Below are 57,671 nucleotides of genomic sequence, written 5' to 3' on the forward strand. Positions count from 1 at the left end.
TCCTTGCCCGCCGCACCATCGCGCACGCCAACGCCGATCGTCGGCTCGGCTGCACCCGGCGCCGTCCCACCCACGGATCGCGGGCTCTCCGTCACGCCAGGCGGCATCGGTGGAGCACCGAGCGCCCCGCCTGCATGCGCAGCCTGCCCCGCACGACGCGCGCCCGACGATGGATCGTGCACGGCGTACTCGCGTCGCTCTTTGCGACTCCCCGTGCGGCCGCTCGCAAGAAACGTCAGCTCCATCGGCTCACGGCTCGCTCGCCAATCTTCCCACGACGCGCGCTGCTTACCCGAATCGATCCGCTGCACTTGGCTGCGATCGAAACGCGACGGAATCGCCGTCACGAGCGTGCGATCGTCGTGCCTGTCCGCAAGGTTCTCCGCTGGTTGCGCTGCGTCCGCTCCACCGCGCCCGGCCCCCTCCGTGTCCGGTCGCGGCAAAGCCTCACCTCCGCCGCGCGGAATCACGATGGGAGGTAGCTCGACGAGCTTGCCGTCAATCGTTTCATCTCCAACCATCGGCAGATCGATCTGCACGATGTCGTCCGGTAGCGGCACCGCGAACGCTCGATGCGCCCACGCGGCGACGTTCCGAGACGAACGCTCGTAGAGCTCGTTGCCAAACTTGACCACGATGACGTGCGTCGCGATCGACAAGACGACGAACGCAACCAGCCTGTAGTCGAGCACGCGGCCGAGCACGACTCCGAGTATGACCGTTTTTTCCGCGCTGGGGCGCCAGTAATCTACGCGAGCCCGAATCGCCGCCGAGCGTTCTCGCCAGTGCGCGCCACGAATGTATCGAAGTCATCGCCACGAAGCTCGGCGACGCGACGCGCCGTGTGCACCACATACGCAGGCTCGCAACGCTTACCCCGCATCGGGATGGGCGCGAGGTACGGACTGTCCGTCTCGACGAGGATGCGATCCATCGGCGCCCACGCTGCAACCTCGTGAATGGCTCGCGCATTCTTGAACGTGACGATGCCGGAGAACGAGATGTCGAAGCCAAGCGCAATCGCACGCTCGGCAAAGGGTCGATCTTCCGAGAAGCAATGAATCACGCCGCCCACGCGCGATGCGCCCTCTTCTTCGAGGATCGACAACGTGTCTTCGGGAGCTTCACGCGTGTGTACGACGATGGGCTTACGCACTCGAACCGCAAGCGCGATGAGGCGCCGAAACACTTCCTGCTGCGTGCTTTTGGGCGATCGCATGTAGTGATAATCGAGCCCGATTTCGCCGATCGCACACAGACGAGGCGCCGCCGCCAAACGCTCGATCTCGGCCTCCATCGCGTCGTCGAGGACCAAGGCGTCGTGCGGATGAACGCCCGCCGTGGACCACACATCGGGCAGCCGTGATGCAAGCTCGGCGGCGTAACGCGCCGGCCCGAGGTCCTCACCCACACCGATGACCACGAACGCACCCACACCGACTGCGCGTGCGCGGTCCAGCACGGCATCGGCACCTTCCGGAAAGTAGCCGGGATCAACGTGACAATGCGTATCGATCAACATGCTTTGACTACCAACGAATGCTCCTCACGTGACGAGCTCGCCGAAGCGCGCGCGCAGGAGAGCACTGCCGGCCTCGAGCGCGCAATGCTCACAGTAGCCCATCGCCACGAGACGCCCAAACGCGGCCAGCGCGTTCTTCCGCTGCTCTTCACGCAGGTTGTTTTGCACCGGAGGTTCCGCCGTAGAACCTCGAGACACCCGATCACGCAGAATCACGACGAGGTCTCGGCACAAAAGGGCAACTGATTTGCGCCTGTCCGCAAAGAACGCTTCGCGCAATTTTCGTAGTTGGTGCGGAAAAACCACCGAGTTCACGACGCGCTCTCCCGGATGATCGATCGCCCATGCGGCAATCATGGAGATGAGTCCCTTGCGGTGTTCGTCGTACTTGTTTCGTACGCCGATCAGCCCCTCGATCTCGCGCATCATGCGATCATCCGCAGGCTCGGAGTCACCCGTGTGCGGATTGCGAAGCTTCTCGCCCTTCACCCAAGCCCCCACGTGTTGGATGTACCGGTCGAATAGCTCGCCGTAGCGTGTCTCATCGACGATTCCGCTCGCCGCGCGCATCTCTTCCTCGAGCGTGTCGAGCAGCCTCGATCGCACGGCATCGCGGAAGAGCTTGTGATCGTGGTATCCGCCCGCGAGCGCTCGTTCCTTCAGCCACTCGTATTCACTCGTGCGCTTGCAAAGCTCGTCGATCTCCGACAGCACGGCGAATGGCGACAAGCACGCCGAATCGTGCGCCTGTGCAGCATCGAGCAGCAGTGTGCGCATCTCGCGCGGAGAAACCCCCGAACGCCCCTCGAAGTCGAGCGTCGAATCGCTCTCGTGGTAGAGCGCGCGAACGTTTGCACGAAGCAGTTTTTGCGAGTCGCCATCGAGCCTGTCGGGTGGCGTGCCCGTCGCATACATCTCGAGCTTCTCGGCTGCCGTGAGCGATGAAACGATGGGCGCAAGTGCTTCCGGATAACGCTTCGCATCGGGCTGACGCATGCGCGTGAGCACCGCGAACTGAGCTGCCACGCGGGTCGCATGCGGAGCCACGTGCCGATTCACGAACGGAACGATCTGCGCGTCGTAGATCCGCTTCTCGTCAATCCAACGACGCAAATACGGCGCGCGTAAAAGCTCGAAACGCCCTCGGAAACTCGGGAACTCAGGATGCTCGCGGAACGCGTTGAGGTGCACGTCGTTCGCGCTGCCAATCATCACGACGTTGGTCTGGATGGTTTGTTGAGGCAAACTCACCTCGCCCGTTTCCAGCGTGAGCTGCAAGTAGCGGAACGCGTCGATGGGGCGCTTGAGCAGATCGCTGAATTCCAGCACGCCCCCGGCCGCTTCGACGATCTCCCCATGCGCTTCGAACAGCGTTCGAGCTTGAAGCGCCGTGGGGAGCGCAGCGAGTGATCGATCCGCCGTAATCTGCCGCTCGCTTGCGTCGACGCTGAGCTCGGGGCCAATCGTTACCGCTCCCGTGCGGTACCGTCGCGAAATGAACCAACGCTCGACCTGCACGTGTCGCAAAACATCCGCGAACGAGCCTTCGTAGGAAACGAGCAGCGCTTCGACGACCTGTTGGTTCTTGTGCGAAAGTTTGCCGCTCATGAGCCAGTCGGGCGGCGGTTCGCTGATACCGGCGTCGTCATAGAGCTTCTGCACGAGCGCGCGACGTTCGGGCACCGGCAACAGAAAAAGCGGATGGTCGCGCAGCTCGATGACGAGGCGCGCATCGATCTGCGTGTCGTCGAGATGCGCGAACGTCGCAGTCGGCGAAAGGATCCCCTCGCCGCCAAACCCGATGGCTCCACGCGTCGTTTTGCGCGTTGGGAAAACCCAGTGAAAGCGGTAGAGCGCGCCTTCGTCGAGCGTCGAGTAGTGTTCGAGCGCGCGAAGGATGCAGCCCGCAACGGTGCTCTTGGCTGAACCGTTCGGCCCGTGCATCAACACGAGTCGATTGGCTCGCCCCTCTTGCACGAAGTTCGACAGCACGCGGTAGATCTCGGCTTGAAGCTCTTCGTGTCCGACGAGCGCCGCGTCACGACCGTGGAAGGTTTGTCGCTTCCCACCGTTTTCCGGACGAACCGGTTCGGGCTCCCACGGCAAATCGAAAAGGCGCCAACGCAGGCTTTCACCCCACGGCATCTTGACCGTGTACGTGCCGAAATGATCGAACATGTCGCGCACGTAGCGAGCAGCATCACGGCCATGCCGAGCTGGGTCGGCCGCGAAGAGCTCGAGGTATTCCTGAAACGACAAGAGGCGCCGACCCGTCTGGAAACGGCGCTGTATCGCCGTGGCAATTCCGGACAGCTCAGCAAGAGCGAGCGATGACCGACGGTCTGCCGCGTCGTTGTCTTTCACCCCGGGAGTTTAGCTTCCAGGTCACTTCACGTCGACGTCGACTGCGAGTTCCACCCTTTCCATCAGACAGCTCGACGGACTGCACACGCTGAGCGAAAGCGTCCCGCCGATGCTGTACTTACCCGGCTTGGACGCAACGAAAGGCACGCTGAAAACACCTCTCGTTTGGTCAAATTTGCCGTCGGCTCGCACGAGCAACGGCTTGGGATACGTCACGCCTTCAGGCGCAGGATCGGCCGTCCGGAACTTGTATGGATACGCATCGTTGATGTGGAACGGATCCTTCGGCGTGAGAATGACTTCGACGGTGCCCTGTTTGCCCGCGGCGTATGTTCCCACCGATTTTATTTCGGCGTCGTACGAATCCGTGCTCGCCCTGGAGCTCAGAGGAGCAGCCTGGTTTGTCTCGGCAACCACTCCCCGCCCTGCCGCTTCACTGTCGCCCGGCGCGAACGCAGCGCCAAACGCGAAGGCAGAGAGAATCGCGAAACACGCGAAAGTCACGGTGGAGCGTCGCTTCGAAGACGGTTTGATCATGATCCGCCCAGATAACACGTCGGCACGCGCGCTACCACGACTCGTCGTGGTCGAACACGTCGCTCGAGCGCGAGTTCACTAGCGTCGGATTGCTACAGCAATGAGCATCCCGACGACGAACATGATGACGAGCACGACCGGCAGAACCCACGGGCGACGAGTTGGAAGTTGCTCTGAAATCGGCAGTTCTTCCACGCGTTCTCGAGGCGGATCCGGCGCTATCGCCACGGGTTGCGCTGGCGGAGGATCGAACGCTGCATCGAAGGCAGCATCGAGCGCACTGTAATCTTCCGCCTTCTCTGGCTCGGGTTCGGGAGCCACACGCGCGATGAGAGCAATTCGCAAAAGCTCGCGTAACTCGGCTTCGGGTGTCGCCGCCCAGTCGGCATACGTGCCATCGAGACCGTAGACGCGACCGATCCGATCCACGAACTCACCCACGGATGCGGTGCGGTTCGCCGGTGACTTCGCGAGAGCGTCATCCATGACCGCATCGAGCGCTCGCGGAACGCCGTATGCCTTGCCCACATCGCTTGGCAGGCGATGCGGCCTGTTGACGATGCTGTGCAGGATCGCGCCATCACCAACGCCATCGAACGGCACGTTGCCCGTGATCGCTTCATACGCGATCGCAGCCATGGACCACACATCGGCGCGACTATCGAGCTCGGCTGCACCTTGAGCTTGTTCGGGCGACATGTAGTAGGGCGAGCCGATCGTCGTACCAACGACGGTGATTCGTTTGGCCCCCAATGAATTGTCGCGAATGCTGCCGAAGTCGAGGATCTTGACGACATCGCCTTCACGGCTCGCACAGAGGAAGATGTTGTCCGGTTTCAGATCTCGATGAACGAGATTCAGGTCGTGCGCGACGCGAAGGCCTTTGGCCATCTGCGCGAGCATCCGAATCACACGCTCGGGAGGCAACACGCGCTGACGTTTGAGCAACGTTCTGAGCGCCTCACCCTCGAGGTACTCCATGACGAGCACGCGATTGCCCGCGGGATCGAGCTCGAACGCGTAGATCTCGACGATGTGCTCGTGCGCCACGCGCGCGCTGATTTCGAACTCGCGATGAAACCGCGCGAGAGCGACCTGATCTTCGGAAATGCGCGCGTGCAAGACCTTGAGGGCGACGGTGCGATCGCGCGCTCGATCGAGGGCTTGATACACACGGCCCATCGCGCCATCGGCGAGCACTCGCCAGATCTCGTAGCGGCCATAGCAGATGGCGTTACCGACGCGCGGATCTTCCGGATCAGGCTCGGGGCGGAGTTTGTCGGTGCTCTCGAGTGTCGCGCCTTCGACGGGACACACGCCGATGTCATCGGCGTAGAGTCGATGGCACTTTGCGCAGCCCTTCACTCGAAGGCCCCGACGTCAGGCTCGCGGCGAAGGTGCCTGCGCTTCATCGGCATCCACCACGCGTGCTGGCGCAGGCGTGTAGTAGATGATCCGTTTGCAGTGCGGGCATTGCTCGAACTGCTGCTGCGGAACCATGTTGCGAAACATCATCGGCGGCAGCGTCAGATGGCATCCCATGCATGTGCCGTCGTGCGTCGCGGCGATCGCATAGGGACGCTGCACGCGGATTCGCTCGTAGCGGCGATAAAGCGCAACGGGCAGCTTCTTCACGGCGAGCTCGCGCTCCTTGATGCGCGCGTCACGTACCGCTTCGAGCTCTCCAAGCTGCTTGACGGTTCCCTCGGTGGAACCCTCCATTTTTTGCACGACGCTTTGAAGCTTTGCTTCCGTCGCTTCGATGGACTTCTTCGCAGCTTCCGTGGCGCTCGTGAGTTTCTCGATGTCGTCTTCGCGGTCTCGATGAAGCTTGCGAAGCTCCTCGATTTCGCGCTGCGCGGCGTTCGACTCACGTTCGTTTCTGGACCGCTGAAGCTTCTCACGTGAGCGTTCGATCTGCTGCGTCATTTGGCGAACCTCGAGCGACAAGTCGCTACGGGTCTTCTCCATTTGCGCGAGCATGTCGCGGTCGGCTTTGAGGCGCGCGTCGAGCTCCTTCGCTTCAGCACGCATCCCCTCCAAACTCCCCCGCTGCTTTCCGATCTGTTCCTCTGCGCGCCGAATATCGGCATCGATTGCGGCGAGCTCTTCGAGCGAGGCGATCTGGTCGCGAATACTCACGTGTACGTTCTGCTCCTTGCGCCGGAGAAAATGAGTAGGCCCACCTGGACTCGAACCAGGAACAGCCCGGTTATGAGCCGGGGGCTCTGACCGATTGAGCTATAGGCCCGTATTGGGGTGGCCGGCGCACCCCTTGCTGCTCGAACGAGGACTGCGTTGGAACGCCTGAGGCGCCCTCCGCCGAAAACCCCTCGACGTCCGTTCGATGACGACGAGAGGCGACGGGCTGGCATGCGAATCCCGAGGGATCGAGATCGTTGAGTGCCGAAACAGAAACCAGCCACCGGGAGACAAACTAGTCCATCCGGGCAGCAGTTGGAAGAGAAGTGCGAAATTCTCTTACGAAAGCCAGGCGTGGGCTTGCGCCCGGTCTTCAGTTCGACTTGTTCTACTTGTCGCGTTTCTCCGCCTTCTTCGGAACGTCCATGCGACTCAGGCGCGATCGACGCGCATCCGGTGCGGCCACGACGCGCGGCCCGCGCATCGGATCGGCACAACATCGAAACCCTCGCTGCGGAGACGTAAACGACTCGGGAATCGTCGAGTCGATCGGACGACAACGCGCTCGGTTCGCCCCCCAATCGTCTCCCTTGAGCGATGAACGGAACGGCGGTTCGGCCTTCTTTCCCTGCGGATTGTCGACCCACTCGTCGACGTTGCCCGTCATGTCGTACACGCCAAACGGACTCACACACCGAGGCATCGAACCGGACTTCACACGACGATCGATCCGCTCAACCTCGGCGCCCACACGATCCGGACGCGAAAGCGCATCCGCATCCGGTGTCTCCTCGTTCTGGTCGATGTTGCACGCCGTCCGATCACGCTCCGCACCATAAGGGTACGGCCACATGCCCGGCCCTTCGCACGCAAACTCCCACTCTTCGACCGCGCAAAGCCGTTTGCCCTCGACACGACAAGCTCGCATCGCCTCGTTCCAGTCCGCCATGACCACCGGCTTGACGCCCTGCAAGTTGGGGTACTCGTACGTGTCGATGCAGAAACGCCGATGCTCGAGACGTCCTTCGCAAAGCACTTCAGGTCCGAACTGTTCGCACACGTCCTGAACTCCTTCGCGATACCTCGCGCACTTGTGCCCAACGAACGGACAATAAATGCCGTCGACGAGCACCATGCCTTTCGGACACATCGTCGCGCTTTCGGGGTTCAACTGAACGTACGTGGGAGGTGCGACGTCCGCAGACGCCGATGTTTTCGGCGCTGGCGCTGCGGATGCCGAAGGAATCGCCGAGGGCCCGAGCACGAAGACCGGGGCTGAAGGCGACGCGCCAGGAAGCGTGGGCTCGCCCTTTTTACGCGTCGTCACGAGCGCGGCACCAACGCCGAGAGCAAGCGCGAGCACGAGCGGAAAGGCGATCGTCGAGCGCGCGTTCATTCGTCCTCGTAGGGCGAACCATCGTCGCGCTTGCGATCGGATCGCTCGATCCAAGGACGCGGCGGATCGACGACGACACCGTCACGCGTGTCCGCGCAGCAACGAAAGCCCACTTGGTAGAACGTGAACGTCGGTCCATGCGACTTCGTCGTAAGGCGGCACGTGTTGCGCACAGGACCCCAATAACCACCGTTCAGCGTCGAGACACGATCGGTCGTCGGATCATCGGCCGCGTTGTCGGTCCATTCGTCGACGTTACCGGCAAGATCGTACACACCGAACGAGCTCACGCAGTTGGGATGCGATCCAATCGGATCGGCTTGCCAGAGCCGAGCAATCTCGTCGTCACGCGTGCGAGGGTCCGCGATGGCATTCGCGTCGGCTTCGACGACGGAACGATCGATGTTGCATGGGCTCGGCTGTCGAACGAAGCCCCAAGGATACGGCAAACGCTTGGGCCCCTCGCAGGCGAGAATCCACTCCGACCTTCGACAAAGGCGCTTGCCGACACCTTCGCAAAGCGCTTTGGCTTCGAACCAACTGACGTACACTTTGGGACGTTCACCCACGCGATTGGGCCATTCGTGCAGGTCGATGCAGTACCTGCGCCGGTCCTGTTCGCCAAGACAAACTTCACCGCGCGAATATTCTGGACAGCCGTGTCCCACTCCGCCCGATCGCTTCAAGCATCGGTACGCCATCGCAGGGCAAAACAGTCCATCGACGAGCGTCATGTCGGCAGGGCACGCGCTCACCGCGGAAGCGTCCTCGTGCGCGATCGAAGCGTCCTCGAGAGCAGGCGGTGCCGACGAAGACGCGATCGGTAGGGTTTGCCCGGACGCACCTGCGCCCATACCGGCTGCATCTTCCATTGGACGCTTCTCGCAAGCCATCACTGCGACCGTCCCAACCAGGAGGCCGACGGTACTGGCGCGAAGTGCGCGGCTTGTGCTCGACCGTTTGCTCACGAATCAGCCTGCACTGCACGTGTTGGCCGGTGCTGCAAGCGCGCAGTAGACACGACCTGGACGATGCGGGAAAAAATTTGGGCGCATCGAGTACGCTCGCATCACAGCTCGCAGTCGTGTGATACTGGGAAGTTTCCGGACGCGTCGGAAGCTCATTCACCGCACGCGTGCTAGCTCTCGTAAGTCCATGAATCGACTGCTCATTCGCGGCGCAAGACAGCACAACCTCAAGAACGTCAGCCTGTCGCTACCGCGGGATCGACTCGTCGTCGTGACGGGACCAAGCGGTTCTGGCAAGTCGTCGCTCGCTTTCGACACGATCTACGCCGAGGGACAGCGGCGCTACGTGGAGTCTCTCTCTGCGTACGCACGTCAATTTCTCGAGCAACTTGCAAAGCCGGACGTCGATTCGATCGATGGTTTGTCCCCCGCGATTGCGATCGAGCAACGTGCCCTCACGAAAAGTCCTCGTTCCACGGTCGGCACCGTCACGGAAATTTCGGACTACCTGCGCCTCTTGTTTGCACGCGTAGGCACCCCGCATTGCCCTCAGTGCGGCGCCCGCATCGAAGCGCAAACGGTGCAACAGATCGTCGATCGCATCCTCGGCCTTGGCGAAGGCGCGCGCGTCACGATCCTTGCGCCCATCTGCCGAGCGCGTCGCGGCGAGCTCAAGCTCGAGTTGGATCGTTTGCGTCGCGAAGGATTCGTTCGCATCCGCGTCGACGGCGAAGTGGTGGACCTTGGTGACGAGATCGTCCTCGATCGAGCCAAGGCCCACGATCTCGACGTCGTCGTCGATCGCATCGTGGTCAAAGACGGCATCAAGAGCCGCTTGACGGACTCGGTCGAGCTTGCGCTGAAGCTCGGTGAGGGCCGGCTTTTGGTGGATCAATCGACCGACAAGGTACGAACCGAGCCGATTTGGATGAGCGAGCGATTTGCGTGTATCGCGTGCGGCATTTCGCTTCCGCCCATCGAGCCGCGGATGTTTTCGTTCAACGGGCCGCATGGCGCGTGTCCCACGTGCGACGGCATCGGATTTCGCACGCGTATCGATCCCGAACGCGTGGTGCCCGACGACAAGCGAACACTCCGCGAAGGCGCGATCATCGCGTGGGGTCGTCGAGGGTCGATCTCGCTCGCAACGGAAACGAGCAAGGCCGTCAATGCTCTCGGGGTGAATCCCGACGTCGCCTTTCGCGACCTCGAAGAGCCCGTCAAACAAGCTTTGCTCTTCGGTGCGGAGGGCACGCCCGCGCGCGGAAAACGCAAGGCGAAGGAGAATTACGAAGGCATCGTCACCAGGCTCGAACGCTTGCTCAATGCAGGCGAGGACGCGCTTGCGGAAGCCGCGGACGACGATGACGACGACGATGACGCGACCGTCGAAGACATCGGCCGCTACGCGGTCACTCGCGTGTGTGACGTTTGTAAAGGCAAACGCCTCCGCGCCGAAGCGCTCGCGGTCAAACTTGCAGACAAGAACATCGCGGACGTCGGCACGATGCCGCTGCGCACGCTGCGTTTGTTCCTGGAAGGTTTGGCGCGCATCGACGGCGTCTTTCAGTTGCAACCGCGAGAACGAGCCATCGCCGAACCGCTCTTGCGCGCGGTCGTTGCAAGGCTCGGGTTTCTCATCGACGTAGGGCTCGACTACCTGACGCTCGATAGGTCCGCACAAACGCTTTCCGGCGGCGAGGGTCAACGCATCAAGTTGGCAACACAGATCGGCGCTGCGCTCGTCGGCGTGCTGTACGTACTCGACGAACCCAGCGTCGGCCTTCATGCACGCGACAACGCGCGCCTCCTCGAAGCCCTCAGGCGTCTGGTCGACCTTGGCAACAGTGTCATCGTCGTCGAACACGATCGCGACGCGATCTTGGCGGCGGACTACGTCGTCGACATGGGCCCGGGAGCCGGCGTGCACGGAGGCGAAGTCATCGCCGAAGGCACGCCTGCCGAGATTCAAGCCAACCCGAAGTCGGTCACGGGTCCGTGGCTCTCCGGCGACAAACACCTACCGATTCCGCACAAACGTCGCACGGGCGATGGTCGCGTCATTCGGATCGTCGGCGCCAAAGCGCACAACCTTCGCAACATCACGGTCGACATTCCCGTCGGCACGTTGTGCGCGATCACCGGCGTGAGCGGCTCGGGCAAGTCGAGCCTCATCGTCGATACGTTGTTGCCTGCAGCGCGATCGTCGCTGTACCGATCGAGCACGCCGATTGGCGAATGCGACGGCATCGAAGGTTTGTCGCACATCGACAAGGTCGTCTCGATCGATCAAGCGCCCATCGGACGCACGCCGCGTTCGAATCCCGCCACGTACACGGGCGTTTTTGGTCTTTTGCGGGACGTATACGCTTCGCTCCCGGAAGCTCGCGCCCGCGGATACAAGGCTGGGCGGTTTTCATTCAACGTCAAAGGCGGCCGCTGTGAAGCTTGCCAAGGCGACGGAGTTCTCCGCGTAGAGATGCACTTTCTGCCGGACGTGTTCGTCACGTGCGAAACATGCGGGGGCAAACGCTACAACCGCGAAACACTCGAAGTGCTTTATCGCGGAATGTCGATTTCCGATGCGCTGTCATTGACCGTCGATCAGGCGCTCGGGCAATTCGACGCGATCCCGCGCATTCGTGATCGCCTGATGGCTCTGAGCCGGGTTGGTCTCGGCTACATCACGCTGGGACAACCAGCGACGACGATCTCGGGCGGTGAGGCGCAGCGCGTCAAACTCGCACGCGAGCTTGCGCGCAAGGCAACGGGACGAACGTTGTACGTTTTGGACGAACCCACGACGGGTCTGCATTTCTCGGACATCGACGTGCTCATTGGTGCGCTCACGAGTCTTCGCGATACGGGCAATACGGTGGTGGTTGTCGAGCACAACCTGGATGTCGTCGCGTGTTGCGATTGGGTGGTGGATCTGGGTCCGGAAGGTGGCGAGCGCGGCGGATCGCTCGTTGCGTGTGGTTCACCCGAGCACGTAGCGGGCGTCGAAGGGTCGCACACGGGACATTATTTGCGCAGCGTGCTGGAGAGCGGAAAGCGCGGGCAAACCAGTCGTGGGCGGAGGTGAGGCCCGGGGGCATGGGGTCAAGACTTGACCCGGCTACGACTCGATCCCGGGGGGTATGGGGGGCAGAGCAGTCGGCTCGTCTATTGGGCGAAGCCCAATAGACTCAAAGAGCCGCCTGCGAGCCCCCCATCGTGACTAGCCTCGCGAAGCGGGCGTCCCACGCCCGCGTAGCGAGCGCACAAGTCAAGACCCGGCAACAGCTCAGCCGAAGTCCTTCTCGGCGCGCTCCTGGTCTTCTTTGCAGCGAATGCAGAGCGTCGTTTCGGGGCGAGCTTCGAGGCGCTTGGAGGAAATTTCCTCCTCGCACGACTCGCACATGCCAAACGTTCCGTCCTCGATCTTGATCAGCGCTTTGTCGATCTTATCGAGAAACGCCTTCTCGCGACCCCGCAGACGAAATGTGAACGATTGCAGGTACTCGCTCGACGCGAGGTCCATTTCGTCCGGCAGATCGCTTGCGTCGAGGGACATGTCCTCGTTCAGCGTTTGCTTTGCTTTCTTCAGGATCTCGTCGCGCTTCTCTTCCAGGAGACCCTTGAACCTCTTGAGCTGCGCCTTGTTCATGTTGCATTTCCCTCGACGTATCAGCCTCAACGAGCCCTTCCAGGACGACCCCCCGCCGCATGCAACTCGAGCACCTGGATGACAAACGACGCGCGAACGGAAGGCTCGGGCTTCCCGAGCACAGCCTGGTTCGGCCGGCAAAGGGCGCGAAAGGTTAGGCGACGCATATCAAATCGTCAACAACGGCCGTGCTGGACCGCGAGCACGAACGCGACATTGCCCAGCTCGCATGCCAGCTCTCTGCATTACTGCGAATTTCTGCTGTTTGACGACTGGCCCGGCGCATGGAAGAACGGGTTTCATATTGCTAGAATTCGACCCCAGCCGAAAAACCACCCCGCCGCGTGAAGCGGCAACGGTCGTCATCGTCCGCGACGGTGCTCGAGGAATCGAAGTTTTCTGCGTCCGCAGGCACGCAAAGTCGGCGTTCATGGGAGGAGCGTTGGTTTTTCCGGGCGGAAAAGTCGACGCGAAAGACGAGGACCCACGTTGGCTCGATCAAGCGACGACCGTCGACTCGCGCAGTGCACTCTTCGCGACGGATCCAACGCATGCCCGCGCGCTCGCCGTGGCCGCATGCCGAGAAACCCTCGAAGAAGGGCTCATTCTGCCAACCCGCCCAGCGCTCGCCAATGACGCGCTCGGCGACCTTTTGCGCGAAACACAAGCCGAAGGCTTCTTGGAAGTGCTCATTCGCCGCAAAATCGTGCTCGACGTCGAACGACTGGCGCCGTTTGCGCGTTGGGTCACGCCCGAGGCGGAATCACGCCGCTTCGATGCTCGCTTCTACCTGCTCGCATTACCCGACGGACAAGTTGGAAAACACGACGAACATGAAACGACGATGAGCATGTGGGCTCGCCCCGAGGACGTCCTCGACGCAGCCGCCGACGGGCGTTTCTTTCTCGCTCCTCCCACATCACGCACTCTCGAATTGCTCGCAAACGAGCGCGACGTGCACGGTGCGTTCCGACTGGCCGCACGCCAATCGCTCCTACCCGTATGTCCAGAGTTCGTTGCGGAAAACCCACCCTTCATCGCATTGCCGGGTGATCCGGCTCACTCTATTCGCGAAAAGCGTGTGGACGGGCCAACTCGGTACGTCCTGCGTGATGGTCGGTTTGTCAGTGAGGACGCTCCAGGCGACGGCAAAGGATTCGCTTCTACCCAGGTGCCCGAGGTCTCCGCAAGCCTCGACACAGGGAACGGTGTGGAAAGGAAGGACGGCCAAAGCGCCGTCGAGAAAGAGCCTCAAGCATCCGGAAAGTAGGGGATTTCGGACTTGCGGCTACGGCGTCGATGGTTTGTCGAAGCCGGGAAGCAGGAAAAACCATGGAAGAAAAAGAGACGACGAATCAGCCGGAACTTTTTACGGCGAGCGATGTGGCGCGGTTTTGCCAGGTCGATTTGAAGACGATCCATAACTGGGCGGACAAGGGGGAAATCCGGCATTTCCGGACGCCAGGTCGTCACTTGCGCTTCCGGAGGCTCGATGTCCTCGATTTTCTCCGCAAGTACGGGTACCCGATTCCCGACGTCTTGAAACTGGGCAAACCCAAGGTGGTCGCAGTGGACGACGATCCACAGGTGCTCGCGTCGCTACGCAAATCGCTCAGCAAGCGGTTTGACCTGACGACCTTCCAAGATCCCTTCGATGCGCTCGTGGCCGTCGGCAACATTCAGCCTGACGCGATGATCCTGGATGTGAAAATGCCGGGACTCGATGGGGTCAAGTGCCTCGAACGACTGCGATCGATCGATCTCACGTCGCACATCCGCTGCATCGTGTATTCGGACGCCGACGAGATGAAGAAAAACGCGACCGAAGCTGGCGCTTACGACTTCATAAAGAAGGGCGAAGCATCCGATCTGCGCGATTCACTCGAGCGCCTCATGGGCCTCGAACGCGAATGAGCCGAGCGCCGGAGATTCGTTGGTAAACAAACGGATCTCCGGCTTGGTTCGCTAGCTCCACATCCCCCCCTGCCCCACTTCACTTGCCATCCCGGTACGCGCGAATGGCATTGGCCACGGCATCGGCGAGCTTTTGTCGATAATCGGCCGTGTTCAATCGCGCTTCGTCTTCCGGATTCGAAATGAACGACGTCTCGAAAAGCACGGCTGGCATGTCCGCACCGACGAGCACGAAGAAACCGGCCGACTTGGTGCCTTGATCTTTCGTGTCGGGCCACCTTTGGCCCAGCGACGCGAGCGCAGCTCGTTGAAGCAAGTCCGCCACGTGTCGCGATCGCTCGAGCAGATCGCCCACGTCGAGGTTCGAGACGATGAGCGCCATCTCTTCATCGATGGCGCGCGTGTCGCGTTCGGCACCCGCTTTGAGCGGGCGCGCTGCGTTCTCACGTTCGGCGATGCGCATGGTCATGCGATCGGGCTCGCGCACGCGATCGAGCGAGAACGTCATGGGGCCGCGAGCTTGACCGTTCTCGGACGCATTGCAGTGAATCGAGACGAAGAGATCTGCATGAAACGCGTTGGCTCGCGCCGTGCGCAGATCGAGCGGCACGTACGTGTCGTCGTCGCGCGTGAGCATCGTCTCCATGCCGAGCTCGCGGGACACGATCGTCGCGGCGCGATGCGCGATGTCGAGTGTCACGGCTTTCTCGGTCAACCCCGTCGGTCCGACCGCTCCCGAATCCGTGCCGCCATGGCCGGGATCGATCACGACGCGACGCACTTCACGTTGTCCCGATGGGCCTTGTTTGTCCTGACGAAGTGGCGGCCTGGTGCTCACGTCGACGACGATGCGGAACGGATCGGGCAGGTAGAAAACGCGGCGGTAGAGCGAAGCGGCAAGATCGAGAACGACACGCGTTCCATGTTCTTGAATGCCGAGTCGCACGCGACGAACGACACCACCCACTTCGATCTCTTTTTTGACGCCGCGCGATGTTGCTCGAGTGATGTCGACGTAGACGCGGGCATCTTTTCCCGCGCTACTATCGGCGCCAAGTGTGCCCACTTGAAACGCAGCCGGGCCGCTCAAGTGGATCACGACCCGGCCGCCTTTGTCGTTGCCGAAGGGTTCGACCGAAAGAACTTTGACAGGGCCTTTGGCGACGGCGTCGTCTTTGGGTGAAACGACGACCTGGCCTTCGGAACCCGATGCGCTCGCAGAAACTTTGGGTGCAGGTGCTGGCGCTGCGTTCGTCGGAGCAGAACCAAGCGAAGTCGGCGCAAATGCCGATGGAGTGGTCGCGCCGCGCGCGGCGCCTGCTGCAGCGAGGTCACCTTCTCGCTCGAGCGCCGTCATGATGTCGGCGCGTGGTCTGAACGGCGATGCGAGCGCCAGGGCGCGATCGATCGCGGCGTGGCAAGGCGTGCGCGGAGCAAGCACGGATTGACGACGTGATGCGAGGTAGAGCTCGCGATACGTCACGGCTGCGTCGCCTGCGAGCTCGCCGGCCAGGAGCGCTCGTTGCCGATCGGCCTCGCAACCGACGGGTGTTCCGGCGGCCGCACTTGCGACGGCGGCGTGTAGCTCGAGGGCTTCGCGCGCGTCCGCATCTGCGCGATCGAGGCGGAAGGCGCGCGTGCGTAGCGCGGCGGCGAGTGCTGCGAGCTCGGCACCGCGTGCGTTGTGGCCCGCTTTGGACGAAGCGATGGCGACGGCGTCGGCGAGCGCCACGACCTCGGCACGTGGTGGCAACACGCTCTGCGCATCGAGCAGCGCGGTCGCACGAGCTTCGTCGCTTGGCGCGGTGGTTGGAGCGGGTGCGGGTGCTCCTTTGTTGCAGCCGTCGAGCAGCATGGATGCAGCGAAGAGCGTGCACACGATTCGACGCGCCGAGGTCCTTGGCGACGTGGTTTGTCCGGTGCAGACACCGATCGTGCGGCGCGCGTTTGCCGCACGATCGCGCATGTGTGGATCGGCACGGCGTTTCGTTTTCGGTTCCATGGACCTCGTTCGATTTACGCCGACCTGCTCGGCGACGAGAACTTTGCTGCTGCTGCGCCGCGGGTCAACGCAGCTCGTGATCCACGAAATCGCACGGGTTTTGGCGCATACGAGGCGCGAAGCTTTCCGTCTTGCGAAGGCGCCGGTGAGAACCAGCTCGCAGTCGATCGTTCAATTCGAGATCTCGCGTTTGGCGGTATGCGGGCATGGGTGGTACCCTCGGATTCCACCCATGGCCTTAGAACAAATTCAAGGGAAGTCGGGGAGCTTGACGCCTGAAGAGCTCGATCGACTTGCGCTGCAATACAAGCCTTCGTGGGAGGTTGAAGACCTTCCTGTGGCCACGCCGATCGTGGCAGCAGTGGCGCATGCGCACTCGAATGGAAACGGCGCTGCAGCCCATGCGCCTGCGGAAAGCGCCGACAAACCGAAGGCGGCACCGGCTACGGCGGCGGGCGCACCACGACCATTCAGCTTGAAGGCGACCGTGCCCATGGGAGCGCTCGAGCCTGCGTCGGCAGCGCCCGAAACGCCGCCACCAGCTCCGCCCATTGAAACGGCAGCTGTGGAGCAACCTGCAGCTCCTGCTGCCGTGGAAGCACCAGCCCCCGCGAAAGAAGCCGCGGAGCCTGCTGAAACAGCAGCGACCCTGGAAGAAGCGGCTGCACCGGCAGAGGCTGCGCCGAAAGAAATGGCGGAAGCGCCGCCAGCAGAAGCGCCTCCGGCAGATGCGGCTCCAGCAGATGCGGCACCAGCAACGGCACCACCCGCGGCCGAGGTCGAAGCCGAGGTGGATGTCGCGGGTTTGTCCGACGCACCGGCAAAGACGGTCGCCGAACAAGCAGCACCCGCAAACGCCAACGCGGAGGAAAAACCGCCCGCAGCAGCAGCAGCAACCGCCGCATCGGATGACGCCGTGGCCATGGCTCGCATGGACGCGGCGATGGCGGAACCGCCACTCGATGCGATCCCGATGCAGAAGTCGTCGACGGGGACGATCCTGAAGGTGGTGTTTGCCCTCGTCGCGGTCGTGGGTCTCGTGTTCGTTGGCAAGAGCATACTGGGTGGGTCCGAGCAAGACAAACCCAAGCCGGCGACAAACTCGCAGGCAACGCCGAAAGAAACCGCCGCGACGACGAAGTCGGATCCACCGAAGGCGGCGGCGCCCGAAGCTCCGAAGACCGCGGCCGCTACGCCCGAGCCTCCTCAACCAGCGAAAGCCGAGGAACCAAAGGCAGAAGCTCCGAAGGCGGACGCAAAGACGGCGGAACCTCCGAAGGCAGAAGCTCCCAAGCCGGAGCCTCCCAAACCGGAACCCCCGAAGCCTCCGAAACCCGTGGCAACGGCGACTGCGGTGGCCAAAGCCACAGCGACCGTTGCAGTGCCCAAGCCACCTGTAACGGCGGCACCGAGGCCAACTGCCACCGTAAAAACCGGCGGTGGGATCATTCGCGAGACGCCGTTCTGAGCATTGGTATATAACTTGCGCCCACAGTCTTCCCTGTGCGAATCGTTTGCTTGAAGGTTCATGACGTCGGGATGATCCCGATCACGCCGAGGGTTTGATGAAGACACGCGCTTGCGTCACTGCCTTGTTTCTCTCGCTCACTGCTCCTGGATTGCTGTCCGGAACGGGACTTTTGCCGGCGACCTTGGGCAGCCCGAATGCGTTTGCCGACGACGCGGTGACGGAAGTCGCGCGGCAACGCTACGAAGAAGGCGTAAAGGCATACGATTCAGGCCGCTTCGAAGACGCGCGCCTCGCCTTCCAGCAGGCCTATCAGCTCAAGAAACACCCCGCCGTGCTGCTGAATCTCGGCCAAGCTGAAATCAAAGCGAACCGCGTCGAAGAGGGCGCGATGCATCTGCAGCAGTTCTTGCGCGAGATGCCGAACGCATCGCCTGATCAGAAAGCGACGGCTGAAAAAAGCCTCGCGGAAGCGAAACGACGCACCGGACACATCGCCGTGCTCGTAGATGTTGCAGGCGCGGAGATCGCCGTCGATGGCAACGTCGTCGGCAAGTCTCCGTTGCTCAACGTCATCTTCGTCAAGCCGGGATCCCACACGGTGACTGCAACGGTCGGCGGAAAAACAGCGACCACGACCGTGGACGCGAAGCTCAATTCCGCAGCCGTCGCGACGCTCGCGATGAGCACGGCACAAGCCGCGCCACCGCCGCCGCCACCGCCTCCACCACCGCCGCCACCGCCTCCCGCAACGCCTCCGCCACCGCCACCTCCGCCGCCGCCACCACCGACGTGGAACATCCCGAACAATCCGTATGGTCAGGGAACCGGAACGGGGACGGGACAAAACGTCGGGACAAACTACCCACCTGATGGCGGAACAGGCACCGGCATGGGGTCGATGGACACGCAGCCCCCGCCAGATACCGTGACAGGAACGCGTGAACCGTTCTTCACCTGGTACAAGAAGAAACCCATCGCGTGGGTTGGCACCGGCGTGACTGCCGTCGGACTCGGCCTCGGCATCGGCGGCGCCATCGGCATGGGCGTGACGAGCGGCAAGGCTGATCAACACGCGACCGAAATTCGCGACTACGCGGCGACGGATCCGAGCACCGACTTCGGGAAAAACCCGCCATGCGGATCGACCGAAGTGTCCGGAAGCGATTTGGCCGGCTACGAAAGCGCGTGCGACACGCTGCGTACGGACCTCGCCGACTACGACAAGAACAAGGTCGTCACCGCCGTCGGTTGGTCGCTCTTTGGCATCGGCGCCATCGGCACAGCCGTCTATGCGTACATCGATTGGTACAGCGCGAAGCCCAAAGCGACGACCACGACGCCCGAGACAGGCGCCATTCGTCCTCGCGTGGTCGCCATCACGCCCACCGTGACGACGAACTACCAAGGCGTCGGCGTCGTCGGCACGTTCTGAAAATCGCTCGCGACGATCGTTGTAACTCCAACGATCGTCGCTTCGTTCTCAAACCTTCATCCCCTACCCCATTCGTATCCCTGCAGCGCGCAGCAAGTCGCGCATCGTCGTGCGCGGAAGCATCGCGCGCCTGGCGGCTTCGCTGATGTTGCGCCCCGACTCATCGAAGATCTTTTGCAAATCCTCCGCGCTGTACTTCACGCCCGATGCGCCCGTGCGCTCCGCGATGACGCGCGACACGTGGCCCACGTCGATGAATGATCCTGGGGCTCGCATCGCCGCTTGCACGATGATGTTGCGCAGCTCGCGCACATTGCCCGGCCATCGATACATCCGCAGCTCGGCAAGAGCGGACGCAGAGATCACGTAGTCCTCGAGGCCCGATGTCGCGAGCAGATGTTTGCACAGCGCATCGATGTCCCCCGTGCGCTCGCGAAGCGGCGGCACGTGCACCGCACACACGGCCAAGCGCTCGTACAAGTCAGGTCGGAATCGCTTCGCCTTGATCATCTGTTCGAGCGGCTCGCACGTTGCCACCACGAGACGCACGTCGACCGGCGTCGCAACTTCCGCACCGAGCGGCCACACGACGCCTTCTTCCACCACGCGCAAGAGCTTTGCTTGCACATCGATCGGCAAGGACCCGATTTCATCGAGGAACAGCGTTCCTTTGTGCGCTGCACGAAAAGCACCTCGACGATCGCGTTGAGCCCCCGTGAACGCACCTTTGACGTGTCCAAATAGCTCGGACTCGGCAAGCTCGCGCGAGATCGTCGCCGCGTTTATCGCGACAAACGGCCCTTCTGCACGCCTGCTCTCCTTGTGCATCGCCCGCGCAACGAGCTCTTTGCCGCTGCCCGACTCACCTCGAATCATCGCGGGCAGCTTCATCGGCGCAAGACGTCGCACGGTCATCGCGAGCCGCTGCATCGCATCGCTCGTGCCGACGAGCCCCGGCAGTAGCGACGCTGGGCCCGCGTTTCGCCCGCCCGTGGGCGCTTCGACGAACACCGTCGTTCGCCCGAGCTCCACCGTACCGCCGCGGAAAAGCCACGCACGCTGCACGCGAGCGCCGCCTGCACGCACGCCGTTGCGTGATCCGAAGTCGACGACTTCGATGCCGTCACCGCAGTGCACGATGCCCGCATGACGCCCGCTGACCGTGCGATCCGTCAGTCGAACGTCGACGTTGATGTTCGATCCGACGACGACCTGATGGCCCGGATCGAGTCGTATCGTGTGCTGTTCGTGTGCATTCTCGAAGCGGATCCACACCGGCCCCGCTGCGGAATCAACCGCGCAGGCGAGGTCCAAAGTCAGGTCGTCGAGAGATGAAGGCGAAGGCGCGTAGTGAGTTTGTCGTTCCACAAACACATATCGATCCGAGCGAGGCCCGAGTTGCGTAAAAAATCAAGACGCCAGAAAAATCGTTCGAAGTCAGCGTGAAGCCGTTGCCTTTTGGGGCGCCAACTTGCCGGGACGTAAGGGATCGAACGTGACGCGCAGGCCAAAGTCGATGAAGGCGTGCACGCCGGAGCCGGAACGACCGTCGGGAAGCAGCCGGAACGTGCCGACCGCTGCTTCGAGGTACGGTCCGAAGCCTACGAAAGGCGCTGGATAATACGTCCCGCCCAGCGCGATCCTGGCGAAATCCCAGCCGCTGTAGCTCCCAACGCCGGCAATTGCCGAGTCTGCGGACGTTTCGATCGTCATTGCTCGGTAATTCATGCCGATGCTGGCCCACGGGTCGAACGCGATGCCCTGGGCCAGGTGATACGTAATACCAAAACCGAGGCCAAAGGTGCTCCCGCTGCACGATACGCACGTTTCTCCGGCCGAGAACATGCCGTACGTGCCCATGAGCTCGAGCGACAGGTGACGGCTCAGCCCGAAGCCCGCGGCCGCTCGCAGGCCCAAACCTGGAGCAACGAGGCCCGGCAGCGCGACGTCTTGAATGCTTTCGCCCACAGGAGCGAGCAGGCCCGTGCCAACCGTCACCAGAACGGCACCACGGCGCAGGTCCGGTGCGTAGTCCCGAGGCGTGCCTGCGCCAGGCTCGGGCGGAGCCTCGTAAGGCTCGTCGTCGTCGTCCGAGGGCGTCTGGGCGAAGCTGTGGGAGGCAAGAGCGACGAGCGAAGCGGCGACGAGCGCGGAACAGATACGACGGGGGTTTGGAGCGAAGGGCGCCGAAGACGACCCGAAGCCCCAAATGTTCGAACTGGGTGCAGTGCGCATCACGGAGGGCTCTAGAACGGTCGACCGCTCGCGGCAAAGCGCAAAGCATGTCGGTCGAAGGATGACGCTCCGCGACGAGGCATGCAAATCACAATTTTCGCAAATGTAATTTTAACCAGTATAATAGCCACGGTGCGTATCAACGAACTGACTGAAGTTCCGAACGATGCTCTTGCAGTGGACCTAGAACGTCCCGCTATGATCCGCGGTCGCATGTCGAAGAGCCAGCCGGGCCGCGCGATCCGCATCGCAGCAGCGGGATTGACCGATGTAGGTCGCCAGCGTCGGCACAACGAAGACAATGTTCTCGTAGCGCCGAAAGTCGGCCTGTTTTTGGTCGCCGATGGCATGGGTGGCCACTCGACTGGTCACGTTGCGAGTGCGCTTGCTGCATCGTCGATGCAGAGTTTTTTCGATGCCACGGAGACGGGTGCACTGCCTACTCCGGTGCCGCCCGACGAAGCGAATTTGCCGCATGGCGCTGCACGTTTGGTGCAGGGCGTACGCAAGGCGAATCGTGACGTTTTCGAGGTTTCTTCGACCCGCAAAGAAAATCGCGGCATGGGATCGACCATCGTCGCGATTCACTTCGACGGCTCGGATCTGCACATCGCGCACGTGGGCGACAGCCGTTGCTATCGCATTCGCGACGGCGAGATCGAGCAGATCACGCGAGACCACTCGCTCATCAACGACGCGCTCGCGCTGAAGCCCGACTTGACGCAAGAGGAGCTGGCGCGACTGCCGAAGAACGTGATCACGCGGGCGCTCGGCATGAAAGACGCCGTCAAGGTCGACGTTCAGTCGGTGCACGTCGAGCCCGAGGACGTCTTCTTGCTGTGCTCGGACGGTCTCACGGGGATGATCAACAACGATCAGATCCTCGAAGTGTTTTCTTTGACAAACGACCTCGACGAAGCGTGCGAGCTGCTCGTCGCGATGGCGAACGAAGCGGGCGGAACGGACAACATCTCCGCGCTCCTCGTGCGTGCAGAATCAGTCGATCCCAATGCTCCCGACGTGTCGGTGAGCGAGGCGGAGATCGACTTCGAATCGACGGATGCGCCCGAGCTCGACGTCGAAGAAGCGGTGCTATCGCAGCCGATTCCGAACGATTTCGAGGACGACGACACGGCGCCTGCGGTTGCCAAGCCCGCCATCACGATCACGGGAGCCGAAGAAGATGCGGGCGATCCGGAATCGTGGATGGAAGACACGATGCCGGTCGATCTGCGCAAGAAGGGCATTCTCGGCAGCCCCGCGGACGATGTGGCGATCGAGCACGTGGACGTCGTGGAAGAAGACGTTGCGTTGCTCGACGTGCACGACGAGTACGACGGTCCGACGTCCATCGACGACATCACGGTTGCGCGTTGTCGGCGCTGCGATCACGAGCTCTACGTCGGGAACTTCTTCTGCACCGAATGCGGTCTGAAGATCGAACCGGATTGATTGCGCCACAAACGAATCGCGTAGGCACGACCCTCGATGGCCCGTCCTTCGACCTCTCACTCGGCGCACCGTGCGCGCATTTTGCCCATCGCCGATCGCCTCGGTGCCGATGCGCGTTTTTCCGGGCGCGGCGTGACGATCGCATTTCTCGATTCAGGCTTCTACGCGCACCCTGATTTGACGACGCCCGAAGATCGCATCGTCGCGTATCACGATCTGTTCAGCCCCGCGGCTGGTCGCGCAGGCCTCGAGCGCTCTGATGCGTCGTCGTGGCACGGCATGATGACGAGCGTCGTTGCCGCGGGAAGCGGGTCGCTTTCAGGCGGGCTCTTTCGAGGTTTGGCGTGGCAAGCGAACTTGGTTCTGGTGAAGGTCGGCTACGCGCATCGCATACGGCACGACGACATTCGCCGCGGCATCGAATGGGTGCTCGAACATCGCGAGCAGTACGGCATTCGTGTGCTCAACATCTCGTGCGGCGGTGACTACGAAGAGTCCTTCCTGACCGATCCTTTGTCACGTGCTGCCGATGAAGCGTCACGCCAGGGCATCGTGGTCGTCGCTGCAGCGGGCAACGATGGGCATTTGTCTGCACATCACGTGCTGCCTCCAGCGAGCGCACCGAGCGTGATTGCGGTGGGTGGACTCGACGATGGAGGCACGGGCAAGCACTCGGGCCATTACCACTCGTCGTATGGCCTCACGATCGATGGCTTGCAGAAGCCCGAGATCATCGCTCCTGCGATTCACGTCGCTGCGCCCATTCTTCCGGGCACGCCCACGGCCGCACAAGCACGCTTGCTGAACACGCTCGATGAAACATCCGACGATGAACTATCGCGTGTGCTGGCCGAACATGAAGGGATCGATCCGGACCTCGATGCCATCGCCAAACGCGAGCCGTACCTCATCCGGCAGCTCGTCGGGGGCAAGTTGCATGGGCAGAAAGTGATATCGGATCACTACAAACACGTGGATGGCACGAGCTTCGCGGCGCCCATCGTGAGCAGCGTGGTCGCGCAGATGCTCGAAGCGAATCCCGATCTGCGACCACATCAATGCAGGCGCATCCTGATGACGACCGCGCGCGGCGTGGATGGCATCGCGCTGGAACGTCAAGGTTGGGGCGTGGTTTCGCCGGCTGCGGCTGTGGCTGAAGCGTTGGGACTTCGACGTGTTTGATGCCACGCCTGGAGTCGGAAGCTCGCTTCGCGCGCGTGGAACGCGCGCTCGCGAGAGTCTAGTCACGATGGGGGGCTCGCAGGCGGCTCTATAAGTCTTTTGGGCTTCGCCCAAAAGACGAGCCGACTGCTCTGCCCCCCATACCCCCCGGATGTGTCTTGCAACCTTATTTGATCTGGAAAGACAAACCTACGACACGCTCACCACATGCCGCCCGTCAGCCTCCATCCTGCTGCGGACTGCTGCACGATGGGCAGCCGGATGAGCGGATGCGGATGTGATCGCTCGAAGCCGAAGACGACCGTGGCGGGCGTGAGCTGATCGAGGTTCGCAAAGAACTGCAACGTCAGGATCGCGCCGTTCTCGGTCCACTTGTAGCCTTGTCGCCGCGCGCCTGCTGCGAGCACGTTCTTGGTGCCTGCCATGTCAGCCGCGATTTCGTTGGGCTGGTTGAAGACCGGCAGCGTGCGCGACAGAAGCCGTCCGAGATCCGCCGGCGTAACGCCACGACTACCGCCTCGATTCGCCGTGCACCCGAGGTGCCCGAGGTGATGGTGGCCGAGCTCGTGGCCCAGGACAAACCCCACCTGTTCCTCGAAAAGCTGATGCTGACGCGCGACCTTGCGACCGTCGACGGCTTGCGTCGGATCGACAAACCCGGCAGGTGGCCGCGCAAAACCGCCGTTTTGTGCGAGCAGTCGCAGGTACTCGTCGAGCTTTCGCGTGCCGAACGTTTCATCGTTTGCTTTGAACTGCGCGATGTACGCTTCGACTTCGAGCAAGCCGTCGGTGATCGCCATCAGGGGCAAACCCTGATCGTCGCACGCGGCAAACGCATTCACTTCGCCCGGCGTTGGATCCGCGATGAACGGGATGTCACGCACGATGGCATTCTTGTCCGCCGGCAGCGCCTGAATGAGCTCGCCCATGACGACGCCCGCTTGCGTGCGCAGCCAGTTGATGTCCATCAAGTTGATGGGATCCGTCAGCGGATTGGTCGTCCCTCCAGGCATGCCCGGTATCGGGAACGGCAAGCCTGGAATCGGACTCGTGGGCTGCGGCTGAGGTTGCTGCGGCTGTTGTGGCTGCTGCGGGTACTGCCCCGGCTGCTGCGGGTATTGCCCCGGTTGCTGCGGGTATTGCCCCGGCTGCTGCGGGTACTGCCCCGGCTGTTGCGGGTATTGCCCCGGCTGATTTTGCGCGTAGCTGGGCTGCTTGTTGCGGTTGCAACCGACAAATGAGCCGACGAGCAACGCGGAGATGGCAACGAAGGACGACAGGCTGGCGAAACGCCGCGCGAACGAAGACATGGGCGAGAGCATAGCCGATGGACGAGCGACGTCCGCCGATCGCGCAGAGGTGATGCGTAGAAACTTTGCGTGGGATGATTTGCAGGCAGGCCAGAGCTTGCACCCTCGCTTCGCGCGCGTGGGACGCGCGCTTCGCGAGGCTAGTTCACGATGGGGGGCTCGCAGGCGGCTCTTTGAGTCTTTTGGGCTGCGCCCAAAAGACGAGCCGACTGCTCTGCCCCCCATACCCCCGATTTCGCCTTATTCCAAACGGGACCGCTCTCTCGTTTACAATCCCATCAATGCGCGCCGTCTGCGCAGCTCTCGTGCTCGACCTCTTCCGCAACGTCTTGCACCGGATTGAGCTCGATGGCGCCGAAATCGTCCTCGTCCAGCAAGCGCTCGACCTCCGGCTCCAGAATCGCCGATCCACACGTCGCACCCGTCGCAAACCCACCGGCCGGCGCTTTCTTCATGCGCGCTTCCGTCTGCGGACCCCAAATACCATCCGCGGCAATCTTGTCGCCCGGGTTGTTGCGATTCCAAAGCCGCTGGAATGCTTTGACGTCGAGCCCCTTGTGGCTCACGGCACCCGCACCCACATAATCGAAATGCCAAGGATCGCTCGAACCGAGCCACTTGAAGCCGTAATTCGTCAAGATCGGCTTCCACGTGCTGTATTGGCTCACGTCCAGCGCCAAACCCGTTTCATGATTCGAATTGCCCGGCTTCGCGGCGAGCGAAATGCCACAACGACCCGTCTGATACCAGCGATAAAGCAGGTATTGCTGTGCAACGGTGCGAAGCGCCGAATTGATCGTCATGGTTTTACCCTTATTCGCATTCAGCGCCGCAACCAGTTTGTCGCGGGCAGGCTTTTCGATATACGGGAAAACGATGGAGCTCCAACTCACGTTGCCAAGGTCGTTGATCGCGACGTAAGCATTGGCGTTCATACACCGAGCTTCGGCAATGATCTGCTTCGAAAGCCCCTTGACGCTCCCCGTCGAACAGCTCGATCCCGCCGCCGTGAGCACCGACGTGCCCGTCGCACTGTCTTCTACGACTTCGGTCGGTTCCGGCGATTCGACAAGCCCATCGACTTCTTCATCGGCAAGCTCCGTCGGTTCGGCCATACACCCCGTGAGCAAGGGCGCGGCGGCAAAAGCGAGAGCGAATGTCGTAACGAACAGAGAGGAGTGGCGGGTGGTCATGTCCCTGGCGATTGCACACCCCATGCCCGCACCATTCACACGAATTCGCGCGAAAACGCGAATCTGCGAGGTGGATCAAATCATGACCAGATGGAAAAAAGATCCAGGGCTCAATCTTCCGTCGACGGGTTCGCCAGTTTCCGCGTGAGCTCCCGAACCGTTTGCATCCCAAGCAATCGCGTGAACAGGACAAACCCAACGACCGCCGCGAGCACCGTGAGCCACAAGGGAACGTGGAAAATCAACTTGCTCCACGTCGCCCATGCCTGATCCCCCCACAGATCGCCCCACGCAAAATCGAACGCCGGCAAGGTCTCGCGCTCGAAGATGCCAATGACGAGACCCACCGGCGTGAGCACCAGGGTCAAAAAGGCAAGCACCTGGTTCAAAAGGTCCGCGCGTTTGTCCGATAGATACTCGTCAATCTCCGTGATCTCGCCTTTGACCTCATCGAAGAGTCCGCCGATGTCGAGCGCGTTGCGCAGGCCGCAATAAAACCGATCGTGTCGCTCTTCGCTGCTCACATGGCCAAAGCTGAATTTCGCCGTGTATTGCAGGAGCGCCAAGCGAAGCTGCCCGAAGATGCGCGCGTCGGGCTTGTTCGACATGCTCGCGCAAGCGCTCGACAGCTCGAGCAAAAAGAGCCGCTCGTGCTCGACGAGAATCCATTTGTACACATACCGATCGAGGACCATGCCATCGAACTGCGCAAGGACGCCTTTGGCATCGAGCGGCCAGATGGCCCAGGTGATGCCCACGGGAGAAAACATGCACAGCTCGCGCGCCGAAGGCTCCCACATGGCGGGATGACCTCGCGTCTCGCAGTCGGCAGCGGATGGCTCGATGGGCTGATCACTCGCGTGCGCAAGCCGCAAACGATACCGATCGGCAGCCTCGGGAAGCCCCTCGACGAAGACCACGTTGACCGCCATCGGGTTCGGCCAGCTTCCAATCGGGGCATCGAGCATCACTTCGGGAATGAACAGTCTCAGCCAGTGGCGAATGGTCGTGTCTTCGATCTTCGCTTGCTCGCCCATCGCCACGAGCGGGTGCGGTTTGGTGTCGCCCTCTTTGTTGATTCGCTTCTTCGGCATGCTCTCGGGGAGCAGATGAACGAACCCGCGTCGAACGACGCCCGCGTAAAAATCCTGGAATGCGGCGAGGGTTTTTCCTTCGGGTTTGACGCCGAAGACGACGAACACGTACCCCGTCTCGATGATGTAGAGCCGCGGGGGCGTGGTGATTTTGCACGGCAAACCTTCGGGCCTCTTGCTGTCGCGTTGCTTCCTTCCGCCATCGTCTTTCGATGGAGGCACGCTTTGCGCAGGCGGAGGCATCGATGGAGGCTGCGTTTGCGGCGAAGCGGCATCACCGTCGCCCTCGGGTTTGGCTTGCGCAACTTTGGCCGGATCTTCGGCTTCGGGCTTCGGCTTTTTCGGCGCGCGTTCGAAGAGCCACATCGAACGTGGATCGAAGAGATTTGCAAGCTGACCCGTGGGCTCGTAGGCGCGCAGGAGCCGGCCATCTCGCACGTGAATGTTCAGGTGCGGCAACAGCGCCGGATCGTCGATCTTGCGCGGCTTGAAGTCGCCTCGCGCGAGCAGCACTTGTTCGTACCGCTCGAGATCGAACTTGCCCTCGAGGCCGTCTGGATGGCGGAACGAAATGACGAAGAAGAGCGTCGATTTCGGGCCGACGACTGGTTCTTTCGGGGCAGCCTTCTGAGCGCTCTCAGCGGGTCGCGTACGTCCTCCGCAAGTAGTCGACGATGTCGGCCGATTCGAACATGTCCACGTCCATGTTGGGATCGTGAAGGAACGGAACCATCATGCGGCCCGACCGCGCAATGAACGCCTGACGACTCGGGCTTCCCTTTGCGACGTTGTGAAGTCGGTAGGGAATTTCGAGGACGGACAACTCTTCACGCACGATACGACAAAACGGCGATGCCTCGAAGCTCCACAGTTCGAGCGGCTTTTCTGGCGCACGGGACGGCCGAGCGAAGTGGCCGAGCCCCGCGCGCAACACGCTTGCGCCAAGGGCTGTTGCATTCGTGATCGGACCGAGCCGCAAAAGCAGCGGAACGTCACCGTCGCCATAGACGCGGAAGAGGTACTTCACGATGTCGTCGGATTCGTACAGCGTAAGGTTCGCATTCGGGTCGACGAGGAACGGGAATTGAAGTTTGCCCCCTCGTTCCTGGACAATCGGTCGAAAGCGCCGGCCTTCACGCGGGCACGGATAGATCATCGCTTCGAGGTCCAGGATGCTTAGAGCCTCGCGCACTTTGCGGCAGTACGGCGAAGCCTCGATGTCGTAGAGCTCGAGCAACTTTTCGGGTCTCGCGCCAAGGCGGCCGACGCGCATGCCCATGCCGAGACGCTTGACACTGGCCAGAAAAGACGTCGCAACATCGACCGTACGGTTCATGGTGATCTCGTTACGTGATTGCGGGTTGAAATCCAAGCTCAGTGCGGGTGTTGCCCCATGGGTCCCGCATCGTGCTGAAAAAACAGGCGCGTGTCGCCATAGGCCGAGGCGACCCACGGACTATCGAGGCGCACTTCGCCGATGGGTTCGGATGGTTTGTCGATGTTCGGCGCGGCAAACACGCGGAAGAGGATCGTGCCGACCGGGATTGCGGCAAGCGCGCGACGAAAATCGGGCAAGTCCGGACACGCGGCCTTGGCGCCGTCCGTTGGGACAAACTCGAGGCGATCCGGAACAACGGGGTTTTCCGACTTGGTACCATCGGCGCGAATCGACGCGAAATCGTGCAGCGGCAGGTAGACGGCGTAGAGGCGGCTCGCGCCCATGGCCTTGGCGGTTTTTTGGAAACTGTGCTGCACGAGCTTGGAGTCGAGCTCTTTCGCGGGCGGCGTCGCGTTGCAGTACGCACTCGAAAAACACCGAAGATCACCTTTGTCGCGATAGGCCGAAGGCAGGACGAGAACGTTGGTGGACGAACGACCATCGACGAAGAATTTGAACGCGAGCGACGGGAGAAAAGCGCTGCCTCCTTTTGCGTCGGAGAACCGAACCAGAGCATCACCTCCCTGTTCGAGCATGCCCGTGTAGGGATGCTTTTCGGTGATGCGCAAAGACATGCGAGCGCATGTTCCGTAGGTGTGTACGAGCTTCGGACGATCCGGCGGCAGCTCGTCTCCCGGGACGAACGAGCCCTTGTTGAAGTCGACACTGAACAGCTTGAGTCGAGCGATGGGGGAAGGCGCGCGCGTCGGCAGCTTCGCATCGGGGTAAGGGTCAGCGTTGACGTTTGCCCAGAGCAGATCGCCTTTTTCGCGGGCAGATCGTTTTTCGTAGTCGGAAGGCAGAGACATGCTCGCCCAGCGTATCGCAACGGGCCGTGCGAACGCACGACGCCTTCGCCCTCATGTATTTCGGCACCTCTCGTGTAAGGTGCGCGGAAGATCATCGTTTCACTCGCGGTCAGACACTTTTGATGAGCCAAATGCGCCCCGCCGAACGTCCAGCGTGGAGACCTTCATGAACCGTCATTGCTCCCCTGCCCTGCGCCTGGGCTCTGCTGCATTGGTCCTTGCGTCGATGACGACGCTGTTTGCTGCCGGCTGCGGTGCTTCATCGCCGAGCACGGGTTTTGGCGAGACGAAAATGAGCTCCGTGCCACCGGAACCCGCCCCGCAAACCGTGGGCGAAGCCGAGGCTCGGTTTGCGACTGCAGAGCAAGACGTGTTCGGGGCACTTGGGGACAGGCGTGACATGGATCCTCGGTTCGCAACGCCGCCGGCTGGGCAGGTCGCGCAGCCCTCGAGTCCAGGCGCCACGACGGCGGCGGAAAGCGCCCCGCCTCCACCACCGACCGATTCGTATCGACCTCACAAGGAGGACGAAGCTCGCGCTGCAGCAGGAGCGGCGCCCGTTCAAGGTGCAGATGCGGCTGCGCAACAGTCGTCGAGTCCTTGCGTGACGGCATGTCGAGCGTTGGCGTCGATGGACCGCGCCGCGACGCACATCTGCCAGCTTGCGGGAAGCGACGATGCTCGCTGCACGAACGCGCGCGAGCGGGTGCGTTTGGCGACGGAGCGCGTGCGCCAGAGCTGCTCCGATTGCGGCGCTCAATGATGTGAAGCGTGCCAGCGCTTCACGCGATCAACGCAGCTTCAGAGCTGCAAGAAAACTGACGACCGCGACGATCACGATGATCACCGCGAAGAACAGGTTCGAGCGCTGCGGCGGCGCCGTCGTCGCAGGTGCAGCGAGCGCTGTTGCAGGTTCGGCTTTCGCTGCAGGAGCGGGCGATGGTGCTGCGGGCTTTGCAACTTCGCCTCGACGCGACGCCGGCACTGGCTCGACCGCGAGTTTGTCGCCTCGACGTGATGCAGGAGCCGCATCGGCCGGCGGTGGATTGCTTCGTCGCGACAGGGGTGGATGCAGTTCTGCAGGAGGTGGCTGAGACAAACGTCGCGACGCCGGCGCAGCGGGATCCGCCGGCGGCGGCTGCGACAAACGTCGCGACACCGGCGCAGCGGGATCCGCTGGAGGCGGCTGCGACAAACGTCGTGAAGCAGGAGCCGCGTCCCCATCCGCTCGCTGACGCACGTAGTCCGACCAGAGCATCATGCCGTCGCCCAAGTCCACGGGGACGCCGATGTGAATGCTCGACTTCTCCTGTTCGATCACGGGCAACCCGCGACTGCTCGCGGGCACGTCACGGATGCTTGCGGGCACGTCACGATTGCTCGCTGGCACTCTTTCCGCGGCAGCTCGCGTCTCGACGAGATGCCGCTGCAGACGAACGCGTCTCGACGGAAGTTCCCGCGACGACGCGCGCCACCTCCTCCGCGACCACGTCCGACGTGAAGGTGTCCGTCATGTTGATGACCGGGAGCGCTGGTAGCGCCGGCGGCGGAGGAATCGATGCTCGTCCCACCGACGGCGGCGGAGGCGGAATGGATCTCGTCGTGGCAGGAGGCACGATGTCGTCGCCGAGAAGCGGTGCGAGTGCATCCAAGACTTCGTCTGCCGAAGAGAAACGCTTGCTCACTTCGCGCTGCAAACAGCGATCGACGATCGCGACGATGCGCGGATCGGTCCCTGGCGCGAGCTGCGCGAGGCTGCGAATTTTTCCGGACAACACCTCGGCGGCCGCACCGTAGGGAGTTAGTCCCTGAAAAACCCGATGACCGCTGATCATTTCGGCGAGCACGGCCCCGAGCGACCACAAGTCGGTGCGATGATCGACGGTCTTCAGGCCCTTGACCTGCTCGGGGCTCATGTACGCGGGCGACCCCATCGTGCGCCCGGTTGCGGTGAAGTCGGAGTTCGTTTGCAGCGTCTTGCTCACGCCGAAGTCGACGATCTTCAGCACGACGGCGTCGGTATCCGGCTCGTAGTGCAAGAACAGGTTCGACGGCTTGAGGTCGCGGTGCATGACGCGAGCTCCATGGGCGGCGCGTAGTCCGCGCGCCGTGTCCGCGATGATGCGAAGCGCAACCTCGGCAGGAATTTTCCCTTCGCGCTCGAGTTTGTCGCCGACCGTCTCGCCGTTCAGAAGCTCCATCACGAGAAACGGATCGCCCGCATCGGTTTCGCCGACGTCGTAGATCTGCACGACGTTGCGATGCACGATGCGTCCGCACGCGCGAGCTTCGCGCAGCATGCGTGCACGCGCGTCTTCGCTCGCATCCATGCCGCGCAACAGCTTCAGCGCGACTTCGCGTTCCGTCAGTTCGTTGACCGCTGCCCACACGACTCCCATCCCGCCCTCCCCCAAGGGGCGAACGAGTCGATACTTCCCCCCGATCTTCATGCCGGGCTTCATCGATGGGCTCGCAGCGATAGCCGGAGACTACGCGCGCGGCGCCCCGGCGCCTAGACTTCGCACAGGATTTTGGCGACGCCCGGTCGCAAGTGGTGCACGCAAGCCTGTTTGCAGGGGCCGGCGCCTCGAAGGGGTCGTCGTTCGCCCGAGGTCCGTGGCATAGTGAGCTTGCGCCAAGCTGGGCTTGGGCGCGGAGCGTCGTCATGCAAGCACGAGTCGTCCGGTTTGTCGGATCCGTCTTGGCGCTCCCCGCGCCGCCTCTCGATGCGCTGCTCGGTGTGGCCGATTCGATGCGTCGATGGGGCCTCACGGCGCTTGGACGCCCCATCGCGCGGTCCATCCTGACGGACCGAGACAAACGTGCTGCCTTTTTCGGGTGTCTCCTCATCACGTTCGCGTTCTTCAGCACGTCGATGTTCCCGGTGGTGATGCTCGTCGTGGGACCTCTCGTCTGGGGAATTCCTCATGTTCTTGCGGACTTGCGCTACCTCGTCGCAAGGCCGGGCCTTCACCGAAGACCCCTCGTGCTCGGCGCGATCGGAATTGGCGTGCTCGCGGCAGGTCTTGGGTTTGGCGTGCGAGGCGGGCTTGCTGGCGCGGCGCTAGCACTTTGCGTTGCGCGCACGTCTTGGCTGCGGCGATGTCTCGGCCTTCTCGTGGTCGCCGTACTGTTTGTCGTGGCACATCGAGCCGGACACCTTGCAGACTTGGCGTTTGCCCATTTGCACAATTTCGTGGGCGTTTTGATTTGGTGGGCGTGGCGGCCAAGACAAACTCGGCTGCACCTCTTGCCCATCTCGCTCTTCGCCGCAGGTTCGATCGTCCTGCTTCTGGGTCTTGCTTCACCGCTCCACGACTTCACGAAAGGACTCGAAGCTCCGTGGACGGGGCTCGGCATGTTCGAGCTATGTCAATCGCTGACGCCCTCGCCCTTCGATCCCAACTCAGTGCGTCTGGTTTTGCTTTATGCGTTCGCGCAGGCAACGCATTACGTCGTCTGGCTCAGGCTCGTGCCGGAGGACGATCGTCCGAGCAAGTCTCCGCGCTCTTACGGACAGAGTTTTCGCGCGCTGACGTCGGACCTCGGATCGATCTTGCTGTGGCTTTCCGTCATTGGAGCTCTTGCGCTCATTGGGTGGGCGATGTTTGCACCGGGCGAGGCGCGTGACGGTTATTTGCGGCTCGCGTTTTTCCACGGACATCTCGAGCTGGCCGCAGGCGCGCTGCTGTGGGCCGAAGGACGGCTTGGGTTTGGATCCCGTCATTAGACCCATGCACGTTTTGGACACATCGGACGAACCTTTCGAACGTGTAAGGATTGGCGCACGCATTTCGATCGCAAATACCGCGCAGAGCCGAGGTTCCGACCGTCTCGCCCTTCCCACTCTGGCCGTACGGGGCTAAAACTTTCTTCGAGCGTGCCGTCGCCCTTGTCTTCTCAGCCCGACTTCGAGCTTCCCAAGAAAATTGGGCGCTACGAGGTTTTGCGCCTCATCGGCGAAGGAGCCATGGGGCGCGTGTTCTGTGCGCATGACCCCGTGCTCGGTCGTGACGTGGCGGTGAAGCTCTTGCGCGATGATCTCGCGGTGCCCCGCGACGTGCGCGAAGGCTTGCTCGCACGCATGCGCAACGAGGCGCGAGCTGCTGCCCGCGTCGCGCATCCGAACCTCGTGACCTTGCACGACATGGGCGAGGACACCGAGGTTGGTCTGTACCTCGTCTTCGAATACGTCGAAGGGCCCACGCTGAAGCAACGATTGCTCGAGGGACCGCTATCACCGGCGGACACTGCGCGATTGGCTCGCGAGCTCGGAAGCGCGCTGACGTGTGCGCACAACGAAGGGATCGTGCATCGCGACGTCAAACCGGAGAACGTGATCTTGTCGCGTACGGGCGCAAAAATCGCCGATTTTGGCATCGCCCGCATCCCCAACTCGACGCTCACCCACGCGGGTGGCCTCATGGGAACTCCCGCCTATAGCGCTCCCGAAACGTTCGGCGGGAAAAACTTTTCCCCGGCGAGTGATCAGTTCTCTCTGGCGGCTTTGCTGTACGAAGCCCTGCGTGGCGAACGCGCGTTTCCCGGCGACGATGCCGTCGAAGTTGCCGCAAGGATCGCTCACGATCCTCCCGAGCGCTTTTGCGCCGAGCGCAGTTTGCCGACCGACGTCGACGAGATCCTCATACGAGCAATGGCTCGGTCACCCGCGGACCGATTCCCGTCCTGCGAGGCCCTTGGCGAGCTGCTCGCAGACGCGCTTGCGCCGGTCATCACGCCTCCGCCGCGCCCCATGATGACGAGCTCGTCCGGGCGCATGCTGATTCAAGAAGCGCCGGCCGAACCACGCGAAAGGCGATGGGGCCAGGTCGTTCTCGGCGCGTCGGTCGTGACGGTGACGGCTGCATTGCTCGTGCACACGGCGCTGCGTCACGACGAGGATCCGCGCCTGTCCGTCAAGCCCGCTGCGAGCGCATCCGCCGAACCGGCGGCGTCGGCATCGGAACGCCCACGCCCGAGCGTCAGCCCTTCAACCGCGCGTCCTCCGCGAATCCGATCGTCAGCCGAATCGGTTCAGCCTGAAACGTCGGGCTCCGCAGGCCCCGACGCAGATGCTGGCGTGCCGAGCGACGCAGGCACCTCGGACGCGGATGGAGGCACGTCTGGCTCCATTGATGCGGGGGGTGCATCGAACACCGCCGCGACACCCGTCGATTCTGCTTCAATGTCTCCGGCGCCGTCGGCGCCGCCTTCCACTTCATCTTCTGCGCCGGTGCGAGCCCCCGCTACGGCATCCGCTCCGGCGAAGGACGCGAGACGTTTGCCATGACAACCCATCATCTGTGCTCGAACTTTTTCCGCATTTCGATTGCCGCCCCACTCCTTGCGCTTGGACTTCTGTGGCCACGTGCAACGCAAGCTGGCGCCATGCCCCTCGTCGTCACGCAAGACCTGCCGCAGAGCCTCGGCGGCGACGAACCGTACTTCTACCCCACGGTCACCATCAGAGACGGCGGCGTGCTCAGCGTCATCCCGGTGGGCACTGACGGCGGCACTGGGCGACTGCACATCAAGGCCAACAAGATCACCATCGAAGCAAGCGGCGTGCTCAATGCGGCCGGTGCCGGCCATCGCGGCGTCACCGGCCAGGCGGGCAGCGGTCCGGGCGGAGGTGGTTATGCGGTGGATTCGTCGGGCGGCGGAGGAGCCTACTTTGGCAATGGGGGCGCCGGGACAAACTCGATGTGCGCCACGGGGCTTTTTGGCGTCGGTGGTACGAAGTATGGCGATCCGATGACGTTCGCGCTGGGCAGTGCGGGCGGTGCCGGAGGCAAATCGTCGGGACCCATCGGTGGAAGCGGTGGCGGCAGCATCATTCTCGAAGCAGCAGAAATTCAGATTTTTGGAACGATCAACGTGTCCGGCAACGCGGGTTTTGCCGTCAACGGTGTCGGCTCCGGCGGCGGCGCGGGCGGCGAAATCCGCTTGCAAGCGTCGCTCTTCACATGGGGCCCCAAGGCGCGCCTGCTCGCCACCGGCGGCACCGGCGGCAAAGCAATGACCGCAAGCGGCGGCTCGGGAGGAGGCGGGCTCATCTGGCTCCGAGGTGCACCAGCGCCTCCACCGGAAGCCGTACTCGACGTGTCCGGCGGTCCTTCGATCGAAGCGTGCGCGGGCGGCGAGGGCCAAGGCAGCGACGGCACCATCGACATGGACACGACACCGTTTGCCTGCCGAGACCTCGATGGAGACGGCTTCGCAGCATCGATCTGCGGCAAGGAAGACTGTGATGATTCGGATCCGGAGGTCAATCCGAATGCCGTCGACAAGTGCAACGGCGTCGACAGCGATTGCAACAACGTCATCGACGACGCTCCCGATGCATGCGCCGCGGGGAACATCTGCGTCAGCGGCATGTGCAAGTCATCCACGCTGCCCGACGCGGGCCCGATGGGCGACGGCGGCACGCCAGCGCCCCCCGAAGTGCTCGAATATCGCGGCGGCTGCTCGGTTCCCTCGGCCCCGAACGGCGCGGCGCCCCTGGCCGCCCTCGGCCTCGCGTTTGCCTTGGGCACGCACTTCATCCGCCGCGCACGCAAGAACAAGCGCTGACACCCAATCCCTGACAAACCCATGCGCCATGTCATCGTAGCTGCATCGAGCCTCATCCTGTTCGTCATGGCCGCATTCGGTTGCAGCTCGGACACCGACAAACCTCTCTTCCCGTCCGCAACGTCCAGCGGCATGTCAGGCAGCGACGACGCAGGCACCGACGGCGATGCCCAAGCCGATGCCGACGTCGATGCGGGCATCGATGCCGCCCCTCTCACGTGCGTCCCCGACATGGGCGACACCGCATGCGACAAGTGCGTCTTCGCCATGTGCTGCGAACAAGCCTTGGCGTGCAGCGCGGGCACCCCATGCGATGCACTCTGGACATGCGCACGCATGGCCGGATGCCTCGATCCGCAAGCGAGCGACTTCGACACGTGCGTCGTCGCCGCCTGCCCCGCGGAAGCTACCGAACCTGCGGTGGCGGCGATCGAGGCGCTCGCTACGTGCATTCGGACGAGTTGCGACGCGACTTGCGGGGGCTGAACGTTTGCGCGGCCCCATGCGCAATACCCCCTTGCAATCGCCGTTCTAAAAGGACATGACAGGCCGTTCGGTGTAAAAAGGCCATCACATGACCACCACGCGCGATCATTCCGACGATCTCCACCTCTCGCTGTATCGGCAGATGTTCGAGATCCGGCGATTCGAAGAAGAAGCTGCGCGGGCTTACGCGCAAGGAAAAATCGGGGGGTTCCTACACCTCTACATCGGCCAAGAAGCGATCGCCGTCGGGGCCGTCGCCGCTCTTCAGCCAACCGATTACGCCATCACCACCTACCGCGATCACGGCCTCGCGCTCGCGCGCGGCATGTCCGCACGCGCAGCGATGGCCGAGCTCTTCGGCAAAGCCACGGGCTGTTCCAAGGGCCTCGGCGGGTCGATGCATTTTTTCGATCGCGAGCACAACATGCTCGGCGGCTACGGCATCGTCGGCGGGCATGTTCCCGTCGCCGTTGGAACCGCGTTCGCATCGAAGTACCGAGGTGATGGGCGCGTGTCGGTCGTGTTTTTCGGTGAAGGTGCCGTCAGCATCGGCGACTTTCACGAGGGCATGTCGCTCGCCGCGCTTTGGAAGTTGCCCGTCGTATTCGTTTGCGAGAACAACGAATACGCAATGGGAACCTCGCTATCGCGGACGCTCTCGAACGAAGACGTGTCGATGAAAGCCATTGGTTATGGCATGGCGCGCGATCGATTCTCCGCAGCTCACGTGCTCGAAGTGCGCGACCGATTGGCGGATGCCATCGAACGAGCGCGCGAAACGAGCGAACCGACGCTCGTGGAGATTCGCACGTATCGTTTTCGTGGCCATTCGATGAGTGATCCTGGCAGGTACCGCACGCCCGAAGAGCTCGAAGAACGCAAGCGCAACGATCCCTTGCTCGTGAGCCGTGCGGAGCTCGAGAAAAAGGGGCATTCCGATGCGCTCGACAAAATCGAAGTTGAAATCGATGACCTGGTCGCAGATGCGATTCGTTTTGCCGAAGAGAGTCCCGAACCTGGTCCCGAGCTTCTCGAAGCGACCACCTATGCAGGAGCATTTGCGCGATGACCGTGCTCAGATACCGTGAGGCGCTCAGGGCCGCCATGATCGAGGAAATGGAGCGCGACGAGCGCGTCTACCTCGTCGGCGAAGAAGTTGGAGCCTACCAAGGTGCCTACAAGGTCACCGAAGGGATGCTCGAACGGTTTGGACCCAAGCGAGTCATCGATGCGCCGATCACTGAAAGTGGTTTTACCGGGTTATCCATTGGCGCAGCGATGGTCGGTCTTCGGCCCATCGTCGAATACATGACGTGGAACTTTTCGGCCGTCGCCTTCGATCAAATCTTGAACAACGCCGCCAAGATCCGACAAATGTCCGGCGGCCAGCTCAACATCCCCATCGTCTTTCGAGCGCCCAATGGTTCGGCGAGGCAAGTCGGATCGCAACATTCGCACGCGATGGAGCATTTTTATACGCACATCCCCGGCCTCAAGGTGCTCGCGCCCGCGTTCCCCTCCGATGCCAAAGGCATGCTGAAAACCGCCATTCGTGACGACGACCCCGTGCTCTTCATGGAAAGCGAAACGCTGTACAACGTGAAGGGCGAAGTTTCGGACGACCCGGAAGCGCTCGTGCCCATGGGGCAAGCCAATGTCGTACGCGAGGGCAAGGACGCGTCGATCATTTCTTATGGGCGTATCGTGCACGTCGCGCTCGAAGCCGCGAAGCTCCTCGAAAAGGACGGCATCGACGTCGAGATCCTCGATTTGCGTTCGCTTCGGCCGCTCGATGAACAATCGCTCGTACGCACGGTGCAAAAGACGCATCGCGCGGTCTTGGCGTACGAAGGTTGGCCTTATGGAGGCGTCGGGGCGGAAGTGGTCGATCGAATTCAGCGCCTCGCGTTCGACGAGCTCGATGCGCCCATTTTGCGCGTCACGTTCCGCGACGTACCCATGCCGTACAACGCCAAACTCGAGCAATACGTATTGCCTCAGCCCGACCGAATTGCACAGGCGGTCAAAGACGTGCTCTACCGATAACGCAAAAGGGCTTTAGACGGTTCGTAGCGATTGCGACAACTGCCCGCGGAGACGCATCAAAATGGCCAAGGTTCTCGACATGCCCAAGCTGTCCCCCACGATGGAAGAGGGACAGATCAGCGTTTGGCACAAGAAAATCGGCGACACGGTCGCCATCGACGACCTGCTCGCCGAAGTCGAAACCGACAAGGCGACGATGGAGTATCGGTCGTTCGACAAAGGCACGCTCCTCGCCATTCTCGCGCCCGCTGGCAGCATGGTTCGTCTTGGCCAACCGGTCGCCGTCGTGGGCTCGCCGGGCGAAGACATTTCCGGCCTGACGGGCGCTCGAGCGGAAGCTCCCAAAGCAGCGCCTGCCCCGCAAGCGCCCGCAGCTCCCCCACCCCCGGCGGCAGCGGCTCCTGCACCGCCTGCTCCGCCGCCTGCTGCAGCACCAGCACCGACGCCGCCTGCGGAACCGGGGCGCATCAAAGCATCGCCGTACGTGCGCAAGCAGGCGCGGGAGCGCGGGCTCGAACTTGCGGGCGTCGTGGGATCCGGCCCTGGAGGGCGCATCGTAGCGCGCGATTTGGACAACCTCGGGAAGGCTGCACCCGCGGCTGCACCGGCTGCAATGCCCGCAGTGCCGGGAGAATTGGCCGCACCCGAAGTTCGACCGCTCAGCATGATGCGCAAAGCCATTGCGCGACGACTGACCGAATCGAAGCAAACGGTTCCGCATTTTTATTTGACGATCGACATCGATGCGGCGCCGCTTGCGGCCCTGCGCGAGCAAATGAATGCGGATCTTGCTGCATCCGCTGAAAAAGGACACGATCCGCCGAAGATATCGATCAACGACCTGCTCGTGAAGGCGTGTGCCATTGCATTGCGTCGCGTTCCCGAATGCAATGCGCAATTCACACCCGAATCGATATTGATTCACCGCCGCGTCGACATATCGGTTGCCGTTGCGGTTCCCGATGGCCTCGTGACACCCGTCGTGCGCGATGCCGACAAGAAGACCGTGGCAGCCATTGCGGCGGAAGTGCGCGATCTCGCGGGCCGAGCGAGGAACAAAAAACTTCGCCCCGAAGAAATGCTCAATGGAACGTTTTCCATCTCGAACTTGGGCATGTACGGCATTGATGAATTTTCCGCGGTCATCAATCCGCCGGAAGGAGCCATCTTGGCGGTCGGACAAGTCCGCAGCGAACCTGTCGTGCAAGGCGACAAGGTCGTTCCTGGAAAGAAGATGGCCATGACGCTATCGTGCGATCATCGCGTGGTCGATGGTGCCGTTGGTGCTACCTTCCTCAAGGCGCTCCGCTCGCTGCTCGAGCATCCCACGCAAATACTCTATTATTGAATCCTGTCGTCGACAGTCCGGTGAAACATGAAAGTCGTTTTTCTGGACTTCGACGGGGTACTCAACAGCTTGAGCGACATTGCGTTCGGGCTTGGTTCATCGTGCTTCAACGCGGCAGCCATTGAACGCCTGAATGCGATCGTGCGCAGATCGAGCGCCAAGGTCGTCGTTTCGTCGACGTGGCGTGTGCAGCATACGATGGACGAGCTGCGTGTGCTCCTTGCCAACGCGGGATTCGACGGCGAGATCATTGGATGCACGCCCGTGCATAGCCATGACGACGCGCGGGGGCTCCCTGATATTGGTTTCATCAGGTGCCAAGAGATCCAAGCTTGGATCGATGCCCACCCGACTCCATTGACGAGTTTCGTCATTCTCGACGACTTGGAGCTCGAGCCGATGGCCGCGTATCACGTGAAAACGGACCTCGAGGTGGGGTTATGTGATCATCACGTGGACGAGGCGCTTGGATTGCTTGGGTGATCGGCATATCGTAACAAGAGGTTTCAGTCTGAATTTTTCCGGCGCTTGCGGGTGTCCCACTGTCCGAGCCCGCGAAGCGGACGAGTTTGGGGGGAACCGCAAGTGCCGGAAAAATTCAGGCTGGAACCTCGCAGAAAGCCCCTTTCACTTCCCGCGTAATCGGAACGTCGGCACCAAGCAAATGGCCGAAAACATGGCAAGCGCGACGAACACGTAAAACAGCTTGTCCCAGCCGTACCTTTGGCTCACCCCGCGCGTCACGTATTCTTGCAAAATGGCCCCGACCGATCCAATCCCATTGACCACGCCCGCAGCGGTCGCCGCTGCATAAGGCCCGCCGGCATCTTGGGCGGCTGCGCCGCTGATCAGTGAATCCGGTCCAAAGAGCAGCGCGCCGACGAGCGCCATCACGACGAAATTGGTGACCATGCCGCTGGCGCCGATGCGAGCATAAAGAAATAGCGCCCCGGCGAGCATGACGAGCCACGCGGCGGCGAACATGGATCGAGGAATGCGCCGATTGCGATCGGAAAGCGTGCCCATCAGCATCGTCCCGGCGACGCCTCCCACCTCGAAGGAAATGGACATGTACCCCGCCGTCGTTTTGGAATACGCGAGCGCGGTGGTCAGGTAAAATGGCAGCCAAAATAAAATGCTGTAACGAATGAGCTTCATTCCGAAGTACGACGCCCCGTAACACCACACCGTCGGGCTTCGCAGCACCCTCCTTCGTTCGACCTTGCGTTTTGCAGCAACGGCAATGGGATCAGCATCTTCCGGGTTACCCGTCTTCGCCGCGCTCGTCCCAAGCGCGCCAGGGCCTGGTTTCAATAGCAAAAGCACCAGCACGCCCACGAGCGCCACGACGACGGCGGGCCCCCAAAAGCTCGCACGCCAGCCCCAAAGCCCCAGCATCAGCGTGGCAAACCAAGTCGCAACGATTCCGCCGACTTGATAACACGTCGCCCACACCCCCATGATGCGACCGCGGTTCGTCGGAGTCGTCCATTCCGCCATCGCTTTGATATTGCCCGGCCACCCCGACGATTGCGCGAATCCATTCACCATGAACGCAAGAAAAAACGCAATACCCAGGCTCGATGCACCAAATGCAACGCACGCTGCGGCCGATACCAGCATCCCCGCACCGATGAGCCTTCGAGCGCCCACGCGATCGCCCAGCGATCCATTCACGTATTGCCCCACGGCATAGGCCGCGAGATACCCCGTATCGACCCCGACGAGCGCGTCCTTGCCAAAGCTTTCCGCAATGGGAGCTTTCGCGACGCTGATACCTTTGCGCCCCAAATAGTACGTCGCGTACGACACCCACGTCAGGGTCCACGCTGTCCAGCGTCCGGGAGCGGGCGCCGCCTCGAGCGGTTGTTCGTCGATCGCCCCTCGCTCCACGGGCACCGCTGCGGTCGCGTCGCTTTTCATCGCGGCGGCACAGTAGACACGAATCCGTGCGGCTGGCTAGTACAAACGTGTTAGGATGCCCCTCGAATGAGCGACGATTTTATGCTGGGAGATGTGGAAAACGCGCAAGGATGCACATGAGGGCTGATGGTCGGCGAAACTATTGTCGCGCAGCCGGACTCCACGTCATCACAGCTTCGCGAATCGCGGTGCATTCGAGCAGCCATTCGTGGGGCGCCGAATCATCCTTGAGACTCTGGAGCACTCGCTCGATGAGCTTGTCGACATCCTTGAGCGCCGCATCCATTCCCGACATCTGCTGCATCTTCGCGAGGATATTTTTCCCAGCGAATACCATCAGTGCATTATCACGAAAAATCCCACCACGACGACATTGCGGTAGCAGTTGATGGAATGCATCGAGCAATTTTTGTCCGTCGAGGGCTGTATTGGTGCTATGGTCGTGCGCAATCCTGGTGAGATGACGCTCCAATTCTTCCGGTGAATCATTGAGCGGCACCTTCGTATCGACGCGATTCCGCAAGGGTGCGCAAGCCGTGAGCGCCATGCGCGCAGCGGTCGCGCAAGCCAGGTCATCGAAAATGCGCTCGAGCAATGCCAAATATCCTGCCTTCTTTGCATCGTCCCATCCGAACGCGCGAGCAAGAACATCAGGATCGATGAAATAGTTCTCGATTTCTTTACGACCCCACATCCAGCCGACCATGTGATGCCCATCGTCGCGCTTGACTTGCCATTCCAAAGCTTTGGATACGGGATGCGGCACCCAGCCAAGCGGTTTCCTCGGGAAATCATTATCCTTGAAGGCGCATACGTTCGGGTTGCTATGACGCCAAGCAATGACCGTGTTGGGAAATCCGTCCTTCCCTCCGCTTGGTGTGACCGCAAGCCCAGCCCCTCGAAGAATGATGCTCAACAAGCGAACATCCGGGCCGTGAGCATTGCCCTCGCAAAGCAGTTCAGTCACAGGCACGGGTTACCCTCCGAAAGACGTGTAATCGTGTGAGGGCTGACGAGCGACGACACGGATCTCGAATGCGTCGTGAAAATGAATTGGTTTTTTTCACCGAGCATCGGCAACAGCCCAAGAAGCAACTGCGCCAGCGGCGGATGCAAGTTCAAGTCGATTTCGTCAATGATGACGATGGAACGGTGAATCTGCTGCTTCACGCATTGAAACAAGATCGGAAAAATGGCTTGCTCTCCCGACGACATTTCCGCAAGCGCGTACGTATGTGATCCGTCACTGAGGATGAAACGCGTCTTTCCCGGCGTCGGACCATCATAAATGGGCTCGAGCCCCGCAAACGTATGACCAGGAAAAGCTTTGCTGTAAAGCGCTTCGATTTGGCCCAAGAAATCCGCCTTCGGATGCGGCCCACGCTGCTCGCGCATACTGTACCATTCTTTTAAATTCTCCTCGACCTGCGCAATGCCAAGATAATAAGGGAGCTCGGTCCCAACGGCAATCCCCCGCTGATCGCGCTCACGCGCAATGGAGCTCGCCGTGTTTCTAAACTGGTCGTACCAAAAAACGCCCGGCAGCCGAGGAAATAGATCCCGTAACCTCCTATCCATCTTCGCTCCGCTCGCCGCATAGGAGCGTCCCTGGAATTGAAATATCTCGTTCTCAGGGCCGAGCGTACGTACCCGAGCGCCCTCGAGACGCAGCGTAACCAGCTCGCTGTCGCCGGGCGACACAAACCCTGTCCGTCCCGTTGGATGCGTAGCGTCCCACCACCGCGATGCAGCTTCTTGCGTGGCCTCGAGCTCGTCCGCGTCAAACTCCACCTCGAGCTCGACAACGGGATCGCCATGCGCGAGAAACCTGTCCGCGACCCATCCGGTCCACGAAAACTCACGGAAATCCTGAACTTTGCGTTGCGCAAGCGCGAGCGTGAGGGCAATCGCCTGAAGGATGGTCGTCTTTCCTGACGCGTTGTCCCCAAGAATCAAATATTCGTCTGCTATTTCGCCCAAAGCCTTGTTTCGAAAGTCGATTTCGATCCCCGGCGGCTCGAACTTCTTGAATCGCTCTACTCGCGCGCGTCGCAGTCGCATGTCGCACCGTGCTTCGATTGTGGTCCGATGCTGTACCATCATCCCTCGTCGAGCGACAAGAATTCTTCCCGCCGTTCCGTTCGGACAGGTCCCCAGCTCTCAGTCGCTCATCGACGAAGCCAGCATCCGAACGCATGCATGTTGCCTTCCGTCGACGACATCGTCAGCACCCACTGCAACACGCGCCCTGATCCATTTCATCCGCGCCCGCCGCTGTAAACGCTTGTCACGGCAGGCGCGATGACGCCGACGCCATTGCAAGCGCTTGTTGCAACGCGCGCGCATGCACGCCTGTCATCACAAGCGCTTGTTGCAACGCCCGCGCATGCACACCTGTCATCACAAGCGCTTGTTGCAACGCTCGCGCATGCACACCTTTCGTCACAAGCGCTTGTTGCAACGCACGCGCATGCACACCTGCCGCTGCAAACGCTTGTGACGGCATCGGCGGCATCGCGAAAGGCAAAACCAGGCGTTGCAATGCCATCGGCGGATGCCCTCCCCGATGCGCTTGACCCAACGGGCCCCTCACAGCTTTCGCATACAAAATTCTTGACTCGCCACCGTCGTGCCCAGTATCGTCGTCCACAGTTCGTAGAAAGGCGAGGCGATACTCATGGCCAAAAATACTTACCAGTCCTACACCGAAAAGACGCCGATCTATGCTTTTCGAGCGGATTTCGTGTGGCGCGGAGCGATGTGCATAGCGCTCGGCACGCGTCATCCGGCGCTCGTCGGCATTGGAAATGAAGCCAATGCCATCGTCGCACAAATCGATGCGCGGCTCGCGGCGCTGCAAGCCGCAGAAGACGACCAGCTCCGCGCGCGCGCAATCGAGAATGCCGAAAAGCTCGATGTCGTCGACGTGTACACCGAATTGCGTCGCACGATGAGCGCGAAGAATTACGATGTCGCGAAGATCCTCCCTGATGCGCCATCGATCCTGAAGCGTATGCGTGCCGATAGCTTCGCAGCGCGCGCCGATATCGCCGTCGCGAACCTCGAGGCGCTCCCCGAGAATGACCCTATCCGCGTCGCGTTCCTCGCAAACCTCAAAAAGGAATTGGCTGAATTTCACGAGGCCGACAAGGCCGAGGACAAGACGCAGGCGGCGCTTCGCAGCGGCAACGTGGCATTGACGCTCTGCAAGTCCGAATTGGCTCAAGCGCGCGAAGCCCAGCTCGGCGCGATTTTGACCGAATTGAAGGATCGCGAAAAGTCTTCGGCGTTTACGCTGCCTTGGCGCAAGTATTCACGAGCAGCAGACGACGGCGAAGAATAGAACACGCTCACACCTTTACGTCGGCGACCGAGACGTGCGCAGACACCCGCACGGGAAAATCTCGACGTCCCCCTTCCCATTCTCGCGGCGTTTTATGTCGCAGCGCTCACGCTGCTTACGGAGCGGCCGTGGTGGCGCGACAAATTGGCCATTTTCGGCCCTGCCGGGCAAATGGCTGTGACGAATTACCTGAGCCAAAGCATTCTAGCAATCATTGTTTATTACGGCGTCGGATTCGGCGCGATTGGTGACATTGGCCTGCGGACGACACTGTACCTGCCGCTCAGCGTGTTCGCGCTGCAGATTGCGTGGAGCCACGTTTGGCTGCGACATTTTCGCTTTGGCCCCGTGGAATGGGTCTGGCGATCGGTCACGTACGGATCGATGCAACCGATTCGGCGCTGAATATCGCGGTAGGTTTTTCGGAGAGTAACCAAATCGCCATCGTCATCCGGCGCCTCACCCCCCGACCCCCTCTCCAGCTTCGCGGCTTCGCCGCTACGTGGAGAGGGGGAGCCGGAGAGGCTCGGCATTTCAGGCAGCCTTGCGCCTGCGCACGAAGGCAATGCCAAGCGCGCCGAGGACGAATGCAATGGCGCCCGCGTCATTGTCGGTACCTGGGGCCGTGCGGCAATCGCAGCCGCCGCTATCGACCGGGCGATCGGTGGGTGCGCCGCCGGAACCGCCTTCGCCAGCGGCTCCACCAGCGCCTGCAATGCCGCCCTCGCCGCCCATTCCGCCGCCTCCAGCGCCGCCCATGCCGCCAGCGCCGCCGGCGCCGCCCATTCCGCCGCCACCGCCAGCGCCACCTTGACCCTCGGTCGTGCAGGTGTCGCTGCAGCCGTCACCGACCTCGACATTGCCGTCGTCGCATGCTTCGACGCCGTCTTTGACGAAACCGTCGCCGCAGATGCCATTCTTGCAGCCGCTCACGCAATTGTCGGTGTCGACTTGGTTGCCGTCGTCGCATTCTTCGACGCCCGATTGAATGTGCCCATCACCGCAGGTTGCCGACAAGCACGTATTGAGACATGCGTCGGTGTTGTCGGTGTTTCCATCGTCGCACATTTCACCCGGACCGACCACGCCATCGCCGCAACCGGGCAATGAGCAATTGTTGCGACACGCATCGTCGTCGACCATGTTGCCATCGTCGCATGCTTCGACGCCGGATTGCACATGGCCATCGCCACACGTGGCAAAAGCGCAACCCACGAGACAGGCGTCGGTGTTGTTGGCATTGCCGTCGTCGCATGGTTCGACGCCCGTTTGAACGAATCCGTCACCGCAGCTCGCGTCGACGCATTGGTTGAGGCACGCGTCCGCATTGCTTGCATTGCCGTCGTCGCATTGCTCCATGCCGGCGTACACGTGCCCGTCGCCGCAGCTCGCATTGATGCACGTATTCAAGCAGGCGTCCGTGTTGTTCACGTTGCCGTCGTCGCATTGCTCGACGCCCATTTGCACCTGACCGTCGCCGCATTTCGCATTGACGCAGGTATTCAAACAAGCGTCCGTGTTGCTCGTATTGCCGTCGTCGCATTGCTCGAAGCCCATACGAATGAACCCGTCGCCGCAGCTTGCATTGGTGCACGTGTTCAAGCAAGCGTCGGTGTTGCTCGTATTGCCGTCGTCGCATTGCTCCATGCCCGCGTACACGTGCCCGTCGCCGCAGGTTGCATTGGCACACGTATTGAGACATGCGTCGTCGTTGTTCATGTTGCCGTCGTCGCACTCTTCGCCGACTTGCACGACGCCGTCGCCGCAACCCGCCAAAGCGCACATATTCGAGCACATGTCGTTGTTGTTCGTGTTTCCGTCGTCGCATTGCTCGACGCCCGATTGCACGTACCCGTCGCCGCAGGTTGCATTCATGCAGCCCATGACGCACGCGTCGGTGTTGATCATGTTCCCGTCGTCGCACTCTTCGACGCCCGTTCGGACGAACCCATCGCCGCAGGTTGCATTCGAGCAGCTATTCAAGCAAGCATCGGTGTTCGACGTATTTCCGTCGTCGCACATCTCGCCTGCTTGCACGTATCCGTCACCGCAAATGGCCGCTTCGCAGGCATTCGTGCACGTGTCGGTGTTCGACATATTGCCGTCGTCGCACGTCTCGACGCCCATTTGCACGAATCCATCGCCGCAAGTTGCATTCGTGCAGCCCATGACGCAGGCGTCGGTGTTGATCATGTTCCCGTCGTCGCACTCTTCGACGCCATTACGAACGAATCCGTCGCCGCAGGTCGCTGTGACGCATGTATTCAGGCAGCCGTCGGTGTTCACGCCATTGGCGTCGTCGCATTGCTCGGGGCCGTTGGTCATGCCGTCACCGCAGAAAGGCCCTGGGCCGTTGCACATGCTGTTGCATTTGCCGTATTGGCCATTTTGCGCGCCGTCGTCGCACGTTTCGCCCGCGCCGAGGATGCCGTCGCCGCATACCGAAGCCATGGCATATTCATAAGCGCCCATATCGTGCGCGGCGCCGCCGATGCCGTCGCCATCGAGGGGCCTTGGGGTGCCTTCGATGTCCTTGTTCGGAGCGCCCGTCGCAGTGCCGACGTCGATGCAGAAGCTCGATCCTTGCAGCTTCAGGTTCGTCGGAGCGGATACGTAGAGCGGGTTCGACGATATGCTGCCCGTCCCCGCAGTCACGCCCGAATAGTCGTTGCTCGAGTTGCCCCAGACGTTCGAATACGTGACCGAAACCGATGTCGATCCGCTGAAGGTATAGCGGTAGACACCGTATTGTTGCTGCGTGATGATCGAGTTTTTCACGTTCATCGTCGCGGTCGATCCCGACGTGGATTCGGCATAGACGCCATAGCTCGCGTTGGCATGAATGGTCGCGTTGGTGATCGACACGGTGGCCGCCGAATTGTTCGACGTGGCCATGTACGCGCCTGCCAAGGTATTGCTTCGAAGCAGCGCATTGGTCAGGCTTCCGGCGCCGGCGCGTTCGTAATACACGCCGTATTGATTGCCGTGCGCGGTGAGCCCATCGATGGGGAACGATCCTTCCGAAATGCGTACGCCATAGGTCGCGTCGTTCACGACGATGCCATTGAAGACGTTGTTCGTCGACGTCTGTCGCATGTCGATGCCCCACCAATTCGCCGCGCCGGTGGTCGAAGAACGAATCGTCACGGGCTGAGCGACCGTTCCATTCGACTTCAACGTGCCCTTGATGATGAGCTCCGATCGGGTGAGGCTGTTATTCGATTGCATGGCGTCGTTCGTCGGAAAACGCAGCGTCACGCCTGCATCCAGGGTCAACGTGACACCGGGAGCCACCGTGATGTCGCCCGTAGCCGTGTACGGCGAACCCGCCAAATTGAGCGTGGTATCGGTCCAGAGCACGCCGACGAGCGCCGGGGTCGCATCGCCTGCATACGGAAGGGCTCCAATGTCGCCTCCTCCGCTGGACGCGAAACGGCACGGCGAGTTCGACGTAATGCGGAGGTTCGTCGGAGCCGATACGTAGAGCGGATTGCCCGAGAAGGAGCCCACGCCCGCCGAGACGCCCGAATAGTTGTTGCTCGAATTGCCCCACACGTTCGAATACGTGACCGATATCGAGGTCGAGCCGCTGAACGTGTACCGATACACGCCATATTGCTGCTGCGTGATGATCGAATTCGTCACGTTCATCGTTGCCGACGAACCGGACGTCGATTCTGCGTACACGCCGTAGCTCGCGTTCGAATGAAACGTCGACTGATTGATCGACACCGTGGCGGACGAATTGTTCGACGTCGCCATGTAAGCGCCCGCGAGCGTATTGCTTCGAAACAGACCGTTCGAGATGGTTCCGGCCCCAGCGCGCTCGAAGTACACGCCATATTGATTGCCGCTTGCCGTGAGCCCATCGATGTTGAACGTGCCCTCCGAAATGCGCACGCCATACGTCGCGTCGTTCACGACGATGTTGTTGAACACGTTGTTCGTCGACGTTTGACGCATGTCGATGCCCCACCAATTTGCAGCGCCCACTGTCGAAGAACGGATCGTCACGGGCTGAGCCGCTGTGCCGTTCGATTTCAACGAACCTTGCACGATGAGCTCCGAGCGGGAGACGTTGTTATTCGATTGCATGGCGTCGTTCGTGGGAAAACGCAGCGTGACGCCAGCATCCAAGGTCAGCGTCACGCCGGGCGCCACGGTCAGATCGCCCGTCGCGGTGTACGGCGATCCTGCCAAGCCGAGCGTCGTATTGGTCCACAAAACGCCCACGAGCGCCGTGGTTTCATCGCCCGTGTACGGGAGTGCTCCGATATCCGTGCCGCCGCTCGACGCGAATCGACACGGTGAATTCGACGTGATGCGCAAATTCGTCGGAGCCGTCACGTACAGCGGATTGCCCGAAAAGCTCCCCGCACCTGCCGCCACGCCCGAATAGTTGTTGCTCGAATTGCCCCACACGTCCGAATACGTGACCGAAATGGTCGTCGATCCGCTGAACGTGTATCGATACACGCCATATTGCTGCTGCGTGATGATCGAATTGGTCACGTTCATCGTGGCGGTGGAACCGGTCGTCGATTCGGCATAGACGCCATAGCTCGCATTGGCATGAATCGTCGATTGATTGATGGACACCGTTGCCATCGAATTGTTCGACGTCGCCATGTAGACGCCCGCCAGCGTATTGCTTCGGAAGAGCCCATTGGTGATGTCTCCGCCGCCCGCGCGTTCGTAATACACGCCGTACTGATTGCCAATCGCCGTCAAGCCGTCGATCGTCGGCGATGCGTCGCTCACCAAAATGCCGTACGTGGCATTTTGCACGACGAGGTTCGTCGTCGTCAAAGAGGCACCCGCATTGTCGACGACGATGCCGTACCAGTTGCTTGCACCGGCATTGAGAGTCCTGAACGTCACGGGATTTGCGGCCGTCCCCTGAATGACGAGGTTGCCTCGAATGGTCGCTTCGACCCTCGTCGTACTCCGACCGGTTGCCAAGGCGTCCGACGTTGCAAATTGCACGTCAACGCCAGCTTGAATGGTAAGGGTCGATCCCACTGGAACGGTGATGTCGCCTTGAACGAGATACGGGCTACCGGCCAGCGTCCAAGTTTGGTTGTTGACGTTGCCACCTGGAATCGTCGTGGCCGCGAAAGCTGCTTGCGGCATACCGACGATCAGGAGCAGCGCCGCAATGATCAGCGCAAAAGGTAACGCGAGCGGACTCGCACGCTTCGACATGGCTGCACTCCTGGAAAACAGTCCCGCCGTTCCGCGCACGAGGTTTGTCCGCGGAAGGCAACGAGCACCCTAGTCGAAACGGCCAGCCACATCAATGGGACAACGCCCTCTCCCTAAGAAACAAGCCAAAGCAAGTTCGAATCGAGGTCGTGGTCCAAATTTTCGGGCACTTGCGCGGGGGGGCCCCGCTGTTTGAGCCCGCGAAGCGGGCGAGTTCGGGGTCCCGCAAGTGTCCGAAAATTCGGACCGCGACCGGGGCCTACCCCTTTAGCTCAATGGCCCACACGCACATGCATCGCAGCAGTATGCCCAAAGATGGTCGGATCGTACATTTGTTCCACCCGCGTCGGCGGCGCATGGAACCTGCCCGTGTGCATCGCTCGCACCAAGTACCGAAAGCGCGTAATGCCCGCCGGCAATGCATCGATGAAATACACCATTCGGTCATCTCGTTTTTCGCGACGATCGGCCGGTGATGCCTCGAGTTGCGCTAGCCACGCTCCACCCTCACGATAATCCATCGATACCGCCTCGAATCCTCCAGCAATGGGATCCTCCAGCACCACGAACGAACGCGGCGAAGGCGTCACGACCTCGATTTCACAAACCACGACTTCCCCGGGCACGAACGTGGGTTCGTCTTTCTGAACCGCCGCCGTCGATTCGCCGAATTCCGACACGCGCTGCAATGTTTTCGTCACGAAAAACCCTGCATCCACAGCTTCGGCCGGCATGTCCGTCCGCGCAAACGAAAGCTCCACATCGTAATGAAGTCGCCCACTTCCCAAGACCTCGAACGTGAGCGGTCCGCCCGCCGCTTTCATCACGTCCTGCATGGGAACATGAATCGTTTTGCCTCGTAGTCCTTCGCCCGCAAAGTGCACATCGGCGAGCAATCCATTTCCCAAAAAAACCCGCGCATCAAAGTTTTGTTTGGGTTCGGGCAGCGTCTTGCGATACGCATCGAGCGCCAAAAGCGCCCATGCAGCATCGTGGGTGGTGGGGTAATTCCCGGAAGCTCGAGCCTCCAGCAAATAGGTCGCAAGCCTCGGTGCGACCGCAAATGCCTTGTCGACGGCTACCATCGCTCGCAGCACCATCGCGGTTGCGACGATGTCCGAACCAAATGCATTACGGGTGCCACCAGATTCCACGTATGCGCCCGTCCCCGTTAGCCGAATTGCAGCGGAGACATCCGCCGTCAAGGCAGCCATCTCGTTTCGTGCCTCGGAAAAGGCCGTCGCATAGGCGTGCAACAGGAGCGCTCGTGATTCAATGGAAAGACGCCCCCTTTCAGCAAAAAGCGCCTTCATTTTTGGTTCGTTACCGCGACCCATCGATGCGAGCACATCCAGGCCGAATGCTGCACGCTCGAGCAAGAGCGTGTCGGCATCGGGTCCAATCGCGTCGAACATCGGTTCCATGGCTTTCACCGCGCGATCCAAAGCATCTTTTGGCACGACGTACCCTCGCCGAGATGCTTGGGACAAACCCCACAGGGCATACACCGTTACCCAAGGATCGGTCCATTCAGACGTTGCCCATAGGCCGAATCCACCATTGCGTTTTTGATTGGCGAGCACCGAATCGACCGCATTTTGGAGCGCCTCCGGCACCGTCTTTTGCTTGCCGCCTCGCCCGGTCGGCCCAAGCGAAACTTGAAATGCGTCGGCAATGTCGCGCAGCGCCAAGAGCGGCACCAAACGACTCACGGTTTGTTCCGTACACCCATGAGGATAGTCCACGAGCTGCTCGAGGCCCGATACCATGCCCGTGAGGGGCGACGGCGAAAGCTTCACGGACAGCCCTCCCGCATCGCTGCGAATTCCGGGCAAATTCGCAATTCGTTCAGCAATGGCTCGAGATGTTTCTCCTGATACCGCAACCGTTTCGAGCAACGCTGGGGAGAGCACTTGGTGCTGCAAATCGACGTTGTCCGAATGAGATTGCCGACCGGATGCATACGACGCATCCACGGAAAACGCCACATTTCCAATGCGGTCCGCGCGCAAGGGGAATTTGACTTCGACCGGTGCATCCGGCCCCACGTCGACGACCTTGCGCCCGGAATCTCGAAAGAAAAGGCCCTTCGCATTCGCCGCAATCGTCGCTTTGCCATCGGGCAGATCAATCGTCGAAAGGACCACCGACGCTTCGAATTCGTCTCCCGCTCGAATCACCCGCGGAAGCGTAGGACGCGCCATAAAAGGCTTGAACGTTTGCACTTGTGCATCGCCCGATCCCGCCCGATCGTCCTCCGCGACGGCAACGGCCATGAAACGATACGTCGTGAGCCCATCGGGCAAATTGATTTTTCGTTTTACGCGGCCATTCGCGCCCGTCACGAGATCCGGCAAAAATGCCACGGTTTGTCGGAAATCACCTCGACGCGAACCAACGGACGTCGCACCCATGCGCACTTGCGGCGGTTTTACGCGGTGACGTCCCATCCACGTCGTCAATAGCTCGTCTCGCGCATTCGTCGACCGCACGAGCAAATCACGATTGGAAAACAGCGCCTCCCAGGGATTCGGCGTTCGATAATAGGTCAACATGAGCGACCCTTCGTCCACCGCCCAGAGCGTCACTTCCACGCCGCTTGCGGGTTTTCCCGCAGCGTCCGTCACGATGACGTCGACATCCAGCGTATCACCGGGTTCCGTTCTGATTTTTCCCGTACGCACATCGACTTGCAATTTCCGCGGTGACGCGTCGACGGTTACGTGAGCCTCGTCCGTTTTCACATCGTTTTTCGATATCGCCGTTACCGTGACCAAAACATTCGGCATCATGGCCGGCGTCACGGGCACGTCCAGCACCGTAATCGTGCCAGCGGGCGCGAGCTCCAAAGCGCGCCGCCAAATGATTCCTTCCCGTTCGAACGTCACCATGGCTTTGGCGGCTTCTTGAAATGGCGACGACAGCTTCACCCGAGCCGTTTTTCCGACCTCGAGCCACGACTCCATATCGATTCTCAATCTCGGTGGCTCCACTTCGACCGGCGGCGGTGGCGGTGGCGGTGGTGGTGTATTCGCTCCGGATGCAGCGGGCTTTGCCGGCGTGGGCAATGCTTCGATGCGATGCGCATACGACGAAGCCACGGTGCGGCCCTTGCTGTCCTTCGTCGTGGCGCGAATGATGATTTCGTCTTCGGGCGCAGGATCCTCCTTTGGCGTTTGAAACGAACATCCCACCAGGGTTTGTCCGGACGTCACGTCGCACGACGCGAGCAGCCGATCTTCAAACGACCGATCGTCTTTCCGCGTGTGATAAAGCATTTCGATATGCACGGGCGCAACGCGACGTTCCCCCGCGGGCGTGACCACGAGCGCTTTTGGCTCGATAATCTTGCCTGGATCAATCCAATAATTTTCTGGATTTGCAAGTGCCACATACACGTCGGCGGGATGCACGATGGCGCTGTCTTCAGCGATTTGAACGCGCCTGTCGAGGTCCATGATTTCGGCTTGGCACGTAATCATTTCGGTGGTGACTTGGCCGGGCAACGCCGCAGCCACCGGCAGAGAAAACGCGCCCTTGGCATCGAGCTGCCCTGAAGCCTGGGCGATTCGAGCGTTTCGTGGACCGGCATCGTGCATTCCAATGGAAAAATGATCGAGCCCTGGAATGCTGAACGAACCGTACCCACGATTGACGACGATTTTAGCGGTCGCTCCCGCCATCGGCGCGCCGTACAAGTGCTCTCCGCGCGCGACGCATATCGAACGATCGCCCTCGAAGTATGCGTCCTTGTCCCATGAAGCAAACGCTTTGCTCTCGATCGGCCGATACTGATCGACCGAAAAACGCGAGCGCAAGCGTCCTCGGGCGAACTTGGCATCGACGTGGTAAAGTCCAAGCGGCGCATCCGCAGGAATGGGCAATTCGGCAGAAAATGTGCCAAAACGCGAAAACGCTCGGCGCGCTCGAGCAATTTCATGATGGCTCGAATCCGTCACTCGTACGATGACTTCGCCTTCTTTGGGTGTAATGAGACCCGACGTCACGGGAAGCCGCACGAGGCCCTTGATTTCAACACTTTCACCGGGACGATAGATACCTCGACCGGTAAAGAGTTTTCCCACGGGTTCCGCAAGACGCTGCGTCTTGATCGTTTGATATGCCCAATCGTCGCCGTGTTCGACCACGACTGCGAGCCGATCGGGCCTCGGTTCTCCCAGACGAACGGGCACGAGCGATAGCCCCGTCGAATCCACTCGAGACGTCGAAAGCAGCTTCGCTTGGCCTTTCGCGGGCAATTCGTACAAATCGACGCGCGCGCCCGAGATGGCGGAACCGCTCGAAAGGCGCGTCACCCACACGACCGCTTCATCGGGCGAGGTTTTGGTATACATGCCAATGTCGGTCAATTGCATTTCACGCTCGACGACGGCAACTTCGGATGTGCCCGCCGGTCGAAACGAAGCTCGCGCCAAGATCGGGCCTTTGGTCGATGGCGTGGGCAACAAATCGTCCACTAGAATGCGCTGCCAATTGCTTTCGTTGGTCTTGCCTCCAGGCACGATACGTTGTTTTGCTCCATTCAATGCCGTAAGATCTTTGTTGTGGCCAACGAGTCGTTCGAGTAGCTCGTCGCGCCGAATGGGCAACATGGAAATCGTCGCTTCGGGGGCATTGAGCACGCCTACGGGGAGCACGTGCTTTTTGGCAGCCCAATAGATCCCGGTGGCGCCAAAGGTGACCTCCGCAGGTAAATTGCCGAAGCGCAGTTTGCGCTTGTTTTGCGCCCCCAAGAATTGTCCGTGGACATCGCGCAATGGACGACCGGCAATCGACGATCGTACACCTATCGAGTACGTTTTTCCTGGCTCGAAATTCGCATTGATCTGAAGCTCCGACGGACCATTTTCGTCGCCACCAATTTCATACACGTAAAACGAATCGGTCGGTGGCTCGATGGTGATGGCTTGTTCCAAAAGCTCCGACGGAATGGGCGTCGTGAGGGTCATGCCAACGTGGTCCCCGTTCGGATCGCAAGCTCCTTTTTCCGTTGGATGCGGCGTGCATTTGACGTTCGCAATGGCAAATGGCCCAAGCGTCCGAAATCGTATTTCTTTGGCCTTGCCCATCGTCAATTCGCCCTCGGCTGCGCGCAGCGACGAATCGATGTGCACGGTGATTTCCGTGTCGCGCGGGAGCGGCGTGCGAGGCGCCAAGACGGCGTGATCTTTCTCGATTTCGGTAATTGCGAAGGGAATTTTTTTCTTGTTTGCGACGACCGTTACCGTTCGAGACACCTCGGACGCTTGAATCTGCTGGTTGAAATACAATGTGATCGGAGCGTCGGGTCGAACGGCGATTGCATTCGAATCGGGTTCGCTGCCGGAAATGTCGGGCCGCTCGGTCGTGAATGAAAATGTGAACCCTTCGTCGAGCTGCGTGCCGTCGGCCGATTTGATTCCCTTGGGAATTTCGACCCGAAATGATGTGGCCTTGGCAAAAGGTTTTTCTGGGATGAATTTGATGGCGGTCGTGCCAACCCATTTCGTTTTTCCAGGAACATTCGGGGTCATCTCGATCGGCAATGCAGGGCCGCTCGGATCGGCGCCGACGGCGCGCATGGGCTTATTGAAAACGATGGCAATTTCCGACGCATGAGGGGCGCTATCTCGCGGAGACGCAAAAACGACGCGCAAAGGACCGGCCTCCGTGGGAACGGACAAGGGCGCGGGACCCGGTGCAAGCTCGCCGCGAATGGGAGCTTGGGGCGGTTTTGCGGTGGCCCCCGGCAAACAGGCGGACAGAAGTGTGACGAGGACCAAGGCCACGGACGAGCGGCGACGAGTCATGGGGCCACTTGGACAAGCAACCGAGACGGGAGTTCCGAGAAAGTGCCCGCTCCTACACCACGATCCAGCAGAGCTTCGAACGATTGCCATTTCGGCTTTCTCGGCGTATCCTTCCGGCGCAGAAGCATGCGCCAGAGCGTTACCATCATGGATTGTCTTCGCGAGGCGACGCGTGTCGAGCATCGGCGCGCGGAGCTGCTCCCGTTTGCCGCGGCATTGGCTGCCGGCAACTTGCCGCTCGAGAGTTACGTCGGTTTTCTCGGCGCGCTCTTGGTCATTCATTCGAGTCTCGAGCAGGCGACGGCAAGTGCCAATGATGATGTCGTGCGCGAAGTGTGGGACGATTCTATACGACAAACGCCGCGACTTCAACGTGATATCGCTTTTTTTCAGCCGCAAAAAATCCCCAAGTCACCGGTCGCAGCTATCCGAGCACAACTCGTTGCGCAACGCATTCGTCAACGCGCCGAGGTCGATCCCCTTTCACTTCTCGGATACCTTTATGTATTCACGGGCGCGACGCTCGGTGGCGCGGTCTTGAAAAATCAGGTCGCGCACGCGTTCGGGCTGCATGGTTCGAATGGGCTCGCTTATCTATCAAGTCACGACGACGAAGGCGACGCATGGAAGTCATTCCGGAGGCGCATGAATGCAGCTTCCATTGGGGAAACGGAGCGATCTCGCATCGTGGAAGCAGCCAACGAGGCATTTGCGTCGATGGCGCGTATCATCGAAGCGCTCTATCCGTTCGATACGACAAACCCAACAGCGCTCGTCCAAACGCTCAATTGGGAAGCCGGGCGGCACGGCGTTCCGCAGGATGAACG

General features: G+C 61.3%; 44 protein-coding genes and 1 tRNA gene (2 of these 45 running past the window's edge). 19 read left to right on the forward strand and 26 right to left on the reverse strand.

The genetic code is table 11. From position 1 onward, the window contains the following. From IPM54_28675 to IPM54_28715, 9 genes are all read right to left on the reverse strand, one after another. Positions 1-704, reverse strand: partial view of a TonB family protein gene (locus IPM54_28675; protein ID MBK9263765.1) — the 5' portion only. Its footprint begins 622 nt before the window's first position; only the first 704 of its 1,326 coding nucleotides appear in the window; the start codon lies at positions 702-704; its stop codon lies beyond the left edge, outside the window. Between the two features lie 44 nt (positions 705-748). Further along, positions 749-1,522 (reverse strand): TatD family hydrolase, encoded by a 774-nt coding sequence (locus IPM54_28680; GenBank protein ID MBK9263766.1) that lies wholly within the window; start codon positions 1,520-1,522, stop codon positions 749-751. 24 nt (positions 1,523-1,546) lie between these two features. After that, positions 1,547-3,814, reverse strand: coding sequence for a serine protein kinase PrkA (locus IPM54_28685; GenBank protein MBK9263767.1), 2,268 nt, complete (start codon positions 3,812-3,814; stop codon positions 1,547-1,549). A 93-nt stretch (positions 3,815-3,907) separates the two neighbouring features. Continuing rightward, a complete protein-coding gene (locus IPM54_28690; GenBank protein MBK9263768.1) occupies positions 3,908-4,423 on the reverse strand; it encodes a hypothetical protein in 516 nt (171 codons plus the stop codon). Positions 4,424-4,501: 78 nt separating this feature from the next. After that, positions 4,502-5,788 carry a serine/threonine protein kinase gene (locus IPM54_28695; protein ID MBK9263769.1) on the reverse strand — a complete coding sequence of 429 codons (1,287 nt, stop codon included), beginning with the start codon at positions 5,786-5,788 and terminating at the stop codon, positions 4,502-4,504. 15 nt (positions 5,789-5,803) lie between these two features. Continuing rightward, positions 5,804-6,565, reverse strand: coding sequence for a hypothetical protein (locus IPM54_28700; protein ID MBK9263770.1), 762 nt, complete (start codon positions 6,563-6,565; stop codon positions 5,804-5,806). A 35-nt stretch (positions 6,566-6,600) separates the two neighbouring features. Continuing rightward, a tRNA-Ile gene (locus IPM54_28705) sits at positions 6,601-6,674 on the reverse strand. A 279-nt stretch (positions 6,675-6,953) separates the two neighbouring features. Then, positions 6,954-7,961 carry an SUMF1/EgtB/PvdO family nonheme iron enzyme gene (locus tag IPM54_28710; protein ID MBK9263771.1) on the reverse strand — a complete coding sequence of 336 codons (1,008 nt, stop codon included), beginning with the start codon at positions 7,959-7,961 and terminating at the stop codon, positions 6,954-6,956. Then, positions 7,958-8,833, reverse strand: a complete 876-nt coding sequence (locus IPM54_28715) for an SUMF1/EgtB/PvdO family nonheme iron enzyme (protein ID MBK9263772.1) — start codon at positions 8,831-8,833, stop codon at positions 7,958-7,960. Before IPM54_28715 ends, IPM54_28710 begins: the two co-directional genes overlap by 4 nt. A 283-nt stretch (positions 8,834-9,116) precedes the next feature. On the opposite strand from IPM54_28715, the gene uvrA reads away from it, so the two are divergent. Further along, complete coding sequence (uvrA, locus tag IPM54_28720) at positions 9,117-12,014, forward strand: excinuclease ABC subunit UvrA (protein MBK9263773.1); 2,898 nt, start codon at positions 9,117-9,119, stop codon at positions 12,012-12,014. A gap of 201 nt (positions 12,015-12,215) precedes the next feature. Here the strand turns inward: uvrA and IPM54_28725 are convergent, their stop codons facing one another. Beyond that, complete coding sequence (locus IPM54_28725) at positions 12,216-12,578, reverse strand: TraR/DksA C4-type zinc finger protein (protein ID MBK9263774.1); 363 nt, start codon at positions 12,576-12,578, stop codon at positions 12,216-12,218. A gap of 304 nt (positions 12,579-12,882) precedes the next feature. Here IPM54_28725 and IPM54_28730 point away from each other — a divergent pair, with 304 nt between their 5' ends. Together IPM54_28730 and IPM54_28735 are read left to right on the forward strand one after the other, a co-directional pair. Then, the gene (locus tag IPM54_28730; protein ID MBK9263775.1) at positions 12,883-13,848 is read left to right on the forward strand and encodes a hypothetical protein; all 966 of its coding nucleotides are present in this window, start codon (positions 12,883-12,885) and stop codon (positions 13,846-13,848) included. Between the two features lie 62 nt (positions 13,849-13,910). Beyond that, positions 13,911-14,492 carry a response regulator gene (locus IPM54_28735; protein ID MBK9263776.1) on the forward strand — a complete coding sequence of 194 codons (582 nt, stop codon included), beginning with the start codon at positions 13,911-13,913 and terminating at the stop codon, positions 14,490-14,492. A gap of 79 nt (positions 14,493-14,571) precedes the next feature. On the opposite strand, the gene IPM54_28740 is transcribed toward IPM54_28735, so the two are convergent. Beyond that, complete coding sequence (locus IPM54_28740) at positions 14,572-16,347, reverse strand: N-acetylmuramoyl-L-alanine amidase (protein ID MBK9263777.1); 1,776 nt, start codon at positions 16,345-16,347, stop codon at positions 14,572-14,574. Between the two features lie 379 nt (positions 16,348-16,726). Between IPM54_28740 and IPM54_28745 the strand changes: the two genes are divergently transcribed. Both IPM54_28745 and IPM54_28750 read left to right on the forward strand, forming a co-directional pair. Further along, positions 16,727-17,962 (forward strand): hypothetical protein, encoded by a 1,236-nt coding sequence (locus IPM54_28745; GenBank protein MBK9263778.1) that lies wholly within the window; start codon positions 16,727-16,729, stop codon positions 17,960-17,962. Between the two features lie 97 nt (positions 17,963-18,059). Then, complete coding sequence (locus tag IPM54_28750) at positions 18,060-19,397, forward strand: hypothetical protein (GenBank protein ID MBK9263779.1); 1,338 nt, start codon at positions 18,060-18,062, stop codon at positions 19,395-19,397. 63 nt (positions 19,398-19,460) lie between these two features. On the opposite strand, the gene IPM54_28755 is transcribed toward IPM54_28750, so the two are convergent. Continuing rightward, positions 19,461-20,765, reverse strand: a complete 1,305-nt coding sequence (locus IPM54_28755; protein ID MBK9263780.1) for a sigma 54-interacting transcriptional regulator — start codon at positions 20,763-20,765, stop codon at positions 19,461-19,463. 69 nt (positions 20,766-20,834) lie between these two features. Next, positions 20,835-21,635, reverse strand: a complete 801-nt coding sequence (locus tag IPM54_28760) for a hypothetical protein (GenBank protein ID MBK9263781.1) — start codon at positions 21,633-21,635, stop codon at positions 20,835-20,837. 210 nt (positions 21,636-21,845) lie between these two features. On the opposite strand from IPM54_28760, the gene IPM54_28765 reads away from it, so the two are divergent. Both IPM54_28765 and IPM54_28770 read left to right on the forward strand, forming a co-directional pair. Next, positions 21,846-23,084 carry a Stp1/IreP family PP2C-type Ser/Thr phosphatase gene (locus IPM54_28765; protein MBK9263782.1) on the forward strand — a complete coding sequence of 413 codons (1,239 nt, stop codon included), beginning with the start codon at positions 21,846-21,848 and terminating at the stop codon, positions 23,082-23,084. 36 nt (positions 23,085-23,120) lie between these two features. Next, the gene (locus IPM54_28770) at positions 23,121-24,266 is read left to right on the forward strand and encodes a S8 family serine peptidase (GenBank protein ID MBK9263783.1); all 1,146 of its coding nucleotides are present in this window, start codon (positions 23,121-23,123) and stop codon (positions 24,264-24,266) included. A gap of 200 nt (positions 24,267-24,466) precedes the next feature. Here the strand turns inward: IPM54_28770 and IPM54_28775 are convergent, their stop codons facing one another. The 5 genes from IPM54_28775 to IPM54_28795 all read right to left on the reverse strand — a co-directional run bounded on the left by IPM54_28775 (position 24,467) and on the right by IPM54_28795 (position 30,110). After that, entirely contained in the window at positions 24,467-25,576 is a 1,110-nt protein-coding gene (locus tag IPM54_28775) for a M48 family metalloprotease (protein MBK9263784.1), read from the reverse strand. A gap of 278 nt (positions 25,577-25,854) precedes the next feature. Next, the gene (locus tag IPM54_28780; protein ID MBK9263785.1) at positions 25,855-26,769 is read right to left on the reverse strand and encodes a D-alanyl-D-alanine carboxypeptidase family protein; all 915 of its coding nucleotides are present in this window, start codon (positions 26,767-26,769) and stop codon (positions 25,855-25,857) included. A gap of 110 nt (positions 26,770-26,879) precedes the next feature. Further along, positions 26,880-28,376: a hypothetical protein gene (locus IPM54_28785; GenBank protein MBK9263786.1), complete on the reverse strand. Its 1,497-nt coding sequence runs from the start codon at positions 28,374-28,376 to the stop codon at positions 26,880-26,882. 124 nt (positions 28,377-28,500) lie between these two features. Next, on the reverse strand, positions 28,501-29,199 hold the full coding sequence (locus IPM54_28790; protein ID MBK9263787.1) for a glutathione S-transferase N-terminal domain-containing protein: 699 nt from the start codon (positions 29,197-29,199) through the stop codon (positions 28,501-28,503). Positions 29,200-29,237: 38 nt separating this feature from the next. After that, positions 29,238-30,110, reverse strand: a complete 873-nt coding sequence (locus tag IPM54_28795; protein ID MBK9263788.1) for a hypothetical protein — start codon at positions 30,108-30,110, stop codon at positions 29,238-29,240. Between the two features lie 166 nt (positions 30,111-30,276). On the opposite strand from IPM54_28795, the gene IPM54_28800 reads away from it, so the two are divergent. Further along, positions 30,277-30,873, forward strand: a complete 597-nt coding sequence (locus tag IPM54_28800) for a hypothetical protein (protein MBK9263789.1) — start codon at positions 30,277-30,279, stop codon at positions 30,871-30,873. 27 nt (positions 30,874-30,900) lie between these two features. Here IPM54_28800 and IPM54_28805 read toward each other — a convergent pair whose 3' ends face one another. Together IPM54_28805 and IPM54_28810 are read right to left on the reverse strand one after the other, a co-directional pair. Then, positions 30,901-31,479, reverse strand: a complete 579-nt coding sequence (locus tag IPM54_28805; GenBank protein MBK9263790.1) for a hypothetical protein — start codon at positions 31,477-31,479, stop codon at positions 30,901-30,903. Position 31,480: 1 nt separating this feature from the next. Further along, the gene (locus tag IPM54_28810; GenBank protein ID MBK9263791.1) at positions 31,481-32,509 is read right to left on the reverse strand and encodes a serine/threonine protein kinase; all 1,029 of its coding nucleotides are present in this window, start codon (positions 32,507-32,509) and stop codon (positions 31,481-31,483) included. Between the two features lie 266 nt (positions 32,510-32,775). On the opposite strand from IPM54_28810, the gene IPM54_28815 reads away from it, so the two are divergent. From IPM54_28815 to IPM54_28850, 8 genes are all read left to right on the forward strand, one after another. Further along, a complete protein-coding gene (locus IPM54_28815; GenBank protein MBK9263792.1) occupies positions 32,776-33,840 on the forward strand; it encodes a hypothetical protein in 1,065 nt (354 codons plus the stop codon). A 240-nt stretch (positions 33,841-34,080) separates the two neighbouring features. Beyond that, positions 34,081-35,400, forward strand: a complete 1,320-nt coding sequence (locus tag IPM54_28820) for a serine/threonine protein kinase (GenBank protein ID MBK9263793.1) — start codon at positions 34,081-34,083, stop codon at positions 35,398-35,400. Then, a complete protein-coding gene (locus tag IPM54_28825) occupies positions 35,397-36,683 on the forward strand; it encodes a putative metal-binding motif-containing protein (GenBank protein MBK9263794.1) in 1,287 nt (428 codons plus the stop codon). The genes IPM54_28820 and IPM54_28825 overlap by 4 nt, the downstream gene beginning before the upstream one ends. A gap of 21 nt (positions 36,684-36,704) precedes the next feature. Next, positions 36,705-37,169 carry a hypothetical protein gene (locus IPM54_28830; GenBank protein ID MBK9263795.1) on the forward strand — a complete coding sequence of 155 codons (465 nt, stop codon included), beginning with the start codon at positions 36,705-36,707 and terminating at the stop codon, positions 37,167-37,169. Positions 37,170-37,257: 88 nt separating this feature from the next. Further along, a complete protein-coding gene (gene pdhA, locus IPM54_28835; GenBank protein MBK9263796.1) occupies positions 37,258-38,238 on the forward strand; it encodes a pyruvate dehydrogenase (acetyl-transferring) E1 component subunit alpha in 981 nt (326 codons plus the stop codon). Further along, the gene (locus IPM54_28840) at positions 38,235-39,215 is read left to right on the forward strand and encodes a pyruvate dehydrogenase complex E1 component subunit beta (GenBank protein MBK9263797.1); all 981 of its coding nucleotides are present in this window, start codon (positions 38,235-38,237) and stop codon (positions 39,213-39,215) included. The genes pdhA and IPM54_28840 overlap by 4 nt, the downstream gene beginning before the upstream one ends. 61 nt (positions 39,216-39,276) lie before the next feature. Next, a complete protein-coding gene (locus IPM54_28845) occupies positions 39,277-40,563 on the forward strand; it encodes a 2-oxo acid dehydrogenase subunit E2 (GenBank protein MBK9263798.1) in 1,287 nt (428 codons plus the stop codon). A gap of 27 nt (positions 40,564-40,590) precedes the next feature. Continuing rightward, positions 40,591-41,046 carry a hypothetical protein gene (locus IPM54_28850; GenBank protein ID MBK9263799.1) on the forward strand — a complete coding sequence of 152 codons (456 nt, stop codon included), beginning with the start codon at positions 40,591-40,593 and terminating at the stop codon, positions 41,044-41,046. A gap of 144 nt (positions 41,047-41,190) precedes the next feature. Here IPM54_28850 and IPM54_28855 read toward each other — a convergent pair whose 3' ends face one another. The 4 genes from IPM54_28855 to IPM54_28870 all read right to left on the reverse strand — a co-directional run bounded on the left by IPM54_28855 (position 41,191) and on the right by IPM54_28870 (position 45,034). Next, positions 41,191-42,486, reverse strand: a complete 1,296-nt coding sequence (locus IPM54_28855; protein MBK9263800.1) for an MFS transporter — start codon at positions 42,484-42,486, stop codon at positions 41,191-41,193. A 139-nt stretch (positions 42,487-42,625) separates the two neighbouring features. Further along, a complete protein-coding gene (locus IPM54_28860; protein ID MBK9263801.1) occupies positions 42,626-43,459 on the reverse strand; it encodes a hypothetical protein in 834 nt (277 codons plus the stop codon). Next, a complete protein-coding gene (locus tag IPM54_28865) occupies positions 43,450-44,547 on the reverse strand; it encodes an AAA family ATPase (protein ID MBK9263802.1) in 1,098 nt (365 codons plus the stop codon). The genes IPM54_28860 and IPM54_28865 overlap by 10 nt, the downstream gene beginning before the upstream one ends. Before the next feature lie 226 nt (positions 44,548-44,773). After that, positions 44,774-45,034, reverse strand: coding sequence for a hypothetical protein (locus IPM54_28870; GenBank protein MBK9263803.1), 261 nt, complete (start codon positions 45,032-45,034; stop codon positions 44,774-44,776). A 129-nt stretch (positions 45,035-45,163) separates the two neighbouring features. On the opposite strand from IPM54_28870, the gene IPM54_28875 reads away from it, so the two are divergent. Together IPM54_28875 and IPM54_28880 are read left to right on the forward strand one after the other, a co-directional pair. Next, positions 45,164-45,829 (forward strand): hypothetical protein, encoded by a 666-nt coding sequence (locus tag IPM54_28875; GenBank protein MBK9263804.1) that lies wholly within the window; start codon positions 45,164-45,166, stop codon positions 45,827-45,829. 78 nt (positions 45,830-45,907) lie between these two features. After that, complete coding sequence (locus IPM54_28880) at positions 45,908-46,234, forward strand: DUF418 domain-containing protein (protein ID MBK9263805.1); 327 nt, start codon at positions 45,908-45,910, stop codon at positions 46,232-46,234. A 129-nt stretch (positions 46,235-46,363) separates the two neighbouring features. Here IPM54_28880 and IPM54_28885 read toward each other — a convergent pair whose 3' ends face one another. Next, positions 46,364-51,034, reverse strand: a complete 4,671-nt coding sequence (locus IPM54_28885; protein ID MBK9263806.1) for a DUF4215 domain-containing protein — start codon at positions 51,032-51,034, stop codon at positions 46,364-46,366. A gap of 272 nt (positions 51,035-51,306) precedes the next feature. Then, entirely contained in the window at positions 51,307-56,844 is a 5,538-nt protein-coding gene (locus IPM54_28890; protein ID MBK9263807.1) for an Ig-like domain-containing protein, read from the reverse strand. A 147-nt stretch (positions 56,845-56,991) separates the two neighbouring features. On the opposite strand from IPM54_28890, the gene IPM54_28895 reads away from it, so the two are divergent. Next, positions 56,992-57,671, forward strand: the 5' portion of a protein-coding gene (locus IPM54_28895; protein MBK9263808.1) for a biliverdin-producing heme oxygenase. Its footprint extends 571 nt past the window's final position; 680 of the gene's 1,251 nt are visible here — the first part of the coding sequence; its start codon is at positions 56,992-56,994; the stop codon falls past the right edge of the window.

The sequence above is a fragment of the Polyangiaceae bacterium genome, from assembly GCA_016715885.1.
Taxonomy (GTDB): Bacteria; Myxococcota_A; Polyangia; order Polyangiales; family Polyangiaceae; genus Polyangium.

Bases quoted from the DNA above. Each gene is read 5' to 3' on its own strand.
- IPM54_28780 (MBK9263785.1), bottom strand. From the start codon at position 26,769: ATGACCACCCGCCACTCCTCTCTGTTCGTTACGACATTCGCTCTCGCT.
- IPM54_28765 (MBK9263782.1), top strand. From the start codon at position 21,846: ATGTCGAAGAGCCAGCCGGGCCGCGCGATCCGCATCGCAGCAGCGGGA.
- IPM54_28815 (MBK9263792.1), top strand. From the start codon at position 32,776: ATGCAAGCACGAGTCGTCCGGTTTGTCGGATCCGTCTTGGCGCTCCCC.
- IPM54_28825 (MBK9263794.1), top strand. From the start codon at position 35,397: ATGACAACCCATCATCTGTGCTCGAACTTTTTCCGCATTTCGATTGCC.
- IPM54_28680 (MBK9263766.1), bottom strand. From the start codon at position 1,522: ATGTTGATCGATACGCATTGTCACGTTGATCCCGGCTACTTTCCGGAA.
- IPM54_28790 (MBK9263787.1), bottom strand. From the start codon at position 29,199: ATGAACCGTACGGTCGATGTTGCGACGTCTTTTCTGGCCAGTGTCAAG.
- IPM54_28810 (MBK9263791.1), bottom strand. From the start codon at position 32,509: ATGGGAGTCGTGTGGGCAGCGGTCAACGAACTGACGGAACGCGAAGTC.
- IPM54_28710 (MBK9263771.1), bottom strand. From the start codon at position 7,961: ATGAACGCGCGCTCGACGATCGCCTTTCCGCTCGTGCTCGCGCTTGCT.
- IPM54_28735 (MBK9263776.1), top strand. From the start codon at position 13,911: ATGGAAGAAAAAGAGACGACGAATCAGCCGGAACTTTTTACGGCGAGC.
- IPM54_28750 (MBK9263779.1), top strand. From the start codon at position 18,060: ATGAAGACACGCGCTTGCGTCACTGCCTTGTTTCTCTCGCTCACTGCT.
- uvrA (MBK9263773.1), top strand. From the start codon at position 9,117: ATGAATCGACTGCTCATTCGCGGCGCAAGACAGCACAACCTCAAGAAC.
- IPM54_28725 (MBK9263774.1), bottom strand. From the start codon at position 12,578: ATGAACAAGGCGCAGCTCAAGAGGTTCAAGGGTCTCCTGGAAGAGAAG.
- pdhA (MBK9263796.1), top strand. From the start codon at position 37,258: ATGACCACCACGCGCGATCATTCCGACGATCTCCACCTCTCGCTGTAT.
- IPM54_28745 (MBK9263778.1), top strand. From the start codon at position 16,727: ATGGCCTTAGAACAAATTCAAGGGAAGTCGGGGAGCTTGACGCCTGAA.
- IPM54_28840 (MBK9263797.1), top strand. From the start codon at position 38,235: ATGACCGTGCTCAGATACCGTGAGGCGCTCAGGGCCGCCATGATCGAG.
- IPM54_28800 (MBK9263789.1), top strand. From the start codon at position 30,277: ATGAACCGTCATTGCTCCCCTGCCCTGCGCCTGGGCTCTGCTGCATTG.
- IPM54_28855 (MBK9263800.1), bottom strand. From the start codon at position 42,486: ATGAAAAGCGACGCGACCGCAGCGGTGCCCGTGGAGCGAGGGGCGATC.
- IPM54_28770 (MBK9263783.1), top strand. From the start codon at position 23,121: ATGGCCCGTCCTTCGACCTCTCACTCGGCGCACCGTGCGCGCATTTTG.
- IPM54_28845 (MBK9263798.1), top strand. From the start codon at position 39,277: ATGGCCAAGGTTCTCGACATGCCCAAGCTGTCCCCCACGATGGAAGAG.
- IPM54_28875 (MBK9263804.1), top strand. From the start codon at position 45,164: ATGGCCAAAAATACTTACCAGTCCTACACCGAAAAGACGCCGATCTAT.
- IPM54_28690 (MBK9263768.1), bottom strand. From the start codon at position 4,423: ATGATCAAACCGTCTTCGAAGCGACGCTCCACCGTGACTTTCGCGTGT.
- IPM54_28870 (MBK9263803.1), bottom strand. From the start codon at position 45,034: ATGGCATTGCAACGCCTGGTTTTGCCTTTCGCGATGCCGCCGATGCCG.
- IPM54_28715 (MBK9263772.1), bottom strand. From the start codon at position 8,833: ATGGAAGATGCAGCCGGTATGGGCGCAGGTGCGTCCGGGCAAACCCTA.
- IPM54_28740 (MBK9263777.1), bottom strand. From the start codon at position 16,347: ATGCTGCTCGACGGCTGCAACAAAGGAGCACCCGCACCCGCTCCAACC.
- IPM54_28775 (MBK9263784.1), bottom strand. From the start codon at position 25,576: ATGTCTTCGTTCGCGCGGCGTTTCGCCAGCCTGTCGTCCTTCGTTGCC.
- IPM54_28830 (MBK9263795.1), top strand. From the start codon at position 36,705: ATGCGCCATGTCATCGTAGCTGCATCGAGCCTCATCCTGTTCGTCATG.
- IPM54_28885 (MBK9263806.1), bottom strand. From the start codon at position 51,034: ATGTCGAAGCGTGCGAGTCCGCTCGCGTTACCTTTTGCGCTGATCATT.
- IPM54_28865 (MBK9263802.1), bottom strand. From the start codon at position 44,547: ATGCGACTGCGACGCGCGCGAGTAGAGCGATTCAAGAAGTTCGAGCCG.
- IPM54_28795 (MBK9263788.1), bottom strand. From the start codon at position 30,110: ATGTCTCTGCCTTCCGACTACGAAAAACGATCTGCCCGCGAAAAAGGC.
- IPM54_28890 (MBK9263807.1), bottom strand. From the start codon at position 56,844: ATGACTCGTCGCCGCTCGTCCGTGGCCTTGGTCCTCGTCACACTTCTG.
- IPM54_28850 (MBK9263799.1), top strand. From the start codon at position 40,591: ATGAAAGTCGTTTTTCTGGACTTCGACGGGGTACTCAACAGCTTGAGC.
- IPM54_28820 (MBK9263793.1), top strand. From the start codon at position 34,081: ATGGGGCGCGTGTTCTGTGCGCATGACCCCGTGCTCGGTCGTGACGTG.